The organism is Salinivibrio sp. SS3 (assembly GCF_001722105.1).
Lineage (GTDB): Bacteria > Pseudomonadota > Gammaproteobacteria > Enterobacterales > Vibrionaceae > Salinivibrio > Salinivibrio kushneri.
In genome coordinates, this window is record NZ_MEBQ01000043.1 from 288358 (window position 1) to 346028 (window position 57671).

At 45.7% G+C, this 57671-nt stretch carries 50 protein-coding genes, 5 pseudogenes and 1 riboswitch (2 of these 56 only partly in view); of the genes and pseudogenes, 27 read left to right on the plus strand and 28 right to left on the minus strand.

Annotation, left to right across the window (positions count from 1 at the left end; genetic code table 11):
* Window positions 1–262, plus strand: the end of a protein-coding gene (locus BGL48_RS13120) for a substrate-binding periplasmic protein (protein WP_069363054.1). It extends 470 nt beyond the left edge of the window; 262 of the gene's 732 nt are visible here — the last part of the coding sequence; the start codon falls outside the window, past its left edge; it ends in the stop codon at window positions 260–262.
* 66 nt (window positions 263–328) lie between these two features.
* Here BGL48_RS13120 and BGL48_RS13125 read toward each other — a convergent pair whose 3' ends face one another.
* The 4 genes from BGL48_RS13125 to BGL48_RS13140 form a co-directional block, all read right to left on the minus strand.
* Window positions 329–1096, minus strand: a complete 768-nt coding sequence (locus BGL48_RS13125; RefSeq protein WP_069363055.1) for a substrate-binding periplasmic protein — start codon at window positions 1094–1096, stop codon at window positions 329–331.
* A gap of 64 nt (window positions 1097–1160) precedes the next feature.
* Entirely contained in the window at window positions 1161–2216 is a 1056-nt protein-coding gene (locus tag BGL48_RS13130; protein ID WP_069363056.1) for an efflux RND transporter periplasmic adaptor subunit, read from the minus strand.
* Window positions 2213–5521, minus strand: a complete 3309-nt coding sequence (locus BGL48_RS13135) for an efflux RND transporter permease subunit (protein ID WP_069363057.1) — start codon at window positions 5519–5521, stop codon at window positions 2213–2215. The genes BGL48_RS13130 and BGL48_RS13135 overlap by 4 nt, the downstream gene beginning before the upstream one ends.
* Before the next feature lie 112 nt (window positions 5522–5633).
* Window positions 5634–5927, minus strand: coding sequence for an ArsR/SmtB family transcription factor (locus tag BGL48_RS13140; protein ID WP_069363167.1), 294 nt, complete (start codon window positions 5925–5927; stop codon window positions 5634–5636).
* Between the two features lie 243 nt (window positions 5928–6170).
* On the opposite strand from BGL48_RS13140, the gene BGL48_RS13145 reads away from it, so the two are divergent.
* From BGL48_RS13145 to BGL48_RS13165, 6 genes and pseudogenes are all read left to right on the plus strand, one after another.
* A complete protein-coding gene (locus BGL48_RS13145) occupies window positions 6171–6362 on the plus strand; it encodes a YgaP family membrane protein (protein WP_069363058.1) in 192 nt (63 codons plus the stop codon).
* A 10-nt stretch (window positions 6363–6372) separates the two neighbouring features.
* Window positions 6373–8073: an FAD-dependent oxidoreductase gene (locus BGL48_RS13150; RefSeq protein ID WP_069363059.1), complete on the plus strand. Its 1701-nt coding sequence runs from the start codon at window positions 6373–6375 to the stop codon at window positions 8071–8073.
* Window positions 8074–8266: 193 nt separating this feature from the next.
* Window positions 8267–9361 (plus strand): annotated as a pseudogene (locus BGL48_RS16640) (PAS domain S-box protein); the annotation flags it as partial.
* A 375-nt stretch (window positions 9362–9736) separates the two neighbouring features.
* Complete coding sequence (locus BGL48_RS16645) at window positions 9737–10009, plus strand: methyl-accepting chemotaxis protein (RefSeq protein WP_369801978.1); 273 nt, start codon at window positions 9737–9739, stop codon at window positions 10007–10009.
* A 137-nt stretch (window positions 10010–10146) separates the two neighbouring features.
* Window positions 10147–10572 (plus strand): YeeE/YedE family protein, encoded by a 426-nt coding sequence (locus BGL48_RS13160; protein ID WP_069363061.1) that lies wholly within the window; start codon window positions 10147–10149, stop codon window positions 10570–10572.
* Between the two features lie 15 nt (window positions 10573–10587).
* The gene (locus tag BGL48_RS13165; protein ID WP_069363062.1) at window positions 10588–11025 is read left to right on the plus strand and encodes a YeeE/YedE family protein; all 438 of its coding nucleotides are present in this window, start codon (window positions 10588–10590) and stop codon (window positions 11023–11025) included.
* A gap of 64 nt (window positions 11026–11089) precedes the next feature.
* Here BGL48_RS13165 and BGL48_RS16650 read toward each other — a convergent pair whose 3' ends face one another.
* The 3 genes and pseudogenes from BGL48_RS16650 to cysM all read right to left on the minus strand — a co-directional run bounded on the left by BGL48_RS16650 (window position 11090) and on the right by cysM (window position 13639).
* On the minus strand, window positions 11090–11656 hold the full coding sequence (locus BGL48_RS16650) for a methyl-accepting chemotaxis protein (RefSeq protein WP_255377419.1): 567 nt from the start codon (window positions 11654–11656) through the stop codon (window positions 11090–11092).
* Window positions 11630–12388: pseudogene (locus BGL48_RS16655) on the minus strand (PAS domain-containing protein); the annotation flags it as partial. The gene BGL48_RS16650 and the pseudogene BGL48_RS16655, both read right to left, overlap by 27 nt.
* A gap of 357 nt (window positions 12389–12745) precedes the next feature.
* Window positions 12746–13639, minus strand: coding sequence for a cysteine synthase CysM (gene cysM, locus BGL48_RS13175; RefSeq protein ID WP_069363169.1), 894 nt, complete (start codon window positions 13637–13639; stop codon window positions 12746–12748).
* 244 nt (window positions 13640–13883) lie between these two features.
* On the opposite strand from cysM, the pseudogene cysP reads away from it, so the two are divergent.
* The 4 genes and pseudogenes from cysP (at window position 13884) to BGL48_RS13195 (ending at window position 17825) form a co-directional block, all read left to right on the plus strand.
* Window positions 13884–14886, plus strand: a pseudogene (gene cysP / locus BGL48_RS13180) (thiosulfate ABC transporter substrate-binding protein CysP).
* A 23-nt stretch (window positions 14887–14909) separates the two neighbouring features.
* Window positions 14910–15776 carry a sulfate ABC transporter permease subunit CysT gene (cysT, locus tag BGL48_RS13185; protein WP_069363063.1) on the plus strand — a complete coding sequence of 289 codons (867 nt, stop codon included), beginning with the start codon at window positions 14910–14912 and terminating at the stop codon, window positions 15774–15776.
* 9 nt (window positions 15777–15785) lie between these two features.
* Window positions 15786–16694: a sulfate ABC transporter permease subunit CysW gene (gene cysW / locus BGL48_RS13190; RefSeq protein ID WP_069363064.1), complete on the plus strand. Its 909-nt coding sequence runs from the start codon at window positions 15786–15788 to the stop codon at window positions 16692–16694.
* A 3-nt stretch (window positions 16695–16697) separates the two neighbouring features.
* A complete protein-coding gene (locus BGL48_RS13195; protein WP_069363065.1) occupies window positions 16698–17825 on the plus strand; it encodes a sulfate/molybdate ABC transporter ATP-binding protein in 1128 nt (375 codons plus the stop codon).
* Window positions 17826–17883: 58 nt separating this feature from the next.
* Here the strand turns inward: BGL48_RS13195 and BGL48_RS13200 are convergent, their stop codons facing one another.
* Window positions 17884–19365 (minus strand): putative bifunctional diguanylate cyclase/phosphodiesterase, encoded by a 1482-nt coding sequence (locus tag BGL48_RS13200; protein WP_069363066.1) that lies wholly within the window; start codon window positions 19363–19365, stop codon window positions 17884–17886.
* 364 nt (window positions 19366–19729) lie between these two features.
* Between BGL48_RS13200 and BGL48_RS16550 the strand changes: the two are divergent.
* Window positions 19730–19900, plus strand: a pseudogene (locus tag BGL48_RS16550) (transposase family protein); the annotation flags it as partial.
* 89 nt (window positions 19901–19989) lie between these two features.
* On the opposite strand, the gene BGL48_RS13205 reads toward BGL48_RS16550, so the two are convergent.
* Entirely contained in the window at window positions 19990–20529 is a 540-nt protein-coding gene (locus BGL48_RS13205) for a hemerythrin domain-containing protein (RefSeq protein ID WP_069363067.1), read from the minus strand.
* 183 nt (window positions 20530–20712) lie between these two features.
* On the opposite strand from BGL48_RS13205, the gene norR reads away from it, so the two are divergent.
* The 3 genes and pseudogenes from norR (at window position 20713) to moeB (ending at window position 23404) form a co-directional block, all read left to right on the plus strand.
* Entirely contained in the window at window positions 20713–22248 is a 1536-nt protein-coding gene (gene norR / locus BGL48_RS13210; protein ID WP_069363068.1) for a nitric oxide reductase transcriptional regulator NorR, read from the plus strand.
* Window positions 22248–22652, plus strand: a complete 405-nt coding sequence (locus BGL48_RS13215) for a YbaN family protein (protein ID WP_069363069.1) — start codon at window positions 22248–22250, stop codon at window positions 22650–22652. The genes norR and BGL48_RS13215 overlap by 1 nt, the downstream gene beginning before the upstream one ends.
* Window positions 22649–23404, plus strand: a pseudogene (gene moeB, locus BGL48_RS13220) (molybdopterin-synthase adenylyltransferase MoeB). The gene BGL48_RS13215 and the pseudogene moeB overlap by 4 nt, the downstream one beginning before the upstream one ends.
* On the opposite strand, the gene BGL48_RS13225 reads toward moeB, so the two are convergent.
* Entirely contained in the window at window positions 23401–24606 is a 1206-nt protein-coding gene (locus BGL48_RS13225; RefSeq protein WP_217492734.1) for an NnrS family protein, read from the minus strand. The pseudogene moeB and the gene BGL48_RS13225 sit on opposite strands and share 4 nt — an antisense overlap.
* Before the next feature lie 307 nt (window positions 24607–24913).
* Here BGL48_RS13225 and BGL48_RS16410 point away from each other — a divergent pair, with 307 nt between their 5' ends.
* Window positions 24914–25177, plus strand: coding sequence for a hypothetical protein (locus BGL48_RS16410; RefSeq protein ID WP_069363071.1), 264 nt, complete (start codon window positions 24914–24916; stop codon window positions 25175–25177).
* 61 nt (window positions 25178–25238) lie between these two features.
* Here the strand turns inward: BGL48_RS16410 and mog are convergent, their stop codons facing one another.
* The 3 genes from mog to ubiU are packed head-to-tail and all read right to left on the minus strand — an operon-like array spanning window position 25239 to window position 27676.
* Entirely contained in the window at window positions 25239–25775 is a 537-nt protein-coding gene (gene mog, locus BGL48_RS13235) for a molybdopterin adenylyltransferase (RefSeq protein ID WP_069363072.1), read from the minus strand.
* A gap of 31 nt (window positions 25776–25806) precedes the next feature.
* Window positions 25807–26679, minus strand: coding sequence for a U32 family peptidase (locus tag BGL48_RS13240; protein WP_069363073.1), 873 nt, complete (start codon window positions 26677–26679; stop codon window positions 25807–25809).
* Window positions 26680–26683: 4 nt separating this feature from the next.
* Window positions 26684–27676 (minus strand): ubiquinone anaerobic biosynthesis protein UbiU, encoded by a 993-nt coding sequence (ubiU, locus tag BGL48_RS13245; protein WP_069363074.1) that lies wholly within the window; start codon window positions 27674–27676, stop codon window positions 26684–26686.
* A gap of 93 nt (window positions 27677–27769) precedes the next feature.
* Between ubiU and ubiT the strand changes: the two genes are divergently transcribed.
* From ubiT to BGL48_RS13275, 6 genes are all read left to right on the plus strand, one after another.
* Window positions 27770–28267 carry a ubiquinone anaerobic biosynthesis accessory factor UbiT gene (gene ubiT, locus BGL48_RS13250; protein WP_069363075.1) on the plus strand — a complete coding sequence of 166 codons (498 nt, stop codon included), beginning with the start codon at window positions 27770–27772 and terminating at the stop codon, window positions 28265–28267.
* Window positions 28268–28300: 33 nt separating this feature from the next.
* A complete protein-coding gene (hemN, locus tag BGL48_RS13255) occupies window positions 28301–29662 on the plus strand; it encodes an oxygen-independent coproporphyrinogen III oxidase (RefSeq protein WP_069363076.1) in 1362 nt (453 codons plus the stop codon).
* Between the two features lie 44 nt (window positions 29663–29706).
* Window positions 29707–30498, plus strand: a complete 792-nt coding sequence (locus BGL48_RS13260) for a cytochrome P450 (protein WP_069363077.1) — start codon at window positions 29707–29709, stop codon at window positions 30496–30498.
* 55 nt (window positions 30499–30553) lie between these two features.
* Window positions 30554–31471: an IS5 family transposase gene (locus BGL48_RS13265; RefSeq protein WP_069363170.1), complete on the plus strand. Its 918-nt coding sequence runs from the start codon at window positions 30554–30556 to the stop codon at window positions 31469–31471.
* A gap of 67 nt (window positions 31472–31538) precedes the next feature.
* Window positions 31539–31979, plus strand: a complete 441-nt coding sequence (locus tag BGL48_RS13270; protein ID WP_083238605.1) for a cytochrome P450 — start codon at window positions 31539–31541, stop codon at window positions 31977–31979.
* Between the two features lie 297 nt (window positions 31980–32276).
* Entirely contained in the window at window positions 32277–34271 is a 1995-nt protein-coding gene (locus BGL48_RS13275; protein WP_218089813.1) for a bacteriohemerythrin, read from the plus strand.
* 266 nt (window positions 34272–34537) lie between these two features.
* On the opposite strand, the gene nrdD is transcribed toward BGL48_RS13275, so the two are convergent.
* The gene (nrdD, locus tag BGL48_RS13280) at window positions 34538–36376 is read right to left on the minus strand and encodes an anaerobic ribonucleoside-triphosphate reductase (RefSeq protein ID WP_069363079.1); all 1839 of its coding nucleotides are present in this window, start codon (window positions 36374–36376) and stop codon (window positions 34538–34540) included.
* Between the two features lie 2 nt (window positions 36377–36378).
* Entirely contained in the window at window positions 36379–36852 is a 474-nt protein-coding gene (gene nrdG / locus BGL48_RS13285) for an anaerobic ribonucleoside-triphosphate reductase activating protein (protein ID WP_069363080.1), read from the minus strand.
* A gap of 469 nt (window positions 36853–37321) precedes the next feature.
* Here nrdG and BGL48_RS13290 point away from each other — a divergent pair, with 469 nt between their 5' ends.
* Together BGL48_RS13290 and BGL48_RS13295 are read left to right on the plus strand one after the other, a co-directional pair.
* A complete protein-coding gene (locus BGL48_RS13290) occupies window positions 37322–39442 on the plus strand; it encodes a nitric-oxide reductase large subunit (protein ID WP_218089814.1) in 2121 nt (706 codons plus the stop codon).
* Window positions 39443–39505: 63 nt separating this feature from the next.
* A complete protein-coding gene (locus BGL48_RS13295) occupies window positions 39506–40615 on the plus strand; it encodes a methyl-accepting chemotaxis protein (protein ID WP_069363082.1) in 1110 nt (369 codons plus the stop codon).
* A gap of 298 nt (window positions 40616–40913) precedes the next feature.
* Here BGL48_RS13295 and BGL48_RS13300 read toward each other — a convergent pair whose 3' ends face one another.
* The 5 genes from BGL48_RS13300 to BGL48_RS13320 are packed head-to-tail and all read right to left on the minus strand — an operon-like array spanning window position 40914 to window position 48515.
* Window positions 40914–41708, minus strand: coding sequence for a peptidylprolyl isomerase (locus tag BGL48_RS13300; protein ID WP_069363083.1), 795 nt, complete (start codon window positions 41706–41708; stop codon window positions 40914–40916).
* Between the two features lie 52 nt (window positions 41709–41760).
* A complete protein-coding gene (gene narI, locus BGL48_RS13305; protein WP_069363084.1) occupies window positions 41761–42441 on the minus strand; it encodes a respiratory nitrate reductase subunit gamma in 681 nt (226 codons plus the stop codon).
* A gap of 2 nt (window positions 42442–42443) precedes the next feature.
* Window positions 42444–43208: a nitrate reductase molybdenum cofactor assembly chaperone gene (gene narJ / locus BGL48_RS13310; RefSeq protein WP_069363085.1), complete on the minus strand. Its 765-nt coding sequence runs from the start codon at window positions 43206–43208 to the stop codon at window positions 42444–42446.
* Between the two features lie 5 nt (window positions 43209–43213).
* Window positions 43214–44740 carry a nitrate reductase subunit beta gene (narH, locus tag BGL48_RS13315; protein ID WP_069363086.1) on the minus strand — a complete coding sequence of 509 codons (1527 nt, stop codon included), beginning with the start codon at window positions 44738–44740 and terminating at the stop codon, window positions 43214–43216.
* Window position 44741: 1 nt separating this feature from the next.
* Window positions 44742–48515, minus strand: coding sequence for a nitrate reductase subunit alpha (locus BGL48_RS13320; RefSeq protein ID WP_069363087.1), 3774 nt, complete (start codon window positions 48513–48515; stop codon window positions 44742–44744).
* 251 nt (window positions 48516–48766) lie between these two features.
* On the opposite strand from BGL48_RS13320, the gene BGL48_RS13325 reads away from it, so the two are divergent.
* Genes BGL48_RS13325 through moeA form a run of 3 tightly spaced genes read left to right on the plus strand, consistent with a single transcriptional unit; the run spans window position 48767 to window position 52530 of the window.
* Window positions 48767–50644 carry a histidine kinase gene (locus BGL48_RS13325; protein WP_083238607.1) on the plus strand — a complete coding sequence of 626 codons (1878 nt, stop codon included), beginning with the start codon at window positions 48767–48769 and terminating at the stop codon, window positions 50642–50644.
* On the plus strand, window positions 50637–51296 hold the full coding sequence (narL, locus tag BGL48_RS13330; RefSeq protein ID WP_069363088.1) for a two-component system response regulator NarL: 660 nt from the start codon (window positions 50637–50639) through the stop codon (window positions 51294–51296). Before BGL48_RS13325 ends, narL begins: the two co-directional genes overlap by 8 nt.
* A 1-nt stretch (window position 51297) precedes the next feature.
* Window positions 51298–52530: a molybdopterin molybdotransferase MoeA gene (gene moeA, locus BGL48_RS13335; RefSeq protein WP_069363089.1), complete on the plus strand. Its 1233-nt coding sequence runs from the start codon at window positions 51298–51300 to the stop codon at window positions 52528–52530.
* 38 nt (window positions 52531–52568) lie between these two features.
* On the opposite strand, the gene BGL48_RS13340 is transcribed toward moeA, so the two are convergent.
* The 8 genes from BGL48_RS13340 to BGL48_RS13375 form a co-directional block, all read right to left on the minus strand.
* Window positions 52569–53027: a molybdenum cofactor biosynthesis protein MoaE gene (locus BGL48_RS13340; protein ID WP_069363173.1), complete on the minus strand. Its 459-nt coding sequence runs from the start codon at window positions 53025–53027 to the stop codon at window positions 52569–52571.
* A 2-nt stretch (window positions 53028–53029) separates the two neighbouring features.
* On the minus strand, window positions 53030–53275 hold the full coding sequence (locus BGL48_RS13345; RefSeq protein ID WP_069363090.1) for a MoaD/ThiS family protein: 246 nt from the start codon (window positions 53273–53275) through the stop codon (window positions 53030–53032).
* Window positions 53268–53750, minus strand: a complete 483-nt coding sequence (gene moaC / locus BGL48_RS13350; RefSeq protein ID WP_021022854.1) for a cyclic pyranopterin monophosphate synthase MoaC — start codon at window positions 53748–53750, stop codon at window positions 53268–53270. Before moaC ends, BGL48_RS13345 begins: the two co-directional genes overlap by 8 nt.
* A gap of 2 nt (window positions 53751–53752) precedes the next feature.
* Window positions 53753–54289, minus strand: a complete 537-nt coding sequence (moaB, locus tag BGL48_RS13355) for a molybdenum cofactor biosynthesis protein B (protein WP_069363091.1) — start codon at window positions 54287–54289, stop codon at window positions 53753–53755.
* A complete protein-coding gene (gene mobA, locus BGL48_RS13360; protein WP_069363092.1) occupies window positions 54282–54866 on the minus strand; it encodes a molybdenum cofactor guanylyltransferase in 585 nt (194 codons plus the stop codon). The genes moaB and mobA overlap by 8 nt, the downstream gene beginning before the upstream one ends.
* 4 nt (window positions 54867–54870) lie before the next feature.
* Complete coding sequence (moaA, locus tag BGL48_RS13365; RefSeq protein ID WP_069363093.1) at window positions 54871–55842, minus strand: GTP 3',8-cyclase MoaA; 972 nt, start codon at window positions 55840–55842, stop codon at window positions 54871–54873.
* Window positions 55832–55987: riboswitch (molybdenum cofactor riboswitch) on the minus strand. It overlaps the preceding gene by 11 nt.
* Before the next feature lie 70 nt (window positions 55988–56057).
* A complete protein-coding gene (locus tag BGL48_RS13370) occupies window positions 56058–57221 on the minus strand; it encodes an MFS transporter (RefSeq protein ID WP_069363094.1) in 1164 nt (387 codons plus the stop codon).
* A gap of 24 nt (window positions 57222–57245) precedes the next feature.
* Window positions 57246–57671: the final stretch of an MFS transporter gene (locus BGL48_RS13375; protein ID WP_069363095.1), read on the minus strand. 858 nt of this gene lie beyond the right edge of the window; 426 of the gene's 1284 nt are visible here — the last part of the coding sequence; its start codon lies beyond the right edge, outside the window; its stop codon occupies window positions 57246–57248.

Consider the following 57671-nt stretch of genomic DNA (forward strand, 5'->3'; position numbering starts at 1 on the left):
TTTGAAAAAGCTGCTCGCCAGCCGTATTGATCTGACCTTGGAAGATAAGATCGTCGCCCAATCAGTGATGCAAGAAGAAGGGATTGATAGTCTCCAGTTTGCCTTTACTGACCAAGCGCTTTCAACCAATCCTTTATATGTCACCAGTGGCAAAGCTAACCCCGACAGCCAGATGTTTATCAATGCCTACAACAAAGGGCTAGAGACGATTAAAGCGAATGGCACCTTTGAAAAAATCCTGAAAAAATACGGTGTTGATTAATATTTTGATGATCGAAAAAGAGGTGTCATTGCACCTCTTTGTCACCGAGCTAGTAAAGCCGATCTGCTATTTTATATAAGCATCCAAGACAGCTTGTAGTTTTCCAGATTCACGCATTGACTCAAATCCAGCATCCAGTGTGGCTTTTATTTCCATGGCTTCTGGGTGCTCACGCGAGATCATCATGTGAAACTTATCACCCATGTTGCCGGGAATAGGCTCAGCTTGCATACCGCCGGCGAGATAATCCGTGCCTTTGGCCACTTTAAATCCAGCCAGTATTTCATATCGCGCTAAGAATACATCACAGCGCCCTGCTTCCGTTTTTTGCACTAACTGCTCGAAGCTTTTTGCCGACTTTCTTACTTTACTGTCATCGACACCAAAACCTGTGTAGTTATAACCCAACAACCCACACATGCGGAGGCCGTTCAAATCATCTACTGAGCTTATATTTAAGCCGTTTGGGTTCTGACTTGTCGAATAAATGTAACTGGGCTGCAACGTATAGTAATAATCGGTAAGAAGGTAATTCTTATCCCGTTCTTCGTTGTACGAAGCACTGAGAGCGATATCATAGTTACCGGCTTTTGTTTGTAGTACACAACGTTTCCAGGGAGGCATTTCTACTGAGACATCAACGCCCTTATCGGCAAATATCGCGTTGAGCACATCAACATCGTAACCTTGGATTTGGTTACCTTTTTTATAGTGAAAAGGCGGCCACCCTGCCCCGTCACCACAGACACTGAGCGATGAGGTATCAAGTGCTAAAGCCGGACTAGATAATAGTGAACCAGCCAGTACTGTCGCAGAAAGTATCGCTATCTTCATAATGAACTCCTTTTAGGAAAACTCACCTTAAGTATTGATGATATTCACTATAACGCGACCTGAATCACTGTGTTTTTTTAGGATTTATGATTAACACTTCACCAGGCTTTAGCCCCTTACGCACGCGCCCTTGCTGTGTAAGCGATACCAGCCGTGTTCTCACCTCACCCGCGTCAAGCACCTTCACATAGTTAAGTTGTCCAATTTGATAATACGCATTGCTCGGTAGATAAAGCACTGGCTCGGCTTTTTGTGACACGGTCACTTTTGCAAACATTCCTGGTAGCAAAGTATCACTCGCCTCCGTGTTTGGCAGTGTCACGGCAACACGATAACTGCGTGACGTGGCATCGGCAGCCGGTGTCACAGTGCGCACCAAGCCCGTAAGGGTTTTTTCATAGGTCGGGAGCGTAACCGTTAACGATTGACCGATGTCGACATAGGGTAACGCAGATTCCGCCACATTGACCGTCGCTTCGATACTTTCAGGGTTGTACAGGGATAGCAGCGCCGCACCCGGTGTCGCCGTATCCCCTTGGTTGATGATTTTATCGGTGATCAGCCCTGAAAACGGCGCGCGCACCAGACTAAAGCCAAATTGGGTTTCAGCCTCATCCACCGCAGCAAGGGCACGACGGTATTCAGACTGCGCCGTTTTTAAGCGATTCTCCGCCTCATCGAATTGAGATTGTGGCACCAGCTTTTTCGCCAACAAGGTCTCCATGCGGCGGTAGTCACTGCGCGCGGTATTCAATTGCGATTGCGCCGAGGCCAAGGCTTGTTGCACTTGGCGAACTTTGGCACTGAGATCGGCATTATCCAAACGCAGCAACACATCCTCTTGCTCAACGCGGTCGCCGACATCAACCAGCACTTCCGCAACGGTTGCGGTCATTCGCGCCGCTAAGGTTGCCGTCTGTCTTGCCTCCAACTGGCCGGAAAAAATGCGGGTTTGTGGCTGTTCGACTGCCTCAAGCGTTAGCGTCTCAACGTTGTCCGGTGTCTCGTTCAATGTCGAGACGGGCGCGACATTCGAGGTAAACACCCCAGCCATCACCAAAAACAACACCAATAGCCCAGTGCCTAGCACCAGTGCGAGTACGCCTTTTTTTGCCTTCATGCATGCTCTCCTTCTACTGATAGGCCGTGGGTGGGATGATTTTGATACGCAAGGTTGTACACCACGGGCACAACCAGCAAGGTAAACACGGTAGACGCGGCAATACCGAAAATAATCGCCCAGGCTAACCCATTAAAAATCGGGTCGAGGGTGATAATCACATTCCCCAATAAGGTGGTGCCGGCGGTCAGCAAAATGGGCCGCATTCGCACTGCGCCCGCTTGTACTAAGGCTTCACTCAGCGCCATACCTTGAGCGAGTGACTGTTGAATAAACTCAATCAATACCAGTGAGTTGCGTACCACAATCCCCGCCAGTGCAATCATGCCAATCATCGCGGTAGCGGTGAACAGCGCCGGATTTGGATAGCCGCTGATTTGACCGCTCAAACCATTGAGCAACCAAAAGCCTGGCATGATGCCAATCACAGTCAGTGGAATTGCAAGCATAATAATGCCTGACACCGCCGGTAGCCCGGTTTGTATCAGCATCACTATAAAGACGCCCAGCAGTGCCGCACCATAGGCAATCCCCAGATCACGGAAGACATCAATGGTGATCTTCCACTCTCCTTCACCACTCCATACCACCTCGATACCCTCATCAACTTGCCAGCCATCACCCGCGCCATTATCCAGATAACTACGCGCGGATAGCGGGCGAGTACTGTCCGACTCAGGTTGATTAAAATCAGCCATCATATCGGCGACTACCTCGCCCGGTACCCTTCCAGTGGGTTCGGCATACACATACACGACGGGGCGTAAATTCTTATGATAAATAGGCTGATCAACCGGTTGCCGCTCAAAATGGCCGAGTTCACTCAACGCGACCAGCGGCTGCGGCGCATCCACCAAGGCACCTTGTACCGATTGTTTCGCCACCCCTGCGCGACCACGTACATGCAGTGCGAGCAACGCATCAAGCTGATCACGGGCGTCCGCTGCAAGTTGCAATGTGACGGGCAAAGGATCCATTTCATCGGCGTCGGCCAAATGGGCCAGTGTCACCCCTTGGTTTGCGGCCCTGAGCGCTTGGTTAATATCGGCCACCGCAACACCTGACAAGGCGGCTTTTTCTTGGTCTACGACAAACTGCCAGCTCGATAGAGGTCCTTGAACACTGGTGCTCACTTCTGACACCAAGGCTTCACGCTTTAATCGCTCGGCCACCTGAGTCGCTTGCGCTTGCAGGGTTGAATAGGGCGTGCTTGGTGAGCCATACACTTCGGCGACAATGGTTGCCAGCACAGGCGGCCCTGGTGGCATTTCCACTAATTGCACCTCGGCATCATATTTTGCTGCGATGGCTTCTAACTCATCACGCATGCGTGTCACCAAGCCATGTGATTGCAACGTACGCCGGTGCTTATCCACCAGCACTACCCGCAGTTCACCTTGGTAAGGCGCATGACGAGTAAAGTAATGGCGCACCATGCCATTAAAATCCATCGGTGAAGCGAGACCGGCAAAGCCGGATACCGATACCACCTCGGCTTGCGTTTGTAGGTAACGGTTCATCTCTCGCAGCGCATTGGAGGTATCGACATGATTGGCGGTTTCCGGCAAATCCAGCACCACCTGGAACTCGTTTTTATTGTCGTACGGCAACAGCTTAAGCGGCACGAGGCGCAACGCAGGCAACAGGGCGGCAATGACAAACAACACGCCCACTATCCACAAAAACGCTTTAGCGCGACGATTGTTTTCCAACAATGGCAGCAACACGCGCCGATAGCCACGGTACAGCGGCGTGGTCTCAAGGCGATAGTCATCACCTTTATTGGACGCGCGAACAATTTTTTTGGCCAGCCAAGGGGTGACTAAAAACGCCACCAAGGTACTGATCACCACACTGACTGGCACATTGAATGCCAGCGGTGCCATATATGGCCCCATCATGCCGGTGATAAAAAACATCGGGGTGAACACAATCACAATCGCCACGGTCGACATGATCAATGCGCGTTTGATTTCTAACATCGCCAGTACAATCGTGCGGCCACGCGGCTTGTTATCATGGGTCAGGTGCCGTTCAATGTTGTCGATACTGGCAATCGGATCATCAACAATCAGCCCCAACGCCAAGATCAACGCAAACAAGGTGACACGATTAATCGAATAGCCAAAGGCTAAATCCAGCCCTAATGCCGCGCCATAACTGATTGGGATCGCAATTGCCACCACTAAGGCACTGCGCCAGTTTAAAAATAAACCAACAAAGACCACCACGGTGAGCACCGCAATACCGAGGCTGGACACCAAGTTTTTCACTTTGGCATCGGCGGTTTGGCCGTAATTGCGAATGATCTCGACGCTTACGCCATCGGGAAATTGCGTGGCGACCAAATGATTGAGCGTGGCGGTGACATCCTCGGCCACGGTTACCGCGTTGGCGCCTTTTTGCTTCGCCACCGAGAGAAACACCGATGGATACGGCTGGCTATCATCGGTCGATTGGATCCACGTATCTGTGGTGGGCTCTTGCGCGCCGTCCGATAACTTGGCCACATCCTGCAGGTACACAGGTTTACCATTCACCACCGCCACCACTAAATGGCGTATCTCCTCAAGGCTTTGATACCACTGGCCGGTTTTTAGTAAATAGCGCTCACCCTGATGCTGAATATCGCCAATATCACGCTTTTGATGGCTCAACGAAAAGGCATTGGTGAGATCAGATACGCTGATCTGATAGCTAGCCATGGCGGCAGGGTCGAGCGTGACCAACACCTGACGCGGCACGCCGCCCACTACCTTCACCGCATTGGTTTCGGGAAGGGCTTTAAGATCCAAGGTCGCCTGCTCGGCAATACGGCGCAGCGCATAATGGTCGAGCTGGTCAGGTTTGTCGCTACGCAGCGCCGCAATCACAATCGGCACATCATCAATTTCCACAGGCTTAATCGCCCACTCGCTCACGGCAGCTGGGATCGCGTCTTGATTGGCATAGAGCTTGTTATACAGTTTCACCAAGGCAGACTCGCGATCTTCGCCAACGTAAAAGCGCACCGTGACCAGCGCGGAACCGGCTTGGGTGGTGGAATACACATACTCCACCCCATCAATTTGGCTGACTTTTTTCTCCAGAGGCTGCGTCACCTGCTTCGCCACTTGCGGGGCACTCAAACCGGGCGCTTGCACCACTATATCCGCCATGGGGACGACAATTTGCGGATCTTCTTCTTTGGGAGTGAGCCACAGTGCTGCCGCCCCCACCAGCAGCGCGAGCACAATGAGGATGGGCGGGAAGAAGCTGTTCATCACTCGGGTGATCAGCTGACCTTGTGGCTGAGCATCTCGCATATTCGATCCTTTAGCTGATGACAGTAACGACAAGAGAACGACAGATAAAAAGGGTGACTGTTAATAAACCTAGCGCATCAACTGGCAATGAATGTGTGCTGACCTCTCAGATTCAGACACAATAGAGCCGCTGTAAGGTGGCGATAATCGCCGCGACGTGGGGGTCATTGAGCTGATAAAACACCTGCTGCGATGACTTACGTACCTTGACCAGTTGATGCCGCTTTAACACACTAAGGTGCTGAGAAAACGCCGATTGACTCAAGCACGACCCTTGCAGCAATTGCCCTACGGAGCGCTCTCCGGCCAAAAGCTGACACAGCACAATTAATCGCTCAGGGTGCGCCATTACTTTCAACATGGTCGCCACTAGAGACGCTTGCTCACGCATGGCAACGATGTCCATATCCGGTACGCTTTCTGCCTCAATCGGCACGCTTGACTCTGCCATCGCTCACTCCTTTTTTGCCAATACCCATAGCTTAGCGCGCCATTTTATTTAGTCAATTCTAATTTAGGTAAATTATTATTAGACTTTTCTAAATACAACTTCTAGAGTGATCCGAGTGCCGACAAACACTGAAGGCGTTCGAGCCAAAGCGGTTCGGTCTGTCGGGTAATCGTATAGATGATGCAAAGGAGTCTTGCTATGACAATTGATAATGGCGTACGCGTAATCGCTGGCATGATGGTGCTACTTTCTGTCGTGCTTACCCTCACAGTTCATAGCCAATTTGTTTGGCTAACCGTTTTCGTTGGCGTAAACCTGATCCAAAGTGCGTTTAAAGGGATTTGTCCGGCTGCCTTTTTCCTGAAAAAACTTGGACTAAGCAACGCTTAATGGAGTCATAATGACCAAAATCGTGATTATTGGCGGCGTCGCCGGTGGCGCTTCTGCCGCTGCTCGCGCCCGTCGTTTAAGTGAAGAAGCGGAAATCATCATGTTCGAACGTGGCCCGTACGTCTCGTTCGCTAACTGTGGTTTGCCTTATCATATCGGCGGTGACATTACCGACCGCAGTAAACTCTTGCTGCAAACCCCGGACAGTTTTCGCGCCCGCTTTAATGTGGATGTGCGCATCAATAGTACCGTCACTGCGATTAACCGCGAGGCCAAAACCGTCACCGTCACCCGTGCCGATGGCAGCGATTATCAAGAAAGTTACGACAAGTTACTGTTAAGCCCAGGTGCGGCCCCGATCATGCCGCCTATTCCTGGCTTAGATAACCCGCTGACTCACTCGCTTCGCAATATTCCAGATATGGATGCGATTCTGCATACCATTGATATGAATAACCCCAGCCATGCGACTGTCGTTGGCGGGGGCTTTATTGGCCTTGAGATGATGGAAGCCCTGCATCAACGCGGGATTAAAACCACCCTATTGGAGATGGCCGATCAGGTGATGACGCCGGTTGACCGCGAAATGGCGGGATTTGTTCATCAAACCATTCGCGATAAAGGAGTGGATTTACGCCTAGGCACAGCGCTGGAGTCCGCCGAGTTTATTCCCACCACGCATGTCGCCAGTGATGATGCCGGCGAGCCGAGTGAGCCGCAACACCTAGAAGGCGCTTTACGTCTGACACTTAACAATGGCGACAAACTGGATACCGAGCTTTTGATCATGGCGATTGGCGTTAAGCCCGAAGTCACGCTGGCGCAACAAGCGGGGCTTGCCATTGGTGAAAAAGGCGGCATTGTGGTCAACAGTACTCTGCAGACCCAAGATCCCGATATTTACGCGGTCGGCGATGCAGTCGAAGAGATTGACTTTGTCACTCACAAGCCGACGTTGGTGCCATTGGCTGGCCCAGCGAACCGTCAAGGGCGCATGGCCGCTGACAACATGCTAGGCAGCACTGAGCATTATCTCGGCACCCAAGGCACCGCTATCTGTAAAGTATTCGATCTCGCGGTCGCCTCAGTGGGCCAAAACGAGAAACAACTCAAGCACGCTGACATCGACTACCAAAAGGTCTATGTTCACGCCGCCAGTCATGCGGGTTATTATCCCGGCGCAGAGATTGTCTCATTTAAGCTGCTGTTTGCCCCGGATACGGGCGCTATTTTAGGCGCACAAGCGGTGGGTAAAGACGGCATTGATAAACGCATTGATGTCATGGCCGTAGCACAACGTGCTGGCATGACCGTTGAGCAGCTCCAACATCTAGAACTCACCTATGCGCCGCCGTATGGCAGTGCTAAAGATGTGATTAATCAAGCGGCCTTTGTAGCAACCAACCTCATTAAGGGTGACGCTAAAGCGATTCATTACCACGAGTTAGGTGCACTGCGTGATGATCAAGTGCTGCTGGATGTGCGTAATGCCCCCGAGCGCGAAAACGGTCAGTATATCGATGGTGATATCCATATTCCGGTCGACGAACTGCGTGGACGCATCGATGAGCTACCCAAAGACAAAGAGATTTTGATTTACTGTCAGGTCGGTCTCAGAGGCAACGTCGCCTACCGCCAGTTAGTCAATCATGGCTTTAAAGCGCGCAATTTAATCGGTGGCTATCGCACTTACAAATTCGCCATCGCCTAACCATTCAGGCACTCCCTATCAAAAAGCACGAGCACCCGTTCGTGCTTTTATTTATTGGAAAATCTCCCCTACCTCGTTTATACCTTAACTATTGTCATGATTAGTTGTAAGGCTTTTAGTCATTAACTTCATGCATGATGTCACGACATCACTCCACTGAGTCTCATTTCCCGTTTTGAGCAAGAGGATAACTATGCTAGGTCGCTCTAACACTCATTTACAAGCACTTGAGCAAGCCATTATCGCCGTTGTCACGATTGATCATCACAATAACATCACCTTTTTTAATCAAGCCGCAGAGGATATATGGGGATACGCCGCGAACGAGGTACTAGGTAAAAACGTGGCAATGCTGATCCCTACCGAACTGCAAGCTGATCATGATAGTTATGTTAACCGACACAGAGAGGGCGGGGAGGATCGTATCGTCGGGCGCTCTCGAGAAGTGCAGCTCAAGCGGAAAGATGGCGCATTGACTTGGGTACAACTGTCGTTATCCAAGATACGTGTCGCTGGCAAAATCCATTACACCGCCTTTGTTCGTGATGTGACCGCGGAACGAGAGGCACGAGAGATGATGACCCAAACGCTCGAGCAAGCGCTTGATGCAGTCGTGTGCATAAATGAACACAACTGTATCACTTTTTATAACAAAGCGGCCGAGCAGTTGTGGGGATACAGCAAAGAAGAGGTTCAGGGTAAGAACGTTAAAATGCTGGTCCCGCAAGCAATTCAGTCTAATCATGATGAATATATTGATAGAAACCGCAAAACCGGCGAAGACAAAATTGTCGGGACGAGTCGAGAAGTAGAAATTGAACACAAAGACGGTCACCTCCTCTGGGGACAACTGTCACTGTCTAAGGTACGTCTGGATAATCGGATACTCTATACCGCATTTGTTAAAGATGTTACGGAAGTGGTAAGACGACGCGAAGAAATGCAATTACTGTCCATGGTCGCTAACGAAACCGACAATGCCGTTGTGGTGGCGAACCCAAAGGGTGAGGTGGTATACGTTAATCGCGGCTTCGAATCTATGTCAGGCTATACATTGAATGAAATGAAAGGGAAAAAGCCCGGGCATGTTTTGCAAGGTAAAGATACCGACCCCCAAACCATACAAAATATCCGCGATCATTTATCACGTTGTGAACCCTTCTATGACGAAATATTGAATTATAATAAGGATGGCGAGCCCTATTGGATCTCCTTATCAATAAACCCTGTTTGGGACAGCCAAAACCAGCTAACCCACTTTATATCGGTACAAGCCGATATTACGCAAGTCAAGCAAACCTATTTAGATTTCACCCGCAAACTGGATGCTATTGGCGGCGCGCTCGTCATTATGGAGATTGACGCGACTGGCAAGCTTGATTCCGTGAACCCCTTATTTGAAGAGGCACTAAAACAGATTGATAAGTCGTGTGACGACGCGTCACGTTCTATTTATCATAAAATTACTCACGAATTAAAAGAAGCGATTGATGAACAAGGGCATGCTTCGGCGTTGATCGAGTTTGATGGTCAACATGACCAACTGGCGATTGATGCGAGAATCTGTGTACTTAAAGATTTATCCGGCAACATACTCAATTATGTCATGTTCGGTATCGATATCAGTACGCGGCGTAAAACAGTCGCAAAAACACAAACATCAATGCAGTCCGTCTCTCAGTCCAGCCAAGAGGTCATGAAAATCATTGATACCATCAACAATATTTCAGAGCGCACTAACTTACTCGCACTCAACGCCGCCATAGAGGCCGCTCGCGCGGGTGAGCTTGGGCGTGGTTTTGCCGTGGTCGCCGATGAGGTTCGTCAGTTAGCCCAAAGCTCTCATCAGTCGAGTAAACAGATTAGTGAATTAGTGGAAAGTACCGTGCAAAGTATTGATGAACTGGCCACCTTGTTGAATGACATAGAGAGCTAGAACGTCGAGAAGCGCAGAGCCAACACTCGCGCCATTTATTCACGCAAAAACTAAATTAGCATTGACTTATGCAAAAATCTCAGTATGCTGCCTGTCTTATTTAATTGTAACCTGTTTTGAGTCATCGAGAGGAAATCATGACGTTCCCTATCCCATGGGATGCCCTATTTGGTGGCATGCTGGTTGGTGCAGCCTGTCTGGCACTATTAGCGCTTAATGGCCGTATTGCCGGGATCAGCGGTATTGTGTCAGGCGCATTGTCATCGAATGTCCATGAAGCACAATGGCGAGGGTTGTTTTTGCTAGGGATGGTCAGTGCTGGCATCTTGATGCCATTTATCGGTTTTGAATTACCTAACGACACAAGCCTTGCGCCTACACTCACACCTATGATTGCCGTACTCGCGGGCTTACTGGTCGGGATAGGCACTCAATTAGGTAACGGCTGTACCAGTGGTCATGGCATTTGTGGCATGGGTCGCTTATCGAAACGGTCAATCGTGGCAACGCTCACTTTTATGAGTGCTGCCTTGATCACTGTTTTTGTTCGTTTACACCTTTAAGGACGTTTATCGCTTATGTTCCGCCTTGTTGCTCTACTCTCAGGCTTTATCTTCGGTGTGGGTATGATGGTGTCAGGCATGGTCAATCCCGCGAAGGTGATTGGCTTTCTGGATGTGTTCGGCCAGTGGGATCCCAGCCTTGCATTTGTGATGGGCGGTGCGCTGCTGATCTTTGTTCCCGGTTACTTTTTGGCCATACGCCAGCAGCAAAAACCCATACTGGCCGATCAATTTTGCCTGCCCAAAACGCGAAAGGTTGATAAAAAACTCATCGGCGGTGCATTACTCTTTGGCACCGGCTGGGGACTCGCCGGACTTTGCCCAGGCCCGGCAATCACGGCCATTGGCTCTGGTGCACTACCGATAAGCTTATTTGTGATTAGCATGCTAGTCGGAATGCGGCTTTTCGCCTACCTTCAGCGGCCACGAGCGCCCTCGCCATTAAACGCTTAAAGAGCGATCAAGGGATGCTGCGCCCTAATTATCCATTTTCGCGATAGGGCGCTAGTATTCCACACTAAGTGGCGAGGCGTTGAACCGTATCTGAGACTTCCTCAGCGCCAGCATAAATATCGCGCATCACGGCTTCCGCTGCCGTAATCTTTTCTCGGCTCTGTTCGGATTCTGCGACGACTTCTTCCATCGACTCACTCACTCCCTGAGTCAATTTTCTATTTTCATCGACAACATTTGCGATTTGCGTTGTCGATTCACTGGTACGTTTGGCCAAACTTCTTACTTCGTCTGCAACTACCGCAAAGCCTCTGCCCATCTCGCCGGCTCTTGCCGCTTCAATCGCCGCATTCAGGGCGAGTAAGTTGGTTTGTTCGGCAATTTGATTGATAGTGGTGACGATCTCTTCAATGCTCTGTGCGTGCTCAGTCAGTTGGTGGAGCTGCTCTGCCGTTGATTGCATTTTTTCAGTGACATGACTCGTAATGTCAACGGCCTCTTTGAGCAAGGCACTACCACCCTCAACATGTTGAAGTGTTGCGGCTGACGAGTGATGAGCGAGATCAGCAGCTTGTGAGACTGCGTGGCTTTTCTGCACGCTAGTGGTGATATTTGAAGCAAATTTCACCACTTTCTCAACACGTCCACTATCACCGAATATTGGGTTATAGGTAGCCTCTAACCAGATTTCGTTACCAGATTTATCACGGCGTTGATACTGCCCGCTTTTAAATTGTCCACTTTCTAGCTCTGCCCAGAAAGCCGGGTTTTTCTCATAAAATTCTGCGTCACAGAACATACGATGATGCTGGCCTACAATATCATCTAATTCATACCCCATTGTGGCTAAAAAGTTGTCGTTAGCATGGATAATGTTGCCTTGAGGGGTAAAAATGATGGCCGCCATTGAACGGTCAAGGGCCGTAAACAAGGCCTCTTTTTTGGTTTTTTCTTGGTGAATCCGCGTCACGTCCGACGCGATTTTGCGGACTTTAATCACTTTTCCGGTCTTGTCTTTAACCGGAAAATAGGTCGCATCCATCCAAATTTCGTTACCATTTTTATGTCGGCGCCGGACAACTCCCTTTTGTCTTTCACCCTGACCGAGCCGCGCCCAAAAATCTCGGTATTCTTGAGACTGCGAGGTTTCGGGAAAACACACTGCAGAGTGATGTTGTCCAACAACCTCTTCAGACTCATAACCGATAATATCCAACAGCAACTGGTTGCAATTAAGGACAGTTCCATCTGTCGAGAATGTAATGGTGGCAACACTCTCTTCAATCGCATCTAGCTCTATCTCTAGATGCTCTCTATTTTTCTCACTCTCGGCAAGCAAACGTTTTTTTTGATTAAACATCATGGTGGCTCCCTACTACCTCTAGGCACATATTTTCCCTCCTTGCACTTCTCATCTGCTGTGGCTAGCCAATCCACATGAGCACTTAAGAGGATGTTAGACGTCTTCTATTTGCGCCATAACAAAAAGCATAGCGAGTCACCGTGTTTACACCAGTCAGACTTTTTAATGAACAAGCATGATATGTGTCAATTATGTAAGAAAATATTAAAAGCATTACTAAACAATAGGATGAATAATTGTTTATCGTATGCCTAGTTCACCAAGTCGTCCAACAAAGTGGTCAGTGTATCAATGAGTGGTGTGATGCTTATCGTCATCCTTTGTACTCGTACTATTGAATGAGATGCCGACTGACTGTTACGACGAGAACAGTCCCGACGACAAATACCGATCCCCGCGATCGCAAACAATGGCCACCACCACAGAGCCGGGTTCGGCTTTCGCGACTTGCAGGGCCGCAAACACCGCACCACCCGAGCTAACACCTGCACATATACCCTCTTCTCTGGCGAGGGCGCGCGCAGTCTCTTTCGCATCTTGCTCAGAAATGTCCATCACCTCGTCGATATGCTCGTCGGTATAAATGCCAGGTAAATACTCAGCCGGCCAGCGCCGAATACCAGGAATCGCACTCCCTTCGGTAGGCTGTAAGCCAATGGTTTTAATCGTGGGGTTTTGCGTTTTTAGGTACTTTGACGTTCCCACAATGGTGCCTGTGGTGCCCATGCTGGCGATAAAGTGGGTGATTTGTTGCTGGCTTTGTTGCCAAATTTCTGGGCCCGTACCCGTTAAGTGCGCCTGCCAGTTATCCAGGTTATTAAACTGATCCAACACTTTGCCCTTACCCTGTGCCTGCATGGATAAGGCTAAATCGCGCGCGCCTTCCATCCCCGCCGCTTGAGAGACGAGGATCAACTCACTGCCATAGGCTCGCATGGCATCTTTTCGCTCCTGCGTGGCGTTTTCAGGCATGATTAAAATCAGTCGATAGCCTTTGATCGCCGCCGCCATCGCCAGCGCGATCCCAGTGTTACCACTGGTCGCTTCAATCAGGGTATCCCCCGGTTGGATATCTCCCCGCGCTTCTGCCTGCACGATCATATTGAGTGCGGGTCTGTCTTTTACCGAACCGGCCGGATTATTGCCCTCGAGTTTGACTAAAACAGTGCTGCCTGTCTCTGCGGCTAACCGCTGCAAACGCACCAAAGGGGTTTGACCCACATACTCTTCAATCGTGGGGAAATCAGCCACGTTGTTTACCTCTGCATGTTTCATGAATTGCCTGCCTGATGGATGCTCTCAACACCGCGTAATACACTGTCTATCGCCACATCCTACAAGGAGGCTTGACACGACACGCAGACATTTTTTCACTAACATATACAAAATGGTTATATTTAAACTGTTTTTTATTCCCTTCAATTGCTTTTATTCTGTGACCTATCCCAACTTTCTTTGCTGATAACAGCAACAAACGGCCATCAAGGATTTAACAATGAAGGTATTCAAAACTCTGGCTCTTTCGGCCTTGCTTGCCACCAGCGCGGCACCGGTATCTGCCGCCGAGCAAACCCTCTTGAATTCATCTTACGATATCGCACGTGAGCTTTTTGCTGATTACAATCCGCTGTTTGCAGCGCACTGGCAAGAAAAAACCGGAGAATCGGTGACCATTAAAGTCTCATGGTGGCTCCTCGGCGCAGGCGCGTGCCATCATGCAAGGGCTGCAAGCAGATGTGGTCACCTTCAACCAAGTCACGGATGTGCAGGTGTTGTACGATCGCGGCAAGTTGATCGACAAAAACTGGAAAGAGAACTTCCCCAACAGTAGCTCGCCGTACTACTCCACCACCGCGTTTTTGGTGCGCAAGGGCAACCCAAAGAACATTAAAAATTGGGATGATTTAGCCAAGGACGACGTTGCCTCTGTCTTCCCCAACCCAAAAACCTCTGGTAACGCCAGATATACCTACCTTGCCGCACTCGGTTATGCACAAAAGGCATTCGGCAAAGATAACACCGAGCAGCAAGACCAATTTTTGAAACAGCTTCTCGCCAATGTGGCGGTGTTTGATACCGGCGGCCGCGGCGCAACCACCTCGTTTGTTGAACGCGGAATTGGCGATGTGCTGGTCACCTTTGAATCAGAGGTCAATAATATCCGCCAGCAATATGGCAGTGATAAATACGATATTGTGGTGCCTAAAACCTCGATTTTGGCCGAGTTCCCCGTCGTTGTGGTCGAGCGCAACGCCAAACGCAACGGCACCACTGAGCTAGCGACCGAGTATTTGTCTTACCTTTACAGCGAAAAAGCACAACGCTTACTGGCCGATTTTAACTACCGCGTCCATCATCCTGACGTGGTCAAAGACAATGCCGATCGTTTCCCTGAAGTCGAACTGCTGACCGTAGAAGCTATCGCAGGGAGTTGGGATCAGGCCATGAAAACGCATTTTGCCAGTGGCGGAAAACTCGACCAACTACAACACCGTTAATGTTTTCTAGGTATTGAGACGCTATGCCATCGCTATCGTATCAACGCCAATCCACACCTTGGGCAGCACGTCAGCAGCGCGTGCTGCCCGGGTTTGGCATCAGTTTGGGCGTGTCTCTGCTGTTCATCAGCTTAATCCTGCTGTTACCGGCCAGCGGCCTTATCATGCAAACCAGCCAAATGAGTTGGCAAGAATACTGGTTTGCCATCACTGACCCACGCATTGTTGCCAGTTATAAAGTCACAGCCGGTGCGGCGCTGATTGCCTCACTACTAAATGGTGTGATTGGCCTGCTCTTTGCGTGGGTGCTGGTGCGATACGATTTTGCGGGCAAACGCTTGGTCGATGCGCTGGTTGATTTGCCGTTTGCCCTGCCCACCGCCGTTGCCGGTGTCACGCTCGCCACCCTGTACGCCGATAACGGCTGGATAGGCAGTGTGCTTGCTAACGTCGGTATCCAAGTTGCTTACACGCCGCTTGGGATCGTGATTGCCATGATGTTTACCAGCTTGCCGTTTGTGGTGCGTACCGTCCAACCCGTGTTGGAGGAAATTTCCCAAGAGGAAGAAGAGGCCGGTACTGTGCTCGGGGCGAGCGACGCTGCGGTATTTTGGCGGATTATTCTGCCGACCATCAAGCCAGCGTTGTTAGTGGGTGTGGCCTTATCGTTTACCCGCAGCTTAGGCGAGTTCGGCGCGGTGATTTTTATTGCTGGCAATATGCCCTACGTCAGCGAGATCACGTCGCTGATGATCTTTGTTCGCTTGCAAGAGTTTGATTTTCCAGCGGCTAGCGCCATTGCCTCGGTGATCTTGATGGCATCCCTGTCATTGTTGTTTGCCATTAACCTTTGGCAAGGTCGCTACTTAAAGCGCATTCACGGGCGATAAGGACACCTTATGAGTACAAACACGGTGAGAGTCGGTGATACCCCATGGATCAGGCGTAGTTTAATCGCGCTTATGCTGCTGCTCGTGGCGCTGTTGTTGGTTGTGCCGCTGGTGAGCATCTTTTCCATTGCCTTCGCCGATGGCATCACAAGTTATTTTCAGCATTTACTCGCACCGGATACCCGCCACGCGATTGGCCTTACATTGTTGGTGGCCGTTCTCACGGTGCCCATCAACCTCGTATTTGGTGTGATGTTGGCATGGGCCGTTACCCGCTTCCAATTTCCGGGGCGAAAACTGATCACCACCTTGATTGATATCCCGTTTGCCGTGTCGCCCGTGGTCGCAGGCTTACTCTATTTGCTGCTTTATGGCAGTAACGGCTGGCTAGGCGCGTGGCTATTTGAGCACGATCTTCAAGTAATGTTTGCCCTACCCGGCATTGTGTTGGTCACTATTTTTGTTACCTGCCCTTTTGTCGCCCGCGAGCTGATCCCGCTCATGCAACAGCAAGGGCAAGCCGAGGAAGAGGCGGCGGTGGTGTTAGGCGCATCATGGTGGCAGCTTTTTCGCCGCGTCACCTTGCCCAATATTAAGTGGGCCCTCATCTACGGGGTCATTTTGACTAATGCGCGCGCCATCGGCGAGTTTGGTGCGGTCGCTGTGGTGTCAGGCAGCATTCGCGGTCAAACCAATACCCTGCCTTTGCAGGTACAGCTGCTCTATGAGGACTACCAAACCCAAGCGGCGTTTGCCTGTGCGTCATTACTTGCCTTTATGGCTCTCGCCACCTTGGCGCTAAAAGCTTTGGTGGAATGGCGCCAGCATCGTGTGCACGCCAGTACCGCGCCGATGGATGAAAGCAGTGCATCAACGCCTGCCCACTTAACCTTACAAACGAACCAGAGTGAGCCGTAAGCCATGCGCATTCAACTGAAAGATATCACCAAACACTTTGGCCAATTCCAAGCGTTATCGCCGTTATCACTCACCATTGAACAAGGTGAGATGATGGGGCTGCTTGGCCCCTCAGGATCCGGGAAAACCACGTTATTGCGCATTATTGCCGGATTAGAAAGCAGTGACAGCGGCCAGATCCTGTTTGGAGAGCGCGATGTCACCCGCGTTCATGTGCGTGATCGCCGTGTCGGGTTTGTTTTTCAAAACTACGCCTTGTTTAAACACATGACGGTGGCAGAGAACATCGCCTTTGGCTTGCAAGTGATGCCGCGTCGCGAGCGTCCTTCACCGGCCACGATGACACAAAGGGTTAATCAACTGCTTGAGGTCGTGCAGTTAGGCCACCTGGGCAAGCGGTATCCCGAACAATTATCAGGCGGGCAAAAGCAACGTATCGCGCTGGCGCGAGCGTTAGCGACACAGCCGGAAATCTTATTGCTTGATGAGCCATTTGGGGCATTAGATGCACAAGTGCGCAAAGAGTTACGCCAATGGTTACGCCGACTGCACGATGAAATGGCTTTTACCAGTGTGTTTGTCACCCACGACCAAGACGAAGCACTCGAGCTATCGGATCGCGTGGTGGTGATGAGTAATGGGCAAATTGAACAAGTCGACAGTCCGGTCGATCTTTATGCTGCGCCGAAAAGCCGCTGTGTGTTTGATTTTTTAGGGAACGTGAATGTTTTTTCCGGCCACTATCAGCAAGGCACGTGGCAAAATGGCAATGCCTTTATTCAACCCACACTAAACACGCATACCCAACAATCAGGCAGTTTGTATGTACGCAGCCATGAGTTAACCCTTGCTGATAAACCCAATAGCCAACTCTCGCTGCCCATGCGTGTGGTCTCTATTAACCCGGTTGGTGCCGAGGTGCGGGTATCACTCGCCCCACAAGGTTGGGAAAGTGAACAACTATGGGAAGCCACCCTAACCCATCATGCGTGGCAAGCCACAGCGTATCAAAAGGGCGATACCGTGTATGCGATGCCGCACCGTGGATACTTTTTCAACGACACAGACACCGAGCCGCACCGACTCAGTTGGCCATTCTTAGCGGCCGATAGCTTGGTGTATGATATTTAGATGATATAGCGAGTGGATGTTGGCGGTGCTCTATCAGTTATCTAGTAAGCATTTATCTTCATACAGACATCGCCACTTTCAACTCAGAGAGTGAAGAAGGGTAGCCTAGGTAATACCCTTGCACATATTCGCAATCAAAGCCTTTCAACAATGCAAGTTGTGTGGCGGTTTCCACGCCTTCAGCGACCACGTTGATTTCTAGGCGTTTGGCAATATCAATAATGCCGGCCGTGATCGCTTTAGCACGGCTATCGTTTTCCATCGATTGGATGAAACTGCGGTCAATCTTGATTTCATCGACATTAATTCGATTAAACATCCCTAAAGAGGTATAACCCACCCCAAAATCATCAATGGAAAACATCACGCCATGGCGTTTGAGGGTATCAACCACTCGCGCGCACTCAAGAATATCATCAAGTGCTGCGGTTTCAGTTATTTCTAGGCACAGGTAACGCGCGAATTCTGGGTTCAATTGCAAGTAATCGTCAATACGCCGAATCGCACTCTCACTATTAAACTCAACCGCAGAAATATTGACCGACACACGCTGAATGATATTTCCCAACAGATCACTATCGTGTAACTGCTTCGCGGCTTTTTCGAGTACGAGCGCCGTTAGGTCTTCGCAAAAGCCCTGTTCTTCGGCGAGCGTGATAAAGGTACTCGGTGGCACCACACCAAAGGTTTCATGGGTCCATCTCGCCAATACTTCTAAACCGGTTAGCTCCCCTGATGCCAAGCGATATTGCGGCTGAAAGACAACCTCAATCTCTTTGTTATTGATTGCAACTCTGAGTGCGGAAACGAGCTGCCTACGCTTTTGAGCTTGCTCGGTTAAATGAATATCATGATACGTTATCGCCCCTTTGCGCTTTTTGGCATCATTCAAGGCGCGCGTAGCCGCCGTCATCAAGGTGGCGGCATCGTCACCATCTGGCCCGAATAACGCCACCCCTATCGAGCAAGTAGCTTTTTGATCGTATCGTTGCAAATGACGATGACATTCACGGTGCAACCTATCAATATAAAGTGCCATATCGCTGGCACCGTCTAACGCTACAAGGCAGGCAAAGCGGTCTGCATGGACACGCGAGGTGAGTTTATCGAGTAGCGTTGATATCTCAATGGCATGAGCCATGTCAGACAACAGGTGATTGGTACGTTCAAACCCAAGTTTGTTAGTGAGTGATGTAAACGCATCAATGTCGATAATCACCAAAACATACGAGGTTTGTTGCTCCCGTGGGGCGAGCAAGGTATCCACATGACGCATAAACACTGACGGGCTGTGCAACCCTGTGACACTATCAATGTCACTCGCTCGCTCTAACGCTAGGTTATTCCTTCTTGCCAGGTTCCAGAGCATAATCGATGTCACCACCACAAAGAAATGCCCTTTAAATGCTTGTGCTAATTCATGCATCTCTAGATTCGTTGCCAACGCAGTCACCACGCGATCGGAAAAAAGGATCCACAAAGTCGCAAAAAAGAAATAGATAAACGCCAGTTTCAGTGCGTAATAGTTCGTTTTTTTCATTGTGGTTCCCGTGCGATGACGTCCATTCAACCTTTTTGCAACACCCTACCTCACGCCCACCGTGACGCAAAGTGAAGGAGGCAGCAATAAAACCGACCTCTTTCAATCCATTATTAAAAATGAGACAGCGCTTTTAAAGTGTGTAACTGCATATTAGGTCTAATGTTAGTTGTTCGCCAGAAAAAACGACAATAAACAACCTACTAATTGACAAACGCCTTCCATCTATATTAGCCATCTCATCAATGATTAGGCGTTAGACTACCTAGCAGGGCGAGATCGCGAACGTTTTTTAACCAAAAAGGATCGGTTTGACGAGCACCTTTGGCTGTGATCATATAGGCCGATTCTAAAATAGTTCGGGATGGATACCGTGGACATCGATACATGTAAAGACTACTTCAGCGCCGTTGATGATAATCGCTAGAGTGCCAAGATAACCTACCCGCTATTCGGCCTACTTTTTTCCTCATTATGCGCGGTTATTTCGAGGTCGAGAGGATGGTACGAGATTCAAGAATACATCCCTAAACACCTTCTCTAATGAAAGCGCTAAAATAGCTTAAAACAGGATCAAATACAGAATATTCGCATTTGCATTCGACCCTTGTCACTTCAGATTAGTTACTGACACGAACCACAACAGAAGTTTTTACCGTGCTCTGACGCTGCTGCCTGTTTTTCAGTAAAAAGTATGTTGTTCTCCAGGTGAATATGCTCGTGCAAATCATCCTGTAACTCTTTTAAACCATTGTACAGAGCTGTCCAAGTACCACATGCGCCTTCCGGTAGTGTCAGATTGTTGGTTAACCGATTAATTTTCACCAACTCGGCTTCGTGCTGCACGTGTTCTTCTTCCATAACAGAAATAGGACCACTTGGATACACACCGCGCGACAGCATTGGGAAAAGAATTTGTTCTTCTTTCATCATATGACTTTCCAATTCCTGCAACATAGCGTCCAGATGCTCCGCTAAACCGCGTGGTGCGAGTTCGTGATCACCATGCACGTCTTCCACTTTCATTGCCAGTTGCTTAAGTTCTGGTAATTGCTCACGATGGCGTTGATGGAAACGTAAATAAATGTGCTCGATTAATTCCTGCGCTGTTGCTTGTTGCCATTTGGCTTCGCTATCCGCCAACCTTTGCTGTAAATCACTCATGCTAAACTCCTTAACTTAATCCGCAACTCCAGGAACTACTCCCGGATGAAACATGAATTCCTAAGTAACAGTGCAACAAGTGCGCCAACTTCTATCCAATTGTAATTATTGACATTCAGAAACCCCACGGTAGTATCAACCCTAACAATTAGGGTAGTTTTTACCAATATAGTGGATTTAACTATGCTACAAGAAAGTGTTTTAGCCGACTTATTAACAGAGCAACCTGCCGCTGTGCGGTTGCAGAACCTCGTCAGCACGTTGCGACGCCATTTTAACTGTGGTGCAGTCGCTCTGTTGAAGCTTGATAACGAAGTGCTGCAACCCATTGCCGTACAGGGACTTGTGCGCGAAGCTTTGGGCCGTCGCTTTGTGTTGGCGCAACATCCACGTCTAGCGACTTTGCTGTCGTCTCGCTCAGCCGTCCGTTTCGAGCATGACTCAGCCCTGCCTGACCCCTACGACGGTTTACTGGCTGACCAACCGGGCGACGCATTGCCCGTACATGACTGCATGGGCATTAGTTTGTATTTGGAAAGCAAATGCTGGGGCGTACTGACACTCGACGCGTTAGAGCCTGGGACATTCACTGACGATTCCATTATTGAATTACAAAAATTTAGCTTATTTGTAGAAACCGCCATTCGCATTGGCCAGTTAGAGCAGAACGTTCGCGCACTACGCCAAGGGCAAAAACATTCGGTCGAACACAGCAGTACCACCGACGCCAATGAGTCAGAAATTATTGGTGAAAGCAAAGCCATTCATGCGGTATTAAAGGAGCTTCGGGTTGTCGCGGGTGCGGACTTGCCCGTGTTGCTATTGGGCGAAACCGGGGTCGGTAAAGAACTTTTCGCGCGGGAATTACACCGACTGTCGCAACGCAGCGACAAGCCGCTGATATACGTAAACTGCGCCGCATTACCCGAGTCCTTAGCGGAAAGTGAACTCTTTGGTCACGTAAAAGGCGCTTTCTCGGGCGCAACCAGTGATCGATCCGGGCGTTTCGATGCAGCTAATGGCGGCACCCTGTTTTTAGATGAAGTCGGCGAGTTACCGCTTTCCATACAGGCTAAATTGCTACGCGTACTGCAAAACGGTGAAATTCAACGCCTCGGCTCCGACAAATACCGCAAAGTGGATGTGCGTATTATTGCCGCGACCAATCGAAACCTGAAACAGCAAGTCAGTAACGAAACCTTCCGTGCCGACTTGTACCATCGCCTGTCCGTGTATCCACTGCCGATACCACCACTACGTGAACGTGATGACGATGTTTCCATTCTGGCCGGTCATTTTTTAGAGCTGAACAGGGCTCGGCTAGGCTTGCGCGCTATTCGCTTGTCGCCTGAGGCTGAGTTGGCTATTCAACAGTATCAGTGGCCTGGTAACGTGCGTGAACTTGAGCACGTCATTAGTCGGGCCGCCATTAAACTCTTAAGCCATGGTATCGACAAAAATGATATCGCCAGTATTGAGCCCGAAATGCTCGACCTGGACGTACAGTTGCCTTCAGTAGCAGACTCAAGCGCTCAAAGCAGTGACGCAAATTTACCGGCACAGAGTTTGTCGATGAAAGAAGCGGTACAATACACACAGCGCAAAATGATAGAAGCCGCGCTTGAGCGTAACGATGACAGTTGGAGTAAAGCTGCTAAAGAGCTCAAGCTCGACTCCAGTAATTTACATAAAATGGCCGCCCGATTAGGAATGAAGTAATGACCCGAGCGCTTTTAATGAAAATACTATGGCGCTCTTTGGTCGCATTCTTTGTTTTACTGGGGCTTATTGGTATTGCCCTGCCGGTTATGCCCACCGTACCGTTTCTTATTGCCGCGTTATGGGCGGCCAGTAAAGGCTGGCCCCGCCTAGAAACCTGGTTGGTCAACCATCCAAAATACGGACCAGATATTCGGGCCTGGCGCGATAACCGAGTAGTGAAGCGCCGCTCTAAAGTCATTGCACTGGTGATGATGGCCGGTGGTTACGTCATTTTATGGCTGTTTGTACCGCAAGTGCCCGTTTGGCTGAAAATAACCATCGGGGTGGTATTGGTCACTGTGGGTACCTGGCTAGCCAGTCGCCCTGAGTCCGTGCCTGTACCGCCAGAGGAGTCATTATGAATAAGACACTGTCAACGGAACAAATGATGCGCTACAACCGTCATATTGCGCTGCCGGCAATGGATATAGATGGTCAGGAGAAGTTACTTAACAGTCACATTCTGATTATCGGCATGGGTGGACTTGGCTGTGCTGTAGCTCCTTATTTAACAGCGGCCGGTATTGGCGAGCTGACATTGATCGATGACGATACCATTGACCGTCACAACCTTCAGCGGCAGGTGTTATTTTCAGAGCAAAGCGTCGGTGAACCAAAAGTCGAAGCCGCTAAGCGCCGGTTGCAGGAGCTTAATGGCGAAACCCGTATTCAAACGGTTAATACGCGAGTTGATGAAGACACGCTGCAACCATTAGTCAGCGCTGCGACCCTGGTTGTCGATTGCTGTGACAATTTGGAAACACGCAACGCTGTGAATAAAACCTGTCTGCAACACAAAACGCCTTTGGTGTCCGGCTCTGCCATTCGCTTTGAAGGGCAAGTAGCAAGCTTTTCCATGCAAAATGACAGCGCGTGTTACGGCTGTCTGAGTCAATTCTTTGGAGAGTAGCAACTCAGCTGCACCGAAGCCGGCGTGTTGTCGCCACTGGTGGGGGTTATTGGCACGATGCAAGCCGTAGAAGCCATAAAAATAGCGGCCAACATCGGTCAGCCGCTTTATTCATCATTGTTACTGTTTGACGCACTGCACAGTGACTGGCAACGGATGAATTTGCAAAAACACCCTACTTGCCCCCACTGCTCTGAAGCTTAACCCGGGTTACCATCTGCTCGTGGCGTGGTGAGCACTTTGAAGTAGACGACCACGTAAATGCTGTACGCAATGGCCCAGGCTAACGTGCTCAGCATTAACCACTGGCTGGTCAGTTCCGACATAAACCAGATAAGGAAAACACGCGTTACTGCCGCAATAACCACCAGTAAAAACGCCCCCCACATAATAGGTTTTGGCTGAAGCGGGCGCCCGCTATGCCCTAACGACACCCGGGCTATCATGCTTAAAATCATGTTACCCATAGCGCCAGCCGTCAATGCATGCATAGCCAGGCTTTGCGTAATTTCAATACCGGCATAGCGTAGCGCAAAGAGCGCTAAACCAATTGGTATGAACCAGTAAGCAATATGCAGCGACCACAACAGCGGCACCCGCCAGGTTATCCAAATTTTCCAACGCGCTACACGAACAGCTGTTGTTATGGCACAAAAGGCGAACAACACAACCATTACCTGGCTCGGCAACAGCGTATGCAGGTTAAAAAAGTGCACCGCAAATATCAGCCATAAGCTGCCCAGTGCCATTTTATCCAGCCAGGGCAATGCCTGAACTTTCTTTGTCATGGTGCCGTTGGCCGTAAACATTGGCAGAACACGCCCGCCGATAATGGCCATTAGCAATGTCACTAGGAATACAGCATTATAAGCTCCCAGTACTTGGATGTTGTAATGACCAAAATGCAACCCGTAGTGCATCAATAGATTACACACCGTTAATAACAGCAGAATGGGGACAAAAAACAGGTTTCTGGTTTGGTTAATTTTTAGCACCATTATGCCAAACAAGAATGCAGCAACAGGCAGAACACTGACATCCACCGCCGCCACAAGCCACCACGGCAAGTTTTCACCAAACAACAATAATAATCGTGCCGCACTCCATAGCACCGTCACCACTAGCAAGGTATTACCATGCGGCGCGCGCAGTCCCGTCCAGTTCTGCACTGCAGTGAGCAAAAAGCCCAGCACAATGGCAACTACAAAACCGAAAATCATTTCATGGCTGTGCCAGAACATAATATTTCCGTACACCGGCAAGCTCACCTTCCCCGCCAGCGCAAAGCCCCAAAGCAGAATTGCCACAGCACTGAATAGTGCGCCTAGCAAGAACAGAGGACGAAATGCTTGTCTGAGTATCGGCGTTATTTGATCTTCTTTCTCTCGGTTTGTGATCTGCATCATAGTCACCTGAACACTTTAAAGATGTATTTATAATATATGTTTTAAACGTAAAAAAATAGCGTTCTAACGCCGAAAATAAATTAGTACCCCTCAGTTGATTTGGCCGTTTCTCATACTCGTTAAACTACCTCTAAAGGGGTAGTTAACTGCTGAAAAACAACTGTTCTGTCTTGATTTTGTCATGCCTACTTTGGGGTGGCTTTAACTTACGCCTAATACTTGTAGCTATTTGATACTAAAGAATTTTATCGAACTTCACAGTAAAGTTTAGGTATCTGACTTAAACGGATCTAACTGGAGGTCTTCGATGAACCAACCCCTGTCAGCAACAGGTGGTCAACGCAATTACGCGCTGGTGTTATCAATACTGGCATTTACACTTTGTTTTGCGGTTTGGACCATCTTTTCAATTATCGGCATTCAGATTAAGGAAGACTTTAATCTGACCGATACTCAACTTGGCTTGCTTATGGCAACCCAAGGCGAGAACATGAGTGTTCATTTATCAATCATCGCCGATATGTCTGCGGCTAAAACCTTCTCTAAAAAGCTGAGGTTGTTGATCTGGTGATACCAATCAACAACTCACACCGCATTCTTTTTGGCTAATACACCAGAAATCACTGTAGCTCTTATTTTTTAGGACGGAAGGGTTTAATCACCGTTTCGTTACACTCCAAATAAGGGCCTTCCATAAGGTCAATGCAATAAGGCACTGCCGGAAATACCGCGTCTAAGCACTGACGAATGGCTTTTGGCTTACCAGGTAAGTTGATAATTAGCGATGAGCCGCGTAAACCCGCAGTTTGGCGAGAGAGAATGGCGGTTGGTACGTACTTTAACGACTCTTGTCGCATCAGCTCCCCAAAGCCCGGCATCATGCGGTCGCAAACTGCCTCAGTTGCCTCGGGAGTGACATCGCGTTTAGCCGGGCCAGTACCACCGGTGGTCACCACCAGACAACAGCCTTCTTTGTCGACTAAGTCTTTTATGGTCTGTTCAATCAGCGATTGTTCATCTTCAATTACCCGATACACCAGCTGCCACGAAGACGTTAAGTAGTCATTTAATGTCTCTTCAATAGCCGGACCTGAGACATCCTCATATTGACCCCGACTGGCGCGGTCGCTGACCGTAATAACACCAATACGTGCGATATCGTCTGACATAATTGCCCTTTTGTCTCTTAATTCCGTGTATTTATGCCGTCACTAACCCGGCAAGCTGTAACCAATAGCCGTTACTTTCTTTGCTGCTCAATTTTACGGGATGATCGCCATCAACATTGTTACGGAAACGATCTAGCCAGTCAAAAGTACCTTGTGGTTGCGGACTAATACGGACGATATCCACTAACCCCTGCATACTCGGAAGTTGGTTTATCAGGTTATAACGAGTCCCCGATTGGGTTTGAATGCCGTTAAGTACAAACACTTGCTGTCCTTCCTGGCTTTTCACTTCACGCCCTTCGGGGTACTTGATGCAGCACAGCTCACACTGATCTTTCGGGCGGTTTTCAGATCGCGCAGTAAAACAGCGACCCGACCAGGCAAGCGGCATATGTCCAAACGAGAATACCTCAACATCGAAGCAGTCACGCACGCTTTCAATGACCTTTTGCTGCAAAATATCCTGCAACCAGTCACGCGACAGCTCAAAAGGTGCTACCCAACGGTTCATGCCCATATCAATTAAACGACGCAGGCTTTGGTGATTGTAGATGTTAATGGCCGGCCCAGCAGTGAAGTTCAGTCCTTGCTCCTGTAACAGACTAATAGCGCTGACATCGTTGGCTTCGACCTCAAATTCGCCGTTGTCACAATATTTACCAAGCTCCCGCAACTCGGCCGGGGCTTCCAGCAACGTCATAGTTGATAGCGTCACTTTCTTACCGGCTTCCCTGAGCATGTGTGCAATTTCAAGGTAATCGTCAAGCTTAAGCTCGCGGCGTTTACTACACACGGTTTCACCCAAATACACATGCTCGACGTTAGAGTCAGCGGCTTCGCGGTAAAAATCCATGACTTGTTTTTTTGGCCAAAAGTAAAGAATCGGCCCTAGAGAAAATTTCATATCATTACTTCCATTTCCGATGATACGCACCGAGCGTGGTTTGACTACCCTCTGAGAGCGATGCAAGAACCGAGTTCCAATTGTCAACAACCTCAAAACCATCAGGGTCGGCCATTACGGCATCAATAGCCTGGCGCCAGACTCGGGTAATTTGTGAGACATAGGCAGGACTGCGCTGACGGCCTTCTATTTTGAGTGAGGTAATGCCCTCTTTGTGTAACTGCGGTAGTAGGCTCAAGGTGTTCAAACTCGTGGGCTCTTCCAGAACATTATAGACCTCGTCGTCGACGGAGAAGCGTCCTTTACAGAGCGTCGGATAGCCCGCTTTTTCGTTTTCAGCAAAACGGTCTATCAGCACGCCGTTTAACCGTGACTCCAGTTTGTTGTCTTGCTCGTCCCACTCAACAAAAGCAGCAGGCGAGCAGGCACCCGCGGTATTGGGCGACTCGCCGGTCAGGTATGAGCTTAGGTAGCAGCGCCCTTCCGCCATAATGCACAAACTTCCGAACGCAAAAACTTCGAGTTCAACGTCCGTTGTTCGCGCAAGTGCACGGACTTGCTGCATCGATAGTACACGAGGCAGTACCACTCGTTTCACACCGTATTGTTGATAAAAACGAATTGCCTCGGCATTGGTCGCCGACGCCTGCACCGATAAGTGCGTTTCTACTTTCGGGTAGCGTTCGGCGGCATAAGCCAACACAGCCAGATCGGCAATAATCAGTACGTCTGCACCAGCCAGAACGGCATCATCGACCGCCTGGCGCCACTTCTCCCAGCTGTTGGCATGCGCGAACGTGTTGATAGCAACATGCAGCTTTTTACCGTGCCGATGCACATAATCAGCCGCTTCTGACAGCTTCAGTTGGTCCAAATTAAGGCCCACAAAGTGTCTCGCGTTGGTTTCATCTTTCAAACCAACGTAAACCGCATCGGCTCCATTTTCGATAGCCGCTTTTAATGCCGGAATACTTCCAGCCGGGCAAAGCAATTCCATTCAAACCTCTATTTAGTTGTTTTGTGGTGCGCAATTTGTTTATTCATTATAGTATTGATAACATCTTTTTTGTTATTTCACGAGGAGCGAATCATGAGTACCAAAAAATGGGTAGATGCCATACCTAAAATAATCCAGCCAATTAAAAATTCAATCCCAGATCCAATTGTAAACTTCAGCATAGAAAAGGTTTTAAACCAGTTATTTAAAGAGGAGAAAATAAAAGGAGAGCTTAGTTTTATCGCTGAAAGGATCATTGAGATTCATGTTAAAGACATTGATTTTTCTATGTTTTTTACTCTTAAAAACGAAAAAATAAAAGCACTCAGAGGGCCTCAGGAGCCTGACGTAACGCTATCAGCAACCGGTGATGCGCTTATTTTATTGATCTACAACAAGGTTGACCCTGATACGTTATTTTTCAACCGAAAATTAATGGTAAAAGGAAATACCGAATTAGGGTTACATCTCAAAAATTTTTTAGACACTATCGAGGTACACCAAAAGCTACCAAAGGTTATTTATTTAATCGGTGATCGTTTTAGTGATTTTATTTACAAAGAGAAAAGTGAAACAATACCTCTCAATTAGTTAAGCTATTTTGAAGTACGTCAATAGGTAGTTATGAGCACGATCATTTGGGATAAGAAGTTAATCGAAAAATACAATATTAACGGCCCCAGATACACATCATATCCGACGGCATTAATGTTGTCTGAACAGTTTTCTCAAGATCGCATCGCCAATGCACTGAAGACGAACGGCGATGAACTGTGCTTATATCTACACTTACCATTTTGTCATAAACTCTGCTATTACTGTGGCTGTAACAAGATTATTACCCGCCACCAGCATAAAGCAGACAAATACTTAGACTACCTCGCACAAGAAATGGCGATGTATCAGCCATTAGTTAAAAACAAGAAAATTCGTCAAATTCACTTAGGCGGGGGAACGCCTACCTTTTTGACCGAGAAACAACTGACACGACTGATGAGCTCGATTCATCAACATTTTACCTTTGCCGAAAACCCAGAGGTGAGCATTGAGATAGATCCGCGCAGTTGCAGCGATGAGAAACTGTATCACCTGCGTGATCTTGGATTTAACCGTGTCAGTTATGGCGTACAGGACTTTGATAAGAAAGTACAAATTGCCATTAACCGCGTGCAGGATGTCGATCTTATTGCACATCAGTTAAAACTCAGCAAAGAACTGGGCTTTGACTCAATTAACCTCGACTTAATTTATGGCCTGCCGTACCAGCGCCCGGAAACCTTTAAGAAGTCGATAGAGCAGGTCATTGAAATGAGCCCCGATCGTATTTCCGTATTTAGCTACGCGCATTTACCACAGCGCTTCGCTGGGCAGAAGAAAATATCGGAAGAGTCCATTCCACAGCCGTCAGTTAAGTTAAGCTTGCTCGAACAAGCCATTACTCAGCTCAACGACGCGGGCTATCAGTTTATTGGCATGGATCACTTTGCTAAAAAAGACGACGGCTTAGCCATTGCCCAACGCGAAGGTCGCTTACAGCGTAACTTCCAGGGTTACACCACAGACGGTCAGGACGCATTACTAGGCTTGGGCGTGTCCTCTATTAGCCAGGTTAATGGTGTGCTATGGCAGCATGAAAAAGAGCTACCAGCTTACTACAAAATAATAGATGACGGACAAAAGCCCATTGTTAAAGGCATGGCATTGAACGACGAAGACAAAGTGCGGGCAGCACTTATTTCACAAGTCATATGCCACTTTGAGATCGATATAGAAATTTTTAAAGCCGAGTGGAATATCGACGATTTCTGGGCACACTTTGCTGAAGCCATACCGCTATTGAAACCGTTTATTGAAGACGGCTTGGTCGACGTATCCGACAAAAAACTCCGCGTCACAGAAATAGGCCGCCTCTGGGTACGCAGCATTTGTGCCTGTTTCGATGAGTACCTAAATCACGGTCAAAATCGCTACTCCAAAGTGGTTTAATATGAAGAGGCCAGATTGCCTTGTACGATTAATCAGGAGATTGTATGAAAAATTGTCATTGGGAGCCTTCCGAACAGCAGGATCAAATTGCGTCACTTGATGAGCTTAGGCAAAAGTGTCCTGTTGCCCAAAGCGAGATGTTAGGTCATGCGGTACTAACGCATAGCGATGTCCGCTCGGTTATCGAAGATCATGAAACGTTCAGCAATGCAGCAGGCTCCCACTTGTCGGTTCCAAACGGCATGGATCCGCCAGAGCATGGTATTTTTCGAGAAGTGATTGAGCCGTACTTTAAGGCTGATCACTTACGGGATTTTGAACCCACTTGTCGGCAAATTGCTCAGGCTATTATTAGCAGAATTACACCGAATACGGCATTGGATGTGGTCAGTAAAATCGCAAAGCCTTTTGCATTACATATTCAGTGCGCCTTTCTCGGTTGGCCAGAATCGCTAACAGGAACACTAGGCGAATGGCTTGAAGCAAACCAGCAGGCCATTGTGAATAACGATAGAGCAACGTTAAAGCAAAAGGCAGATGAGTTTGAAGCATTGATTCATGAACAGCTCGACGTTCGCAGACAATCAGGCTCAACCAAAGGCGACAATACATACCGCTTAATGAATGAAACAGTCACAGTGAATGACAAAACACGCTACCTTCACGAAGAGGAAATTGTCAGCATTTTACGCAATTGGACCGCTGGCGAAGTTGGCACCATTGCTGCTGCTATTAGCAGTATTTTCAACTTCTTCGCAGAAAATCCACTTGTTGCTGAGCAAATACGCAACGGCGACTTAAGTACCGATGACGGGCGTTGTTTCCTAAATCATTGAACTTATCACTCTAGCGGCGATCAGATCATCAACGCCTCAAAACCGGTCTCAGATGATGAGCAAAGCCAAGTACAAAATCAGCAATTGGAAGCAATACAATCAGGCATTGGTTAACCGTGGTTCGATTACCTTTTGGGTTGATGACACCGCTATCCAGACTTGGCACTGCAAAGAGCATCATGGCAAACGAGGGAGAGGCTTTACGTTTACTGATGGTGCCATTGAAACGGCCCTAATGATAAAAGGCATTTTCAAGCTCCCTCTTCGCGCCCTGCAAGGCTTTCTCGACTCGATATTTAGCCTGATGGACGTGCCGCTAAAATCGCCGTCATACAGTTGTATCAGTAAACGGGCGAAGACGGTTGAGGTTAACTACCGATTACCCAGTCGTGGGCCCGTTGCTCACGTCGTCATTGATGCTACCGGTTTAAAAGTGTTCGGCGAGGGAGAGTGGAAAATCCGCAAACATGGCCAGGAAAAACGCCGTGTTTGGCGAAAGCTGCATCTCGCGATCGATGACAGTACACATGAAGTGATTTCTGCCGTCGTTAGCTTAGCGTCTGTCGGCGACAATGAAGCCCTACCGACGCTGCTCAACCCGTTACGCCGAAAAATCGCCCAAGTCAGCGCTGACGGTGCTTACGATACGAAAGCCTGTCATCAGGTGCTCAAGAAAAAAGGCATCAAACCGACCATTCCACCGCGCAGCAATGCGGGTTACTGGGAGGACGGCCACCCTCGCAATGCAGCCGTCAGCGCCTTGAAATCGGGTAACTTAGAAGACTGGAAACAAGAAGAGGGTTATCACCAACGCTCTCTGTCAGAAACAGGCATGTCCCGATACAAAACGTTAATCAGCCCTGAGCTGACCCTACGCAACTATGATGCCCAAGTTGGCGAAGCATTGGCCAACGTGAAAGCAATAAACAAAGTCATAAGACTTGGTATGCCTGTTAGTTACCGAGTTGATTGATGGGAGCAATCCCATTGGGATCAGTGCGTTAGGTGAATGATTTGATCAACAACGCCCCGATGACGCTATAGACGAAATACTGCGCCTTGACCCTCCACTTATTTCAAACCGCCGCCGCGCAACCAAAGACACCGAAATATCCGGTTACCCTGTCAAAAAAGGCGAAAAAGTGACCGTACTCTGGGCCTCGGCCAATCGTGATGAGTCCGTATTCGACAAAGCAGACGTCTTTAACCCTGAGCAAAACAAGGCCCACAACCTACTTTACGGCAGAGGCATACACGTATGTCCCGGCGCACCGTTGGCCAGAATGGAACTTCGTATATTCACTGAAGAATTACTAAAACACATTGGGGAATTCGAAGTAACCGGCGAATCTAAGCGAGCCAATTACCCGTCTGGTGGGTTCAATAATCTTATAATTAAAGTAACGGCTACCGAAGAGAAAAGCTCTACAGCAAATCAAAACTCAATACAGATAAAGCAGCAGCAAGAACAGATAAAGTAAATAACTGCCGCGACAGAAGAAATCTCTTCAACTTTGGAGCGGATATCCCGAAACACTCAACAAGTTGTATAAGTCTTAAAAAATGCCAATGTAGTGGCCCATTAACTACCCGATAGTATGGAGTCTATGAATTAGGTTGGCATATAGACCATCACAGGCTCTCAGGAAATCAGGGAAGTTATCGAAGAGCAATCTCGTCTTATCCGAGTCTTACAGGATCATGGCGACGAAGTCCACGTCCAAGAAATATTTGAACTACTATTAATCGGAGTAATTAAGACTGAGTGTGGGTGCAACGTGACTGTGATTTGGAATGAAAAAAAACTTGAATTCGAAATTTTCCCATGGAGTCAGAATTTCGAGACCGGATTGGACGATATTGATAATCAACACCGTATGCTTGTCGATATCGTAAATCGCCTGGCCTCGCAATTCTCTTCGATAAATTCAGACGTGAATAGCGCTACAATACTGGACGAGCTTGAAGATTATGCCAAGTATCACTTTGAGTACGAGGAAAACGTTTGGAAAAAACATTTTGGTCAGTCAAAAGACACAAAGAATCACCATGATGCCCACCAAACTTTTTTTCACAAAATCAGAAAGTTACGTCAAACTACTGAACGGCACGAAGCAGTGTTGGCAAATTTGTTTAACTTTATTACCCGTTGGCTAGTCTTCCACATATTGGAATCGGATCGCCGCCTAGCATTAACAATTCAGGCGATGGACGATGGCATGGATCTCTACGCCGCAAAAACGTATGCAGATATGCAATTAAATGGATCAGCATCAGTGCTTGTTTCCGCATTATTAGAGATTTACGGGAAGTTATCAGCCAACACTATTCAATTAATACGCGAAAAAACGGCCAGAAAGCAAGCCGAAGATGAATTGCATCAGTTACAACAGGATCAACTACTAAAAGCTTTAGACAAGCAAGCAGTTGATCATCAAAAACAATTAGAGTTCTTGGCGTATTCAGATTCTCTAACCGGCTTGTGGAACCGAAATGGCCTCGTTCGCTGTATTCGCGAGATGCGAGACACGATCAGATCAACAGACCAAGTTTCCATAATATCACTGAACCTAGACAATTTTAAAGAAACTAACAAACAGTTTGGAGAGGATGCAGGAGATCATGTGCTATGGGTTTTTTCACAACGCTGGCTCGATGTTTTGCCTCCAGGTGCTACCGTTGCCAGAATATCTGGTGATCAGTTCGCTGCTCTCCTGCCAAATGGGTACCAAGCGGAGTCTGTTTTGCAAGTTGTACAAGAAACCTGCAAGCATCCGGTTGTTTTTAATGATAAAACAATATCAATCCGTTTTACAGCGGGGGTTTTCCTTTTCTCTGCAAATGAATTTAAAGATGGATCTGATGTAGACGCACTCCTGAGGTTCGCAGATCAAACGCTTTTTAACGCTAAGCAGGAAGCGAAGGGTAGCTGGTTGTTAATGGATGCAAACCAGAAAAAAGCTCATCAATCACGCCAACGGTTACTCACGGAAATCCGTGAAGCTCTGAAGGTAAAACAATTTCAGTTGGTCTATCAACCGAAAGTAAACCTAAGAACAGGTTCCGTTCTAGGCGTTGAGGCGCTCATCCGTTGGAAGCATCCAGAAAAAGGATTGTTATCTCCAGCGTATTTTCTATCAGAAATCGAAAATCATCCCCTTATTGTGGACATTGGTAGATGGGTTATTGAAGAATCGCTGCAGCAGATGCACAAGTGGGATCAAAAGGGGTTGAACCTAACTATGAGTGTTAATGTGGCTGCTCTTCATCTTCAATCTCCAGCCTTCTCAGACGAACTTCAGCAATCGTTCGATCGTTTTCCGGAAATCGATCCGTCGCGATTTGATCTTGAAATACTAGAGACCGCCACGTTGGGCGATCTTCAATCCTCGGTGTTGGTGATTAACGAATGTCGGAGCATGGGAGTAACGTTCTCTCTTGACGACTTTGGTACGGGCTACTCATCTTTGGCTTATTTAAAACAATTACCTGTTCAGACAATAAAAATTGACAAAGAGTTTGTGAGCGGTGCTGATGAAAGAAGGGAAAATATATCTATTCTAGAAGGCATAATTGCATTGGCAGAAGCATTTGATAAAGAGGTTATCGCTGAAGGTGTAGAAACAATTGAACAAGGTGAGCTTCTGCTCGAACTCGGATGTTTTCACGCCCAGGGTTACGCCATGTCACCACCTTTGCCGCCAGAAAGACTTCCGCAGTGGCTCGCCTGTTGGAAGCCATTCCTGCAATGGACTCTAGGACACAGAAAATAAGTGAGCTATTGGCAAAGATGGTGTATCGAGATCATGCACTAGCCTATTGCGCAGTCTCCATTTATTTCACGCCATCGATTAAACGAACATCCCTCACTACATCAGCCAGTCGCTTAAAACCTCGTCCTGGTCCCTGCGCGATCCCTGGTTAAGAAAGTAACTGTTTCACTTCTTCTCACAAACTTTCAGAAGGGAAAGCTAACATAGTGTCATAAATGCAAAGAAGGAGTTTAACTCCCTCTTTATTTACAGATGGATGTGTCAACTTAATTTGCCTTACGCAGCCCTATATTAGCCTGTGCCGCACAGTTGATTGTCTGCGTCGCCTCGTCGCGATGGTAATGACGAGCTGTGTGCTCTTTACGACGCCCAGCGCTGAACGCAGAAACACGCTTAAGGTAACCAATAACTCGAGTGCCGTAATCAATGTTATTGGAGTGGCAGCTTGAGCATTCACTTAACGTGCGTTTGTCGATGTGTTCACACTCGTTACAAATAGTGATTTTGACGTTAATGCAGAAGTAGTTACAGCCGGTTTTCGCAGCGATATTCAGCAACGACAAGTAACCCGTGGTGTTCAGTTTTTCATCGAGGTTTAGGTGTAGTGCGGAGCCGCCGTCTAAATATTCCACCAGCTCTTTACCGTGCATAACGAATTTATCTAAGGCATTGGTTTCATCGTCCTCAACGACATAGAAGTACGAGTTGTAGCACTCGCGCGATACTTTATAACCGTCGGCTTTGTCCCATTTTGCATTCTTAACACCTAAGTTTTCGGCAGGCACAAACTCGGTATTAAACATATAACCGTATTCCGCTTTGGCGGCTTTATTGGCGTCATAAATAACCTTCAAGTGACGTTTGACAAAGCTCTTATACTCTGGGTTATTGCTTGCTCTAATGCCTTGAGATTCCGCGGCTTCGACCATGCCGTTAATGCCAATGGTCAGGAATTGTTTGTCCAGACTAATAAAACCAGCGTCATAGACTGTCAGCATACCCGCTTCTTTGTACTCCTCCATCAGCTTGCGGTAAGCCACTTGATACTTATGAATTTTGCTAATTTCCTCTTCTAAGTCACGACCGTCCTGCACTAGACGGTTCATATTAATGGTAATGACATTAATAGAGCCTGTCGCAACACCGCCGGCACCCAGGGTGTAAGAGAAGGTATTGTCGCTAATTTCCGAGCGCAGACGGCAACAGGACGCAAGTGAGTCGGCATTGTCTGACAAATACAAAAAGAACGAATTACCGTTGGCCAATTCAGCCGCCATTTTTTTCGCGAAGACCTGATCTTTACAAGCGCCGTCTTCCGTTAACATGGCAACGGTCACAACTGGGAAGGTCAAAATAGACTTTTCACGCTCTTTATTGAACCAGTCTAAGAAGAAGTCCTGCAAAGCACTGACGGTTTCCCACTTAGGTTTACTAAAGTCTCTCGGAAATACGAAGTCGCCAAACATACTATCGAAATAGTGCTTGTCGTACACAGAAATGTTCCAGAACACACTTTGATAACCGCGTGCAGCCGCAGGTTGATTAATCGCATACACAACGTGCTGTAAGTGATTTTCGATTTGCTTGCGGTGCGTGTTTAAGTAGTCATCACCGTAGTCTTTACGCGCGAAATAGTCGAAGTAAGTTAAGAACTCAACGGTTGCCACAGCGCCAGCGTATTGCGAGCTAACCGCAAAAACAAAATTCACAAAGGAGCCACAAAACGACTCTAAATGTTTAGGCGCCAGCGACTCACCACCGAGTTTCGTCAAGCCGTCCATTAAAAACGGATACATAGTCACTGACACGCAATATGGCTTCAGACTGGTCTCATCGTGCACGTAAATTTCATGATTTTCTATTTGACGTACGTATTCTTTCGCTAAGTTGTCGTCGAACAACGCCGCAATTTTGTTACTGACCTGCTTGCGGTTAACCTGTACGAAGAAGTCTTTCATCAGCTCAGCTTCTAAGGTCGCGATATTTTTCTGAGTAACGTTCGCGTTGGCGTCCATTTTCGAACCGTCCGCCGCATTCTGTGCGTTCAGGTAATCCGCAATAAAGTCTACTTTTTCTGAAACCTGGTCGTCGTTTAAACGCAACATAATTATTCTCCTGTCAGAAACTTGCAGTTCAGTAGCTGCTTTGTTCTTAAATCATAAAATTTTTGGTTGGTATGGGGGCTGTCTAAACCGCCCTTTTCGGCTATCCATGGCCCGGTTTTTAAGTACGTCAACTGCTCCCTGATGCGCAAAGAGACATCCTCGTAACCTGTATAAAGGCAGGTTTCCAGCCCTTCTGCGCGAACTCGTTTTAAGTGTTTTATCAGCGCTTCTGATTGCCATTCACCGCCCAGAAACAACACGCACGTAATGAGCCCTGTGTACATAGTTAAGCGCTCCTGTAAGTAGTCTTCGGTCAACGCTAAACCGCTGCCGACTGGCCAACTGTCCACACTATGACAACCTTTACACCCGACCGGGCATCCGGTGATGGTGTAAGCTAATGCCACTTCACCCGGCACTTCCTGCCAAACAATCTGTTCAGAGCTGTAATGTAGCTGTTGCGGATAGCCTGCCATAAAAAACCATATATAGATATTAAATTCAAATATATCACTACATATTGTGCCTTGATAGCATAGATGACATAAAACACTGTGCATTGATCAACTTCAAAAAACACGTTAAACATCTCTGATGGAGGGTATAAAATACCTTTTAAGTTTTTTTTACTAATAAGGTTAAAAAAACCCTTTAATTTTAAGTCAAAAAAACCATAAGGGATAATTTCACAATAAAATCAAATGATTAAATATTGGCACTGAATTTGCTCTAATCATAAAAACAATTAGATCAACATCACTATTCATTCTTATCTGAGGGAGTAACAATCCATGATGTGGTTCAGTGGTATCAAGGGGGTCAACAATGGCTGGATATCGTAAGCTTTGGTGGACACTAATCGGTGTTCTTGCAATTACTTTTAGTGTTTTAGGTTATTTTGGAACGGAAGTTTACCGGGAAGCTCCGCCTATTCCGGATAAGTTCATGAGTACCGACGGTAATGTCATTGCAACCGAAGAATCGGTTCTGGAAGGACAAACCGCATGGCAGTCAGTCGGTGGTATGCAGTTAGGTTCTATTTGGGGTCATGGTGCGTATCAAGCGCCTGACTGGACAGCCGACTGGCTGCACCGTGAACTGCTGGCGTGGTTAGACATTCGGGCGCAGGAAGTTTTCGGCAAGTCGTATGACGAGCTTAACGGTGTTCAACAAAACCAGCTCGAGTATGAACTGAAGGAAGAGTACCGCACTAATACGTACGACAAATCGTCTAATACGGTTATTTTAAGCGAACGTCGTATTCAGGCTATTGAACAAACCGGTGAGTACTACTCGAAGCTATTCAGTGACGACCCTGAACTACGCCCTACCCGCGTCAGCTACGCCATGAAGGAAAACACACTGCCTTCAGCTGAACGCCGTGCGCAAATGAACGACTTTTTCTTCTGGACCGCATGGGCAGCTGCTACTGAGCGTCCTGATGCCGATATCACTTATACCAACAACTGGCCACACGAAACACTGATAGACAACGTGCCTAGCGCGGAAAACATCATTTGGTCTATTGTCAGTGTCATTCTCTTAATTGCCGGTGTGGGTTTCCTTATTTGGGCGTGGGCTTTTTTACGTGACAAAGAGGAAGAGGAACTCGTTGCGCCAGAGCATGACCCTATTTCTAAGGTTAAACTAACCCCTTCACAGAAAGCCCTCGGCAAATATTTGTTCATTGTGGTTGCGCTGTTCGCGTTCCAGGTACTTCTGGGTGGTTTAACGGCTCACTATACCGTCGAAGGACAAGAGTTCTACGGTATTAATATCTCTGAGTGGTTTCCCTACTCACTGACTCGTACCTGGCACATTCAGGCCGCCATGTTCTGGATTGCGACTGGATTCTTAGCCGCAGGTTTATTCCTGGCGCCGATTATTAACGGCGGCAAAGATCCTAAGTACCAAAAACTTGGCGTGGACGTCTTATTCTGGGCACTCGTGCTGGTCGTGGCAGGTACTTTTATCGGTAACTGGTTGGCCATTGCGCAAATCATGCCTGCACACCTGAACTTCTGGTTAGGTCACCAGGGCTATGAGTACGTCGACTTAGGTCGTCTGTGGCAAATTGGTAAGTTCCTGGGCATCGTCTTCTGGCTTGTGCTGATGATGCGCTGTGTTGTTGGCGCCTTCAAAGAGAAAGGCGACAAGAACTTACTGGCATTATTCACCGCCTCAGTCGTTGCCATTGGCCTGTTCTACGGTGCCGGCTTCTTCTACGGCGAGCGCACTCACATTTCTATCATGGAATACTGGCGCTGGTGGATTGTTCACCTGTGGGTAGAAGGCTTCTTTGAAGTATTTGCCACAGCCTCTCTGGCGTTCATTTTCCACAGCATGGGCTTGGTTTCTCGCCGCATGGCTACCGTTGCTGCACTAGCGTCAGCATCGTTGTTCTTGCTTGGTGGTGTACCGGGTACCTTCCACCACTTGTACTTTGCCGGCACAACCACACCGGTTATGGCGGTGGGCGCTACTTTCTCAGCGCTAGAAGTGGTACCGCTAATTGTGCTGGGCTATGAAGCGTGGGAAAACTATAGCCTGCAAAAACGTGCAGACTGGATGAAACATCTTAAATGGCCACTACTGTGCTTCGTTGCCGTTGCGTTCTGGAACATGTTAGGTGCCGGCGTATTAGGTTTCATGATCAACCCGCCTATCTCGTTATACTATGTACAAGGTTTGAACACTACGCCGACTCACGCACACGCAGCACTATTCGGTGTATACGGGTTCCTGGCACTAGGCTTTGTCCTACTCGTATTACGCTATATTCGTCCAACTCTTCAGTTCGACGAAAAGCTGATGAAAATGGCTTTCTGGACAATGAACATTGGTTTAGCGCTAATGCTCTTCACTAGCTTGCTACCAGTCGGTTTCATTCAGTTCTACGCCGCTGCAACTGAAGGTTTATGGTACGCACGAAGCGAAGCCTTCATGCAACAACCGCTGCTGCAGAACCTACGTTGGTTCCGTACTGTCGGTGACATGGTCTTCATCGTGGGTGCATTTGCTGTCACTTGGCAAGTTATTAAAGGCTTACGCCATAAATCTGTTTAGCTCTCAACAAACCAAGCTTGTACGATTCTATGTGGAGGCTTGGTTTTCCTTTTTGGAGATCCCATGCAGTTAATCGAAAAACTAGGATACGTCCGCAGCAATCAATGCTCGTCAACCCAGTCACAGTTACGACAACGTATTGAACAGGTCGAGTCAGAAAACAGCACCCTGTTAGGTCAACTTGAATCAGCTAATAAAACCATCTCCCAGCAGCAGAAAGAGCTCGCTGACTACCAGCAGCGCTTGTCTTTCATTGAGAACTTCACAGAATCATTATCCGGTTACCAAAACACCTTTTCGCAACTCAGTAACTTGCTGCAACGCGAACGGGAAACCATTCTCACTATTGACCAAAACAATCAGTCAGGTGAGTCCACTATGTCTGCAGTAGTAGGGAATTTGTCGTCGATTGTCGGTGATATTGAGTCAACTTCCGAGAGTATCGCAGCGTTAAAGGGCCATACTCAGGAAATTGAACAAACCAGTGGCGATGTCCGCGGTGTCGCTGAAACCACTAACTTGCTGAGTCTGAATGCCAATATCGAGGCTGCACGTGCCGGCGAGCATGGACGTGGTTTTACTGTGGTTGCTAACGAGGTTAGAGCGCTTTCTCAGCGCACCACCGAATTGACCGATCGCATTAACGATAAAGTGGGACAAATTGTACAAGGTGTTGATTCAAGTCACTCTTTGAGTGTTGAAGCCATGCACACTACGCGTGAAAATATTGAGTCGACAAAGCAATATTTAGCGTTGTTGGCCGAAGAAAATACGCACATTAAGCAACTGGGCGGCAGTATTTCTAACAGTGCGTTACTGGCGCAAATTGAGCTCGCCAACATTGAAGAAATGCAATTGCGCATGGACGTGTACCGTGTGTATTTGGGTACATTAAATGCGAATGACTGCAATGTTGTTGATTCTGACAAATGTGGCATTGGTCGATGGTATTACTCGGAATTATTCCGAGAGCGTTTCAAAGCGCATTCAAGTTATCTGGCCATTGAAGCGCCTCACGATAAGGTTCATGTTTGTGCACAAACAGTTATTGACGCTATAAAAAAAGACGAGCACGGTCTAGCTCAGCAAGAGCTTAAGAATATGGAGCAATACAACCGCGAGGTGAATCAGCACATTCGCACCATGTCGGAAAGTTTATTGGAGGATGTATGAGCCACAAACCCGATACCAAAACCGCGATGTATCAGTTATTGGACGTTATTCGCGAATACACTCTCTTTGACTTTAAACAATAAGATTGGTAAGGTTTTATTTTATTAGAATATTTCTTAGTGAATTATAGCCGTCCTACAATAGCTATTCTTGGCTAAGAAAAGTTTCATGTCCAATATATAGTAAAAGAGCGTACAAGCAATAATTAACATGCATACACATCGGTGCATATAGATAAAAAAGCGCAGATACTGTCTGCGCTCTGTATCTTAATCATATACTCAGATCATCATTCATATTATTGCATCAGCGGAGAGTTTTCTAATTGAAAGTCAAATCCTTTTATATTTGAGTCTATTAATATGGTTTGAATATATTGTGCAATATTTTTCCGTTTAACCTTCTCATTAAGATAAAGAGATATCGATTCTTTTACCATATTAAAATCAAGCTGACTACCATCAACTCGACGATTGATATTGGCCACATGTACGCCATAGCGGGTTTCAATAGGTTTATTTAATAGACCCATGGGCGCGGTAAATATTTGCTTTTCGAACTCAGCTACTGTTTGACCTTGAGTGATTTGTCCTAAATTCCCCCCTTGCTTAGAAGAAGGACAGGCTGAGTATTGTTTCGCCAAATCGTAGAAGGTGGCTTTATTTTCTTTCAGTAACTCTATTAAATATTCTGCAAATTCTACTACCTTTATTCTCTCTTCAACATCCTCTGGAGGACAAGCCAGTAGGATGTGATCTACTTCTAGCAACGGTGCTGTACAAAATTTATCTTTATTTGTTATATAATAATGATAACACTCTTCGTCAGTAGCAGATGGATAGATCCCTTCGAATTGTATTAGTTTTTCAATAATGTCATACTCTTCAGTTGGTTCAAGTTTTTTGTCTTCAGGCCAAAGAGATAAGCTTACTGCTCGTTGTTTTACGACTTCGTTAATAATTAGAGCTTCAACAGCCTTAACCATCGCTTCTCTTTTCGTTTCTGCAGGATGATACTGAACCTCCTGCATTATTATCGAAGAGTCTAGTTTAATTTCATTTATAGTGATTTCTGGAACGTCTGACACATTCATTATACTACTCCTATAACTAGAAAAGACAAGCCTATGAAGGCTTGTCATTTTTTTATTTTTGACGCACGATTTGGTATTGCCGTGTCAAATATTCGATAGGCACACTCCAAATATGAACCAATCGACTAAATGGGAACAATAGGAACAAGGTTATTCCCCAAAAAACATGTGCACGATAAATCCAATGAACATCAGATATAAAGGTTATAGCCTCTTCCGGTCTAAAGGTTAATAAATACTTCGACCATGTCATTAAGTTTTTCATTTCTTGACCATCCATATGACCACTAGAAATGAATATAGAAAACATACCTAATATGAGTTGTAAATAAATAACTAGAACAATTGCGGTATCCATTCGTGTACTTGATGCACGAATTCTAGGATTAAACAATCTTCGGTAAACTAAATAAGTCAGACCAATAAAGCATAATACACCAAAGAAGCCGCCTGCTCCCATGGCAATTAACTGTTTATCTTGTAGGGTAATGCCTAACATATGCCACACTTCGTAAGGTATAACTAATCCACCAAAATGACCGAAAAAAATGCCAATAATACCTATGTGAAACAGATTACTTGCTACTCGAAAATGTTTATTTGAGAGCATTTGACTTGAACCGGTTTTCCATGTGTATTGATCTTTATCATAACGAATCAAGCATCCTAAAAAAAACACAACAGATACTATATATGGATAAATACCGAAAATTAACATATCGATAAAGTTCATAGCTAGACCTCTTTTGTTTGAGTGGCTGATGCTGTCTCATCCATTGACATCCAATTTACTGGCACTTCCTGATCTTTGCGTTGATTCTCAGTTGGCCGATGCTGATTAGTTGGACATCCACCGTTAACGCTATCACCACCAAAAGTAACAGCCTCTTCTTCCCATACTTTGTCTAATTCTTTAGGTGTATGATCTTCTTTTTCATTTTTAACCTGCTCTCGAAGTTCTGAGATATTAACTTTCGCACCACATAAATCCAACAGTCCCCACATTAAACTCGCATACCCTGATTCACGCTTTTCTAAACGAACAGCGAGTAAACTTAAAACGGGAATAATATCTTCTATCCAACCAATTCCTTGCTCACCTTGCGTTGACGAAAATTCAAGAAATAGAGGGAGATGATCAGGCAATTCATTATGCGCAATTTCAAGCCCTGCTTTTTCATACTGAGCGAGTAAGTCGACCATAGCTTGGCCTCGATCTCGTGATTCACCATGAATATGTTCATAAATTAATAAAGATAATGAGCGACCACGTTCAAACAACCCATCGTAGTCAGACTGCCAATCGAGTAATGGCATTTCACTGCATCGGTCTATAAAGGAAATAATCTCTTGTTTATTTCTCTTTGATAGAACACTAGATGTTACAATATCTATCAACTCATCTCGATATAATTCGATTTCTAACTCTGGATAATCTAGCAATCGACCAATTAGTGCAATAAGTTGTGAAGTATTATTTCCACTTTTTTGATTTGTCATTTTTCTTACTCCTGTATCTCTACGGGGATAACTTCACGCACCGTCTGGCTTTTACCACCAAATAGGTCAGTCTCGCCGGTCGAACACCCATTACCAAATGTAAAACCACAACCGCTTTTGATGTCGTAAGCATTTTCTGCATAACTAGTATGGCTAGTCGGGATTACGAACCTGTCTTCGTAATTTGCAAGCGCCATGACCTGATACATTTCTTCAATTTGTGCCTGAGTTAGTTTAACTGCGTCGAGAACTTCAAAATTTTCCTCACACTCAACTTGTTGACTACGCTTATACTCACGCATTGCCATCAATCGCTCAAGTGACCGTATAACAGGTTGCTCTTCACCTGCAGTTAGCAAATTAGCAAGATATTTTATCGGAATACGTAATGACTTTAGGTCAGGAAGTACACTACTTTTCTCAATTTCTCCGGCTTCAACTGCGGATTGAATTGGCGATAAAGGTGGCACATACCAAACCATCGGCAAAGTACGATACTCTGGATGAAGCGGTAACGCGACTTCCCATTCCATAGCCATTTTATAAACTGGAGACTGTTGCGCTGCTTCAATCCAATTAGCAGCTATACCTTCTTTCTCAGCTTCAGCGATCACGGCCGGATCAAAGGGATCGAGAAATATATCTCTTTGCGCTTGATAAAGATCTTTATCATTCGGTACCGATGCCGCTTGCTCAATTTTATCAGCATCGTACAACATAACACCTAAGTAACGAATGCGACCTACACACGTTTCAGAACAAATTGTTGGTTGCCCTGCTTCAATACGTGGATAACAAAAAATACATTTTTCTGACTTACCCGTTTTCCAATTGTAATATATTTTTTTGTAAGGACACCCAGAGACACACATCCGCCATCCACGGCACTTATCTTGGTCAATAAGTACAATACCGTCCTCTTCACGTTTATAGATGGCACCACTTGGACAAGACGCAACACATGCAGGATTAAGACAGTGCTCGCATAAACGCGGTAAATACATCATAAACGTATTTTCGAACTGTCCATAAATGTCTGCTTGGATTTGATCAAAGTTCTTATCTTTGCGACGTTTTTTGAATTCGGTACCTAAGATCTCCTCCCAGTTAGGTCCCCATTCAATTTTTTCCATCCGTTTTCCGGAAATCAGCGAACGGGGTCGCGCAATGGGCTGATGCTTACTTTCTCCCGCACGATGAAGGTGCTGATAATCAAAGTCAAATGGTTCGTAGTAATCGTCAATTTCAGGTAAGTCGGGGTTTGCGAATATATTAGCTAAAATCCGACGTTTCCCACCTTGTTTCGGCTCTAATTTTCCTTGCTTAGTTCGAATCCAACCACCGTTCCATTTTTCTTGATTTTCCCATTCTTTGGGATAGCCGATGCCAGGTTTAGTTTCAACATTATTAAACCACGCATACTCCATTCCTTCACGCGATGTCCATACATTTTTACAGGTAACCGAGCAAGTGTGACAGCCTATACACTTGTCGAGATTCAAAACCATGCCGATTTGAGCTCTAACTTTCATATTATTTCTCCACTTCGTGAAGATTTTCATCTAATACATCTTCACTATCATCATCCAGCCAATCCACGCGATCCATTTTTCGAACTACTACAAACTCATCACGATTACAACCTACAGTGCCGTAATAGTTAAATCCGTAAGATTGTTGTGCATAACCCCCAATCATATGGGTTGGCTTCATAATTGCTCGAGTTACAGAGTTATGAATACCACCTCTAGTACCAGTTAGCTCGGAACCCGGTATGTTCACAATCCGCTCTTGCGCGTGATACATCATTCCCATTCCTTCGGGGACACGTTGAGAAACAACAGCTCTAGCAGCAATCGCACCATTTGCGTTAAATGCTTCGATCCAATCATTATCTTCAATGCCAGCCGCAGTCGCGTCTGTTTCTGACATCCAAATAATTGGTCCACCACGTGATAGTGTAAGCATGAGTAAATTATCTGAATATGTGCTGTGAATCCCCCACTTCTGGTGTGGTGTAATCCAATTAAGCACAACTTCTTTATTGCCATTAGGCTTCATACCCTGCACATTTTGCGTGGTTTTCAGGTTGACCGGCGGCTTATAAAGACAGTGCATTTCACCAAAATCACGCATCCATTGATGATCTTGATAAAATTGTTGTCGACCTGTAATCGTACGCCAAGGAATTAGCTCGTGAACATTGGTATATCCAGCATTGTAAGAAACATGCTCGTCTTCTAACCCGGACCAAGTCGGTGAGCTAATAATTTTACGTGGTTGCGCAACAATATCTCTAAATCGAAGTTTCTCTTCTTCTTTAGGCTTGGCTAAGTGAGTGTGATCAAGACCGGTAACTTTACTAATTGACTCCCAAGCCTTGACAGCTACTTGTCCATTTGTTTCCGGCGCTAATGATAAAACGACTTCTGCTGCGTCAATGGCTGATTCAATTTTTGGTCTGCCTTGGTTAACACCTGGTTTAATGTGCTTTTTATTCAACTCACCTAAGAATTTAACTTCGTCTTGTGTATTCCAATTAATCCCCTTACCACCGTTTCCTAGTGTATCCAGGAGTGGCCCTAATGACGTGAACTTTGCATAGGTATTCGGATAATCTCGCTCTACCACCATCATATTTGGCGCTGTCTTGCCAGGAATGAGATCACATTCTCCTTTCCACCACGCTTTAATATCAAATGGCTGCGCAAGCTCACCCGGGGTATCGTGCTGCATAGGCACAGTCACAATGTCGTTTTCGATACCTAGGTGTCCTTCGCACTGTTGGGAGAAAGATTTTGCAATCCCTTTGAAAATTTCCCAATCACTTTTTGATTGCCAAACAGGATCCACAGCTTTAGATAAAGGATGAATAAATGGATGCATATCGGACGTATTCAAATCGTCCTTTTCATACCAAGTTGCGGTAGGTAGAACAATATCTGAATACAAACAAGTTGTAGACATTCTGAAGTCTAGTGTAACTAAAAGATCAATCTTTCCTTCAGGTGCACTATCACGCCATTTTATATCTTCAGGCTTCTCTTCCCCTTCCTCGCCTAAGTCTTTACCAAGCAAGCCGTGCTTGGTGCCCAGAAGGTGACGAAGCATATATTCATGACCCTTCCCTGAAGATCCAAGTAAATTAGACCGCCAGATAAACATGTTTCGAGGATAGTTTTTTGGATTGTCAGGATCTAAACAGGCAAATTCTAAGCTTCCTGCTTTTAATTGATCCACAGTATAATCTACCGAATCTTGCCCTTGCTCATGTGCATCTCGGCACACCTTCAAGGGATTTTTACTCAACTGTGGCGCTGACGGCAGCCAACCCATGCGTTCTGCACGTGAATTAAAGTCTATGATCGAGCCCTCCCAATCTTTTTTATTAGATAAAGGAGAGACAATTTCACTCATATGTAGCTTTTCATAACGCCACTGATCAGAATGTGCATAAAAGAAGGATGTGCCATTCATATGACGAGGTGGGCGACTCCAATCCAAACCAAATGCTAAAGGCTGCCAACCTGTTTGTGGACGAAGTTTTTCTTGACCTACATAGTGAGCCCAACCACCACCGCTTTGTCCAATACAACCGCACATGATTAGCATATTGATTAAACCACGATAGTTCATGTCCATGTTGTACCAGTGATTCAAACCAGCACCGACAATGATCATGGAACGACCACGTGTTTTTGCTGCAGTGTCAGCAAATTCATTTGCAATTTTAATCACATCATTTTGGGGGACGCCTGTTATTTGTTCCTGCCAAGCTGGCGTATAGGCAAGATTATCGCTATAGGATTGTGCGCAATTCGGATCATCATATCCATTGTCAACACCATAGTTAGCAAGCGTTAAGTCAAATACAGTAGTGACCCAAGCTTCCGACTTATCGGCAAGCTTGATCTTTTTAGCCGGAATACGATGCGTTGTTACTTCATCATGAACTGTATGTTGGAAGTAGCCAAGTTCATGTTCATTGCCCCCAAAATATGGGAAATTTACGGTAATAATCTCATCGTGATCATCTTTTAAGCTCAGGCGGAGTTTCACATCACGATTCGTTGCACCATCACGTTGCTCAAGATTCCATTTAGCATCGCGTTCCCCCCATCGATAGCCAATCGAGCCTTTCGGCGACGTGAGCATATTTGATGACTCATCAATGGCAATGGTTTTCCACTCGGGGTTATTGTCTTGTCCAGCTTTGTCATCCAAGTCACTCGCACGAAGGAACCTCCCTTGCTGCAGACCTCCTTTTTCGGACGGTTCCAACATGACGAGCATTGGCATATCCGAATAACGTCGTACATAATCATCGAAATACTGTGTTGTTTTGTTGACATAAAACTCTTTAAGAATGACATGTCCGAATGCCATGCTTAGTGCAGCGTCGGTTCCTTGCTTGGGTGCTAACCATTGATCGGTAAGTTTAGCCACCTCAGAATAATCAGGGGTAATGCCAATTACTTTCGTCCCTTTATATCGCACTTCAGTTAAGAAGTGAGCGTCGGGTGTGCGTGTTTGTGGAACATTCGACCCCCAACACATAATATAATTTGAGTTGTACCAATCCGCTGACTCGGGGACATCAGTTTGCTCTCCCCAAACTTGCGGTGATGCAGGAGGAAGGTCGCAATACCAGTCATAGAAACTTAAGCAATTACCACCGATTAATGACAGATAACGTGCACCTGCCGCATATGAAATCATCGACATCGCTGGGATAGGCGAGAATCCAAAGATACGATCGGGCCCATACTCTTTGGCCGTGTAGACATTAGACGCACCAATGATTTCGTAGACTTCATCCCAGTGCGCGCGAACGAACCCACCCATACCACGTTTTTCTTTATATTCTCGTGTTTTTGTGGGATTAGTAACAATTGACTCCCAAGCGTCTACAGGGTTGGCATGCTGCTTTTTTGCTTCACGCCATAGTTTAATTAAGCGCTTACGAATTTTGGGGTATTTAAGTCTATTCGCACTATATATGTACCATGAATAACTCGCACCGCGTGGGCAACCTCGAGGCTCATGATTAGGAAGGTCAGGACGAGTTCTAGGGTAATCGGTTTGTTGCGTTTCCCACGTTACAAGTCCATTCTTGACATAGATTTTCCAACTACATGAACCGGTACAGTTAACGCCGTGAGTTGAACGGACAACCTTATCATGCTGCCAACGTTGCCTATAACTGTCTTCCCACTGGCGGGGCTCTTGCGTTGTCACGCCATGACCTTCAGAAAAGTTTTCTCTTTTCTGGGTAAAATAACGTAGCCGATTTAGAAAGTGGCTCATGCCTGACTCCTTTTCGATGGCTTAACTAGTAAACGGTTAACGTGATACGTTAAACTGCGACTAATCCTAAACTTGTTTTCGAATGTACTCTGTGTATATAAGTAGACGTCAAGTGCAGGTATTGTGCAATGCGGTAAAAACAGCAAAAAACAGACAACTACCTATAAAGGGGTATGGGTGAGTATCTAGTAAAAACCTTGATTTTCAATACAATAGACAACTTAGAAAGCAAATAGACGGACTGTATTACTATGACCAATTACTTAGAGGTAACCCCTGATGAGCAGGGTATAAACCGTTCTATTGGTATTTTCGACTCTCTCGTATTCAAAATCGGATTTTTATTGATAATGATTAGCATTATCGCCTTGGTCAGTATGGTCTCAGCCGTGTATATTTCAGATAATGCACAGACTGATGCTCATGCAATAAATTTATCTGGTTCAATGCGTATGCAATCCTATCTTATTTTGAATAAGAAAATAACTAATAATAAATCTGAAGAAATAGACCGTTTAATAAGTGATTTTGAGAAAAAATTGTCTAATCCTGTACTAATGCAAGCTACTAAAAAAACGGAAAAGAAAAAATTACATGACGCTATCTGGTACGATTGGAACAATGAAATTAAGCCGCTAATTTTAGATTCACATCTAACAAACCAAAAACTGAATAAGCTAGAAAAAAAATTAAACGATCTCGTTACTAACATCGACCACCTAGTAAAAACTTATCAAGTACATGCTGAAGACAACAACCGTTTGATCAGACAAATACAAGCCGCATCTCTTTTAATTACAATCTCATTTATATTCTTAGCGATTTATATGGTCAACCATCTCATTAGACGCCCACTCTCAGATTTAACGATAATAGCGACTAAAATAGGTCAAGGTGACTACACAGTTCAAGCTGATGAGCATGGTCATGACGAACTATCAATTCTTGCCAAAACCATTAACAGAATGGTTAGAGCTATTAATGACTCGCATATTCGCATGGAAGAGAAAGTGCGAAAAAAAACAAAGCAGCTAGAAAGAACCAATGAGTCTATTCAACTACTTTACTCTATTTCCAATAAATCCAATCACTCCCATGGAAGCAATATTGATTTTCAACCACACCTTTCGAAACTGTCAGAAGTAACAGGCATTGAAGGGTTAGAGCTATGTCTGATGACAGAAAATGGCACCAAACCCTACCATCATTTAAATACTAAAAAGAGTATTTTGCCATTGAGTTGCCGCAATCGAGATTGCAGTGATTGTGTAAGCTTCGATAGTCCACTGGAATCCGAGGAAGCCTACACATTTCCTCTCGTTTATGATCATAATCATTTCGGTGTGTTGAACTGTGTACCTCGTAACCATGAACCACTCAAGCCTTGGCAATCACAGCTTATTCAGTCTGTTGCAGAGCAGTTTGCGATCACATTGAGTTTAAAACACCGCCAAGACGAAAGTAGACGATTAGCACTCGCTCGTGAACGTACCGTTATCGCGCGTGAGTTACATGACTCTCTCGCTCAAGCACTTTCCTATTTAAAAATTCAGGTTGCCGTATTACAAAAAGGACTCACTGATCCGTCGGTTGATATCAGTATCGAGAATACGATTTCAGATATAAAAACTGCGTTAAATGGTGCATATAAGGAACTCAGAGAACTGTTAACCACTTTCAGATTAAAACTTGAGGGTAGTAGCTTACACGAGGCACTCCAGGAAAGCTTTAAACAATTGTCAGCTCGTTTCAGTGACAAAGAAATAAAGTTTAATAACGACATTAAAAACATGCCTTTTTCCGCCACTGAGCAAGTGCATTTACTTCAAATAGCTAGAGAAGCAGTACAGAATGCCATTCATCATTCCGAAGGAAGTAAAATCGTTATTCTGCTTACAAGTCGCAAAAAAAATGGTTACGTCACTTTGTTAATTCATGATGACGGGATCGGAATTGATACATCAGCCAAAAAAGAAAACCACTATGGTCTTGCTATTATGAAGGAAAGGAGTAGAAGCTTAAAAGGCACGCTTACAATTGGTAATCACGCAAAAGATGGTACAGAGGTTAGATTTGACTTCCAACCTGAATTTAACATTCCTTTAGATGTAGAGAAAACTTATGACTGAAAATTCATCAATTGGGACGATCTTAATGGTCGATGATCACCCTGTTTTTCGCAGAGGTTTGTCGCAACTCTTTTCATTGGATAATGACTTAAAAGTGGTTGGAGAAGCTGACTCTGGCTATGATGCGGTCAGATTGGTAACAGAGCTCGACCCAGACTTAGTAACGTTAGATCTTAATATGGACGGCATGAATGGATTAGAAACAATACGAGCACTCAGAGATTCTGGTTATACAGGACGCATTATCATGTTAACTGTCTCTGACCAAGATGATGATGTTGTCGAAGCGATAAGGTTAGGTGTTGACGGATATTTATTGAAAGATATGGATCCTGACGATATCGTTGAGTCCATTAAGCAAGCGGCTGTGGGAAAAATGGCAATCAGTCCTAAACTCACACAAACTCTTGCGGGCGCACTACGCCAGCCTGCTCCCCACAGTGACCAGCGAACATTGTCAAGCCTCACCGCCAGAGAAAAAGAAATCATCAAATTGATCGCAAAAGGACTGAGTAACAAGCTTATTGCCAGAGAGCTAGATATATCTGATGGGACAGTCAAAGTGCATGTAAAGCACCTACTAAAAAAGTTAAACCTACGCTCCCGAGTAGAAGCCGCGGTTTGGATGGTTAACGAAGATAAAGAGGTTTGAAATGGAATGCTGTAACGAAGCATCGGTATTAACAGTCGAAGATGCGCAAGAAAAAATCGTAGATGCTATTGAGTTTAAAAACAAAACTGAAATCGTTCAGTTAGACATTGCGGGTGGTCGGTACCTCGCTGAGGATATTTTTGCACCCTTTGATACGCCTTTTTGTGATAATTCAGCAATGGACGGATTTGGATTTATTCATGACGACTTCAAGCGTCATAGTGAATTTAGAGAAGTTGGAGAGTCATTAGCTGGGCATCCCTTTAGGGGCTCCATCAAAAGCGGTGAATGCATAAGAATTATGACGGGGGCTACGGTTCCAGAAGGAATAGACACTGTTGTAATGAGAGAAAAAGTCACAGTTCAAGGAAAAAGGATCCAGGTACATTCCACCCCTCAAGCCGGGCAAAATATCAGATTAAAAGGAGAAGATATAAAAGAAGGGCAAGTTGTACTCAAAAAAAATAAAAAGATCAATGCTGCCGATATAGCTATTATGGCTACGTTTGGTATGAGAGAAGTCAATGTATACCAACCTGTCACCATCGCTATCTTCTCAACCGGTGATGAAATAATCTCAGTCAATAAGACCAAAGCCCCTGGACTTATTTATGACTCAAACAAACCAATGCTTATTCACTTACTCAAAGCCTCTGGGTTTAACATTTTAGATCTTGGCATCATTCCTGATGATAAAAAAGCGATAGAAACAGCAATCAAAAAAGCAGAGGATGCTGACGCGATAATAACATCGGGAGGTGTATCGGTTGGAGATGCAGACTTCACAACAGAAGTACTCAAAGAACAAGGTGACATTGATTTTTGGAAATTAGCGATCAAGCCAGGTAAACCGTTTGCTTTTGGACATGTGGGAACTACCCCATTTTTCGGTTTACCAGGTAATCCAGTATCGGCATTGCTCACCTGTCAGATCCTAGCTATTCCAGGTTTATTAAAGCTGAGCGGTAGTTCCACCATTTACCCACAATGGCTCACCGCCACATTAACCACATCGCTAAAAAAACGTCCTGGGCGCACAGATTACCAACGTGGTGTTTATTCAATAAACGAGCAAGGACAATTAAGCGTCGCAAGCTCAGGGGCACAAGGCTCGGCATTACTTATGTCTGTATGCAAAGCTAACTGCCTCATTCGCTTACCGAAAGATAGTGAGGATGTCGCGGAGGGGGTCAGTGTTGAGGTGCTTCCCTTTGCCTTCATTCCCGGTTTATAAGACTAAGGGGTGACTAGATGACGTCACCCTAATTTCCATTATAGACGCCAGCGCAAAGCCGCTTGTTTGTCTGAAGGTTTAGCGCTTACCCACACCCAACCTTGTCCCTCAATGTTTTCTTTTTTCCATAAAGGTACTGATATTTTTAGCTGGTCCATAATAAAGCTGGCTGCCTCGAAGCTATCTTTTCTATGTTTGCTGGACACACCAACAAATACAATTGGCTCACAAAGCCCAATCACACCTATGCGATGCACAATAGAAATCTTTTCTACTGCACTCCATCTAAGCTGGACCTCCTCGGTAATGTCCATCATTGCTTTGTTTGTCATTGATAGATAGCTTTCTAAATATATCTCTTTGACACTTCGGTTTTTCTCAGAACTCCCACGCACTCGGCCAACAAAGGTAACAATGGCACCGCATTCGCTGCTGCTCTCAGTCAGTGCTTGAGTTAGCTGATTTATATCTAGGTGGTCTTCTTGAATCCTATACATAATCATCCCCCTGTAACTGGCGGGAAAAACGCGACTTCATCATTTTTATTGATCGTAAAGTCGCTCTCTACAATCGTATGATTGACCGCGGATATTACATCAAGATCATTAAGCCATAAAAAAGCTGTGTTCTGTTCGATTAGATGTTTTATCAATTCAGAAACAGGTAGAGGAGTTGGTACCTCAAGGCTAATGACACTTTCACCTATCCTTTCTCTTAGCAAACCGAAAAACCTGATTTCAATCATAACCCATTCCTCTGTCTATACTACCAGACTGTCCACCAGATTTATGTCGTACGTGAACCCCTTCGATAATCATGTTTTTATCGGCAGCTTTGCACATATCAAACAAGGTAAGCGCCGCTACCGAAACACCGGTTAATGCTTCCATCTCAACCCCTGTTTTGCCATCTAAAATACAACCACAAGTAATTTGAATACCGTTAGGAAGGAGCTCAAAGTCTATCCATATTTTTGATAGATTCAGTTGATGACACAGTGGGATAAGGTCAGAGCATTTTTTTGCTGCTTGGATCCCTGCTATCCTGGCAGTTGAAAGGACATCCCCTTTTTTAATCTGATTCTCTTTGATGCTATTTACAGTCGATGGAGACATTTTTAAAGTTCCGATCGCAACTGCCTCTCGCCTCGTTATCCCTTTGTTGCTGACATCGACCATATTTGCTTGGCCTGTGGCATTGATATGACTAAACTCACACATAATTAGCCTCTCGACACACATTCATTCGCATCAGCAATGTGAGGAACAAAATTACATGGGCCATGTTCGGCATCCAACTGTTCCTTGATTAGCGTTTTCCAACCTGTTTTACATGCACCTGTCGATCCAGGTAGAGCGAATATGATCGTTCTATTCGCGATACCTGCTACACAACGAGATTGAATGGTCGAGGTGCCAATTTCTTGATAAGACACCAACCTAAATATTTCACCAAACCCTTCAACTTCCTTGTCGAAAAGAGGCTTAATTGCTTCTGGTGTCGAATCTCGATCACTAAACCCTGTCCCACCAGTAATTATTATGGCAGAGATAGAATCGTCAGCTATCCATCTAGACACAGCCGCTCTAATATCATAGATATTATCACGCACGATTAGATGTTCATTAACACGGTGACCGGCCTCTTTTACCGATAAAGATAGAAAATTACCTGAGGTGTCATTACAGCTTTTTCGGGTATCTGAAACAGTTAACACCGCTACATTTAAAGGAACAAAGTTTGATGTATGATCAGCCATTTATACTCTCCAATAGGTGTTTCGCATAGTGCCATTCTTCGGGTGTATTACAATTGTGTAGTTCATCATGATTGACACATAACTCACCTGAACTGACTGCGAGTTTGTCACACGCACGATTAACAGAAAGCTCTCTATTTTCCTTAAGAACGTGATTGATGATTTCTTTTTCTCTTTTACTGTTCATGAGAACTAAAGGAAAAACATTACTTTTAGATACTTTTTTTGATTCATTTTTTTTCTTAACTTCACGAATCAAAGAGGTTATTGTCAATGAAGTTATAAGTGGCATGTCTATAGGTACAAAAACGAGAATAGATTGAGGGAAATAAATCATTGCAGAATAAATACCCCCCAAAGGACCTCGATTTGAATATATATCGCGTATATCGCTATACTCTTTTTCACCTGCGCAAATAATAACCTCATCGCATATTGACTGTCTCAGTATGGTAGCTTGTCTTTCAACAAGGGGCTGGGCACCATAAGCAAGAAGTGCTTTATCTTCCCCCATCCTTTTAGACAGGCCACCCGCCAGTACCACACCGACAACCTTTCTCTCTTTATCATTGCTCATGATACTAACCGCCTAACATCGCCAGGTTTTTTGTCATTCCACTATTATCATGATGTAATAAATGGGTCTCACGCTTATACTGGAGCAATGCTTCGATCTGTTCTTTCGTACCAACAATATCTCCTCGACACAAATTGTCTCGAAGACTTGATGCGCTACTAGCAAAAAGACATAGGTGTAAATTTCCGGTAGAAGAAACCCGAAGTCGATTACAAGACTTACAAAACTCTTCACTATAGGGCATGATCAAGCCAATTTTTCCTGTATAGTCAGGGTGAGAGTATTCATCTGCTGGACCTGCATTCGCTTCTTTTTGTGTCTTTTTCCAACCTTGCTCAATAAGACGATTTTGCAGCACCTGTCCACTTACGTGTTGACTTCGGTGAAAATCGCTATTGTCGCCGGTACGCATCAGCTCAATAAAACGCCAAGTAACTTCCTTATCTTTTGTAAAGGCTAAAAACTGTTCCCATTGGTCCAAGTTGTATTGTTTCATCAATACAGTATTAATCTTCACGTTATCCAAACCACTATCTAGAGCGAGATCAATGGTATCAAGGACCGAGTGCAGCTTTTGCTTCCCCGTTATGGCTCGAAACTGATATGGATTTAATGAGTCAGCACTAATGTTTAACGCTGAAAGTCCTGACTTGATATATTTAGGTAGAGTTTTGGGAAGATTAAAGGCGTTGGACGTCATCGCCACTTTCTTTATGCCACTTGTGGAAGCAGCAATAGCGATGATATCACAAAGATCTTTTCTTAATGTTGGCTCACCACCTGTTATTCTAATTTTAGAGGTTCCCAAAAGAGAAAACGCATGCAGTAAAGTTTCTATCTCAAATAGTGACAGTTCGTTTTTGCCAGCATTGCAATCATTACCATTGGGTAGGCAGTAGTTGCAACGGAAATTACATAAATCTGTTACCGATAGACGTAGATACTCGAACCTACGACCAAATGCGTCATATAGCATGTCAACACCTTTCCAAATCCGGGAGGCTGGCTGGTTTCCCAAGCCAACCCGGTAGCATCCACTAAATACTACGGCTCATTGCTCATATACAAATACGGGTGTACCTTGTACGTAGACGACAATGTGCTTCGGGTTGATTAAAGTCTTACTATAGTCTCTGATGTACCAAAACTATATAGTCCTTTATGTATACCCACAAAGGAGTATCGGACAAGTCATTGATTTGTTTGCTTCTTGGCTAAAAGTAGCACTAGAGTTAGTTTCAAAATAAGTAAAAATGAAATGAATAAAGACATGTCTGGATAAAACATAATAATCGACGTAGGAATAAACATTGAGAATAATGCGCTCAGTGCCCCACTCACACCAAAAAACGAAAACACATTCTTATGCATACGACTCACCTCTTCTTCATATAAGGAAGAGGAAAAAGACATCGCTATTCCTGACTCAACCCCCAAGACAAACATAAATAATAAATAAAATGAAATGTATAAAACAAAAGATCCTTCTACACTAAAACCTGTCATAAATATTAAAAGGCATACTACGACGACAACTGCATTTATAATAAACAGCCGCTTAATATCGGATCCTCTCTCAGTAATAAAATTACCGAAAGCTTTCCCAACAACGCCCATGATCGGGACAAAAAAAGCATAATCTAGTGGATTTACACTTTTAAAGTAAAGCCGAGTAATAAATGGGAATACAAACGTTGCTCCCAATAAAAAAGCGAGCGAACTGCCATATATAATAGCTGAAAAAAATTCTTTATTATTTAGATCACAAGTAAATACTTTATCTATCTTGGGAAAGTCTCTATCTCTTTTAACTGAAAACCAAAGAACAAAAAATAAAACAAAAACTAGCGGCATATACAAAAGCGGATATAAATAAAAACAACCCTGACTTATACCACTTTGAGAAAACAAAAGTCCTATAAAGAATGAGAATGAAAAACCAATGCCACCAATACTATCAGCGTAAGTAATTCTAGATACTGCATCACGCTGACTAAATCGCAACACCATAAATCGCATTACGGTGACTGAACTACCAGATGCTAAGCCTGTCAAGCTAGAAACTGCCAACAACATAATATAATTTTCGCTAGGAAAGAGTATAATAGCAGCCATCCATAAACATGGTAAAATAAGGAGAAGTGTAGAAATCAGCAACCAATTAATCACACCAAAAATGGTCGCTAGAAAATCCCAAAGAATTCGAGACAAACTACTTCCCAAAAAACAAAACAAAATCAGGATAAGCTTCGAAATGAATGTTAGGTTATATCCATAGTCTGGAAGATTAAAGACAACAACAGGCCAGGCTCCCCATACAAGGAAGGAGATAAATAAATGCATAATAGTGACCATCTCTATCTCCTTTTCATGCCTTTTTTATTCGGTTAGTTCTGGAAGATCATTTTCAGTTCTTCCTGATCGCCATTCTTTGCTTTCAGATTTTCTAATCGCAAAATGCATCCAGGTTAACGCCAAACTGCATAATACAAAGAGCAACATAAAGCATGTTTGCCAGACTCCAACTAGATCATTTAACATGCCAAATGTCAGAGGAAGAAAGAAGCCACCAAGCCCGCCAACCATACCAACAGCACCACTTACAACACCCACATTATTGGGATAATAAACAGGGATATGTTTAAAAACTGCCGCTTTTCCTAAAGACATGAAAAAACCTAGCACGATACAGATTACAGCAAATTGATAGACGTTAGTTTCTAATGAGAAATTAATAACACCTCGTATTCCCTCAACACTGTAATGTGTATTGGGATAACTAAGAATAAAGGTGCAGACTACTGA

Excerpts from the sequence above, each read along its gene's own strand:
- BGL48_RS13125 (WP_069363055.1), bottom strand. The coding sequence starts at position 1,096 with ATGAAGATAGCGATACTTTCTGCGACAGTACTGGCTGGTTCACTATTA.
- BGL48_RS13130 (WP_069363056.1), bottom strand. The coding sequence starts at position 2,216 with ATGAAGGCAAAAAAAGGCGTACTCGCACTGGTGCTAGGCACTGGGCTA.
- BGL48_RS13135 (WP_069363057.1), bottom strand. The coding sequence starts at position 5,521 with ATGCGAGATGCTCAGCCACAAGGTCAGCTGATCACCCGAGTGATGAAC.
- BGL48_RS13140 (WP_069363167.1), bottom strand. The coding sequence starts at position 5,927 with ATGGACATCGTTGCCATGCGTGAGCAAGCGTCTCTAGTGGCGACCATG.
- BGL48_RS13145 (WP_069363058.1), top strand. The coding sequence starts at position 6,171 with ATGACAATTGATAATGGCGTACGCGTAATCGCTGGCATGATGGTGCTA.
- BGL48_RS13150 (WP_069363059.1), top strand. The coding sequence starts at position 6,373 with ATGACCAAAATCGTGATTATTGGCGGCGTCGCCGGTGGCGCTTCTGCC.
- BGL48_RS16645 (WP_369801978.1), top strand. The coding sequence starts at position 9,737 with ATGCAGTCCGTCTCTCAGTCCAGCCAAGAGGTCATGAAAATCATTGAT.
- BGL48_RS13160 (WP_069363061.1), top strand. The coding sequence starts at position 10,147 with ATGACGTTCCCTATCCCATGGGATGCCCTATTTGGTGGCATGCTGGTT.
- BGL48_RS13165 (WP_069363062.1), top strand. The coding sequence starts at position 10,588 with ATGTTCCGCCTTGTTGCTCTACTCTCAGGCTTTATCTTCGGTGTGGGT.
- cysT (WP_069363063.1), top strand. The coding sequence starts at position 14,910 with ATGCCATCGCTATCGTATCAACGCCAATCCACACCTTGGGCAGCACGT.
- cysW (WP_069363064.1), top strand. The coding sequence starts at position 15,786 with ATGAGTACAAACACGGTGAGAGTCGGTGATACCCCATGGATCAGGCGT.
- BGL48_RS13195 (WP_069363065.1), top strand. The coding sequence starts at position 16,698 with ATGCGCATTCAACTGAAAGATATCACCAAACACTTTGGCCAATTCCAA.
- BGL48_RS13200 (WP_069363066.1), bottom strand. The coding sequence starts at position 19,365 with ATGAAAAAAACGAACTATTACGCACTGAAACTGGCGTTTATCTATTTC.
- BGL48_RS13205 (WP_069363067.1), bottom strand. The coding sequence starts at position 20,529 with ATGAGTGATTTACAGCAAAGGTTGGCGGATAGCGAAGCCAAATGGCAA.
- norR (WP_069363068.1), top strand. The coding sequence starts at position 20,713 with ATGCTACAAGAAAGTGTTTTAGCCGACTTATTAACAGAGCAACCTGCC.
- BGL48_RS13215 (WP_069363069.1), top strand. The coding sequence starts at position 22,248 with ATGACCCGAGCGCTTTTAATGAAAATACTATGGCGCTCTTTGGTCGCA.
- BGL48_RS13225 (WP_217492734.1), bottom strand. The coding sequence starts at position 24,606 with ATGATGCAGATCACAAACCGAGAGAAAGAAGATCAAATAACGCCGATA.
- BGL48_RS16410 (WP_069363071.1), top strand. The coding sequence starts at position 24,914 with ATGAACCAACCCCTGTCAGCAACAGGTGGTCAACGCAATTACGCGCTG.
- mog (WP_069363072.1), bottom strand. The coding sequence starts at position 25,775 with ATGTCAGACGATATCGCACGTATTGGTGTTATTACGGTCAGCGACCGC.
- BGL48_RS13240 (WP_069363073.1), bottom strand. The coding sequence starts at position 26,679 with ATGAAATTTTCTCTAGGGCCGATTCTTTACTTTTGGCCAAAAAAACAA.
- ubiU (WP_069363074.1), bottom strand. The coding sequence starts at position 27,676 with ATGGAATTGCTTTGCCCGGCTGGAAGTATTCCGGCATTAAAAGCGGCT.
- ubiT (WP_069363075.1), top strand. The coding sequence starts at position 27,770 with ATGAGTACCAAAAAATGGGTAGATGCCATACCTAAAATAATCCAGCCA.
- hemN (WP_069363076.1), top strand. The coding sequence starts at position 28,301 with ATGAGCACGATCATTTGGGATAAGAAGTTAATCGAAAAATACAATATT.
- BGL48_RS13260 (WP_069363077.1), top strand. The coding sequence starts at position 29,707 with ATGAAAAATTGTCATTGGGAGCCTTCCGAACAGCAGGATCAAATTGCG.
- BGL48_RS13265 (WP_069363170.1), top strand. The coding sequence starts at position 30,554 with ATGAGCAAAGCCAAGTACAAAATCAGCAATTGGAAGCAATACAATCAG.
- nrdD (WP_069363079.1), bottom strand. The coding sequence starts at position 36,376 with ATGTTGCGTTTAAACGACGACCAGGTTTCAGAAAAAGTAGACTTTATT.
- nrdG (WP_069363080.1), bottom strand. The coding sequence starts at position 36,852 with ATGGCAGGCTATCCGCAACAGCTACATTACAGCTCTGAACAGATTGTT.
- BGL48_RS13290 (WP_218089814.1), top strand. The coding sequence starts at position 37,322 with ATGAGTACCGACGGTAATGTCATTGCAACCGAAGAATCGGTTCTGGAA.
- BGL48_RS13295 (WP_069363082.1), top strand. The coding sequence starts at position 39,506 with ATGCAGTTAATCGAAAAACTAGGATACGTCCGCAGCAATCAATGCTCG.
- BGL48_RS13300 (WP_069363083.1), bottom strand. The coding sequence starts at position 41,708 with ATGAATGTGTCAGACGTTCCAGAAATCACTATAAATGAAATTAAACTA.
- narI (WP_069363084.1), bottom strand. The coding sequence starts at position 42,441 with ATGAACTTTATCGATATGTTAATTTTCGGTATTTATCCATATATAGTA.
- narJ (WP_069363085.1), bottom strand. The coding sequence starts at position 43,208 with ATGACAAATCAAAAAAGTGGAAATAATACTTCACAACTTATTGCACTA.
- narH (WP_069363086.1), bottom strand. The coding sequence starts at position 44,740 with ATGAAAGTTAGAGCTCAAATCGGCATGGTTTTGAATCTCGACAAGTGT.
- BGL48_RS13320 (WP_069363087.1), bottom strand. The coding sequence starts at position 48,515 with ATGAGCCACTTTCTAAATCGGCTACGTTATTTTACCCAGAAAAGAGAA.
- BGL48_RS13325 (WP_083238607.1), top strand. The coding sequence starts at position 48,767 with ATGACCAATTACTTAGAGGTAACCCCTGATGAGCAGGGTATAAACCGT.
- narL (WP_069363088.1), top strand. The coding sequence starts at position 50,637 with ATGACTGAAAATTCATCAATTGGGACGATCTTAATGGTCGATGATCAC.
- moeA (WP_069363089.1), top strand. The coding sequence starts at position 51,298 with ATGGAATGCTGTAACGAAGCATCGGTATTAACAGTCGAAGATGCGCAA.
- BGL48_RS13340 (WP_069363173.1), bottom strand. The coding sequence starts at position 53,027 with ATGTATAGGATTCAAGAAGACCACCTAGATATAAATCAGCTAACTCAA.
- BGL48_RS13345 (WP_069363090.1), bottom strand. The coding sequence starts at position 53,275 with ATGATTGAAATCAGGTTTTTCGGTTTGCTAAGAGAAAGGATAGGTGAA.
- moaC (WP_021022854.1), bottom strand. The coding sequence starts at position 53,750 with ATGTGTGAGTTTAGTCATATCAATGCCACAGGCCAAGCAAATATGGTC.
- moaB (WP_069363091.1), bottom strand. The coding sequence starts at position 54,289 with ATGGCTGATCATACATCAAACTTTGTTCCTTTAAATGTAGCGGTGTTA.
- mobA (WP_069363092.1), bottom strand. The coding sequence starts at position 54,866 with ATGAGCAATGATAAAGAGAGAAAGGTTGTCGGTGTGGTACTGGCGGGT.
- moaA (WP_069363093.1), bottom strand. The coding sequence starts at position 55,842 with ATGCTATATGACGCATTTGGTCGTAGGTTCGAGTATCTACGTCTATCG.
- BGL48_RS13370 (WP_069363094.1), bottom strand. The coding sequence starts at position 57,221 with ATGGTCACTATTATGCATTTATTTATCTCCTTCCTTGTATGGGGAGCC.